Raw genomic sequence first — 57,168 nt, 5'->3', positions numbered from 1 at the left:
TCGCTCACACGGTCGTCTCGCCCCGGCACGGGATCCGTGTCGGGCCTCGGTGCAGGCGCGGCCGTCAAATCGAGCGTGGCGGGATTACGCCGCAGCTTGCCCCGACCCGGCTTGGGCGGAGGGGTCATGGCCGGATCATCGGTCATTTCAGCTGCTCCCGGTGAATCAATGCGCCTCGCTGTCGGTTCATCCCTGCGTCATACCACCTGTGCGACGCCGGTGGCGAGCCTCAAGCCTCATTCAATGCTGCAAGCAACGCGTCTTCCCGCGGTGCATCGGCAACCCGGATGCGGCGCCCGCCCGCCCTGAGCAACGGCTCGGCCACATCCGGCGACAGGCACAGCTGCGAGGCTGCGAAAAAAGGTCGCCTCAGATTCGCGCGCTCCACGAGCGTGAGCGCGACCTCCGCACTCCTGCGCGAATAATGAAGGACGGCATCGATCTGTTCCATGCGAAGGGCGTCTGCGGCCTCGCTGGTCAAGGCTTCGACGGCCTCGGCCGCATAAACGATCCAGCTCACGGGCGTCAGCCCGGCGTCAGCCAGCAGAGCCGTGGTATCGGCCTTGTGATCGCGCCCCTGGAGCACGAGGGCGCGGCCGCCGCCCGGGAAACGCCGGCGGGCGAGCGCCGCCATGGCGATTCGGTCGCCGTCGGCGCTCTCCACATCGGTGAAGCCACGCGCCCGCGCCACCTCGGCCGTGCGCTCACCCACCGCGATGACAGGCACGGCGCGGATCGTGTCATCCGCCGCGATCACGAAGCTGTTCGCGCTGCCCACGACGATGGCCACGAACGGGCCCTCAGGCCGTGGCGTATCGAGGGGGACGATGCGGGTTGCCGGTGCCAACACCGCCTCGTGCCCCAGCACGGCAAGGCGCGCCGCCGTGCGTCTGGCTGCAGCCTCTGGCCGAAAGACAAGCACACGCATGGAAACCTCTCGTCATCCGCGCAGAAGATCGAGCCCAGCCTCGGCGATGACCGCGCGGCCCGCATCCTCGCCAAGAGCCTCGGCATCCCCGAGCCCGCCCTCACGCGCGACGGCGACGGAGCGGCTGCCGTCCGGCGACAGGACGAGGCCGCAAAAGCGCAGGCTCTCGCCGTGCACGGTCGCATGCCCGGCGATCGGCGTGCGGCAGGACCCGTCGAGCGCCCTGAGGAACGCCCGCTCGGCGGCAAGCGCGATGCCCGTGTCACGACAGGCAATCGCCGCCGCCGCCGCGAGGACGGCTGAATCGCCCGCCCGCGCGACGAGCGCGATGGCGCCCTGCCCGACGGCGGGCAGAAAGTCGTCCGTCTCGAGAATGGCGGTCGCAACGTCGGCCTTGCCAAGCCGTTTCAGCCCGGCGAGGGCAAGAAGCGTCGCGTCGACGCGTCCTTCGTCGAGACGCGCAAGCCTTGTCGCGACATTGCCGCGCAGCAGCGCGACCTTGAGATCCGGCCGGGCGCGCAGGATCTGCGCCTGCCGCCTAAGCGAGGCGCTACCGACGACGGCGCCTGCCGGCAGGCTCATCAGACTATCGGCACGACGGCTGATGAAGACGTCGCGCACGTCCTCACGCGGCAGATAGCCCGCGACGAGGAGCCCTTCCGGCAGTTCTGTCGGCAGGTCCTTGGCGGAATGCACGGTCAGATCGGCTGATCCGGCCATGAGCGCCGCATCGAGCTCCTTGGTGAAGAGGCCTTTGCCACCGGCCTCCGACAAGGCGCGATCCTGGATCTTGTCCCCCGTGGTGGTCAGCGGCAGCAGCGGCAGGGCATCCGGCGACAGGCCGGTCGCTGCGACGAGCCGCGCCCGCGTCTCCTCGGCCTGGGCGAGGGCGAGGGGACTGGCGCGCGTTCCGATGACCATGCGCTCGGGAAAAATGATCGACACTGCAATGCACTCCGTGGACACCGACCCTTCGACGGCCAGCCAGACTTTAGATGGCGAAGGATCGCCGGTCGGACTATAGGTTGTTCCAGAACAATTCCGAAACAACGATGCGGGATACGCGACCCGCTTTGGTGACCATGCGTATACTCGGTTTGGAGACGACTTGCGACGAGACGGCGGCCGCCGTCGTCTCATGCGATGGCGAAGGGCGCGGCCATATCCTGGCCAATGAAGTCCTCAGCCAGATCGCTGAACATGCCGCCTATGGCGGCGTGGTGCCGGAAATCGCCGCACGCGCCCATGTGGAATCGCTTGACCTGCTGGTCGCGCGGGCGCTCGCGCGGGCCGGCCTCGATCTCTCCGATATGGACGGCATCGCAGCCGCCGCCGGTCCAGGGCTTATTGGCGGCGTCATCGTGGGGCTGACGGCCGCCAAGGCGCTCGCGCTTGTCGCGGGCAAGCCGTTCATCGCCGTCAACCATCTGGAAGGCCACGCCCTCACCGCCCGTCTGACCGATTCGGTTGCCTTTCCCTATCTCCTGCTCCTCGCCTCGGGCGGTCACACCCAACTCGTCTGCGTCCGCGGCGTTGGTGACTACATCCGGCTTGGCACAACGATCGACGATGCCATCGGCGAGGCCTTCGACAAGACGGCGAAGATGCTCGGCCTGCCCTATCCCGGCGGCCCCGAGGTCGAAAAAGAAGCCCTGCGCGGCGACCCCGAGCGCTTCAATCTGCCGCGGCCGATGCTGCGGCGGGACGTGCCGGATTTTTCGCTCTCCGGCCTGAAGACGGCGGTGCGCCTGGAAGCTGAGCGCATCGCGCCGCTCAGCGCGACCGACGTCGCCGATCTCTGTGCCTCGTTTCAGGCTGCGGTGGTCGATGTGATCGTCGACCGCAGCCGCGTGGCGTTGCGCGCCTTCCACGCGGCGGCCGGAAACCCGACAGCGCTCGTCGTCGCGGGCGGCGTTGCCGCCAACCAGATGATTAGAGCCGCGCTGCAACGCTTCGCGGCGGAGGCGGGCCTGCGCCTCGTCACACCGCCACCGGCGCTGTGCACGGACAACGCGGCGATGATCGCCTGGGCGGGCCTCGAACGGCTCAGGCTCGACCTCACCGATGATCTCACCGCACCGGCGCGCGCCCGCTGGCCCCTCGATTCCATGCGCGCGTAGGTCTCTGGATGGCGGCGTCGGCTCCAGTGGTCCCCTGCCCGTCTCTCCTGCAATCAAGGACGCGATCCATGGTCGAAACCTCGCCCGCAAACCGTTACGTCGTCACGCCGCCGGCCATTCCGACGCTGCCTGTGAAGGGCACCGAAGCGCGCTTCCCCGTCCGCCGGATCTATTGCATCGGCCGCAACTTTGCCGCCCACGCCATCGAGATGGGCCACGACCCGAACAAGGAGCCGCCGTTCTTCTTCCAGAAGAATCCGGATAACGTGCTGTTGCCCGACGCGGGCTTTCCCTATCCGTCCCAGTCGGAGGACGTCCATTTCGAGATCGAGATGGTCGTCGCGCTCGGCCAGGGCGGGCACGATATTCCGGTCGAGCGGGCGCTCGACCATGTCTTCGGCTATGCCGTCGGCCTCGACATGACCCGGCGTGACCTGCAGGGCAAAGCCAAGGATCTCGGCCGGCCGTGGGAGGTCGGGAAGGCTTTCGAGCATTCCGCCCCCTGCAGCACGATCGTCCCCGCTTCGCTGATCGGCCATCCCGCCGCCGGCGCCATCTGGCTCGACGTCAACGGTGAGCGCCGCCAGACCGGCGACCTCAACCAGATGATCTGGAAGGTCCCCGAGGCGATCGCCTATCTCTCCGGCCTGTTCACGCTGGCTCCCGGCGATCTCATCTTCTCCGGCACGCCGGCCGGGGTCGGCGCGGTGGCCAGGGGCGACGTGATGACAGGGCATGTCGACGGCGTCGGCGATATCACGGTCAAGGTCGTCTGAGCGGCTTCCGCGCCCCTACGAGGCGGCCGGCGTGCGGCATCAAGCCTTGGCCTGCGAACGGAGATCGACCACCGTATTCTCCTGGGGCCGGACGCAGTTTCGCCCGCTCCGCTTGGCCACATAGAGCATCTTGTCGGCACGGCGCGTGAGGTCGTGCAAATGTTCCTGCCCATTCCGGGTGGCGATTCCGAAGCTCGCCGTGACCCCTTGATGCTCCTGCAGGCCCTCGAAGCGGCTGCGCTCCAGATTGCGGCGCACCCGCTCGGAGAAGGCTCTTGCCCCGTCGATATCGGCGTCGGGCAACAGGATGGCGAATTCCTCGCCTCCGATGCGGCCGGCGATATCATCCGCACGCATCTCGGCCGCAAGCAGCACGGCGAATTCCTTGATCACCCCGTCCCCGGCCGCATGGCCATGGGCATCATTGATCGCCTTGAAGTGATCGATATCACAATAGACCATGCTGATCGGCCCCGTGCCTGCACCGGCCAGCATGAGGCCCGCCCGTTCCTCGAACCCGCGGCGGTTGAGCAAACCCGTCATAAGGTCGGTGCTGCCGTCCTTCTTCAGGTCGTCGATGATGTCCAGAACCACCGCCGTCAAGACCGCGAGCGCGAGGCCGATGATGACGATGACCAGGGAGAAATTGAGCCACAGCCAGAAGATCGAATGGCCGAATTCGCGCGGAAGAAGCCCGCGATCGAACACTTCGAGCGCAAGAACAGTCCGGGGGAAGAACTGGATGCCAGACGCGAGAATGACCCAGAACAGGATGCGGTCACCCACCCCGGCCGCGCCTGCACGCCAGAGGCGATAGGCCGCGATCAGAAACAGGGTCCCGAATCCGAAATTCAGGACATAGACTCGCATATATAGATTATTCACTACAAAATAGAAATATATAATCGCGCCAATTATGGAAACAATAATAGCAGCTAGTAGTAAATACCCATCCGTAATATTCTTTCTTTTGAAAATTCCTGCAAACAGCAAATAAATGCTTGCTGAATAAAGAGTGGCAGACACCGCTGCATTATAGCCAACGTCAGCTGGAAATTTTGAAAGCTGGACGGTACATCCGGCGACATAGAGCAAGGCGGCAGCAACGATACCAAGGATATAGCGCCGCGCGCGTTGATGAAACCATAGCGCCAGAAAAACGAAGGCGAATACCGAGGCTATGATCGGATTCAACAGGCTAAGGAACCACACCCCGCTCATAACGCAACCTGCCACCCCCGCTCCATTGTCTGTTCTATGCGAATCAGCGGCGCGTGGCCAGACCCCAGGCCATTGAACGGCCGGACGCCCGCCGCGATCCGATCTGGCATGACCGGCAATTGCTTGTATGATGTCCGGCGATTGCAGGCGAACCCGTGGGAGCGGCATAGGACGTGGACAGGGCGAGACACATATCATGCCGAGAATAGAATTTCGCCGGGGAAGCCTGTCGGAGCAGATCGTCACGATCATGCGCCAACGTATCCAGGCCGGCGACTATCCGCGGGGCGAAAAACTCCCCACCGAGCAGGACCTGATCGAGGAGTTCGGCGTCAGCCGCACGGTGGTGCGCGAAGCCATCGCCAATCTGAAAGCCGGCGGACTTGTCTCGACCCGCCAGGGCGTCGGCGTCTTCGTGCAGCGCCAGGTGCCGCTGCGCTCCTTCGTCATCGACGATCCCGACCTGAAACTGGTCAATGAGGCCATCGCTGTTCTCGAACTGCGGGTCGCGCTCGAGGTGGAGGCGGCCGGGCTTGCAGCCGGCCGGCGCGACGAGAAACATCTCCGGCAGATGCGCAAGGCCATGACGGCGATGGTCGAGGCCACGGAAGCCGGGGAGGATGCCATCCAGGCGGATCTCGCCTTCCACCGCAGCATCGCGGAGGCCTCCGGAAATGTTCATTTCCTGCAGCTTTTCAACTACCTCGGCGAGTTGCTCATCCCGCGCACCAAATTCGAGACCTTCAAGATCACCGGCGCCAACCGGGAGGACTATCTCAAGCACCTCAACCAGGAACACGCGGCCATCCTCGCCGCCATCGAGGGCAAGGCTCCCGAAGATGCGCGTACCGCCATGCGGGTGCATCTCATCGGCAGCAAGGACCGGTTGACCGCGGGCGCGGCCATTGCTGCCAAGGTCCAGCTCGTGGAATGAATTTGACATTCGGTGCCCGCGCGATGTCGGCCCCGGGCCCGACATAATTTGGATGCAGATGCTCGACACGAACCACTAGCTCGATCGGCGCTCTGCAACGGGCTTCCCGGCGGGAGCGTGATCTGGATCGGCGGGCTGGGGCGACGCGGGCGTAGCTGCCGCCGCGGCTTTTGTGGCGGTATCGACTGAAACGACGACCGACATGCCCGGCGCCAGCCGTTTGGTCAGCGGCTGGCCGGGATCGATTGCGATGCGCACGGGCAGCCGCTGCGTCACCTTGGTGAAATTGCCGGTGGCATTGTCAGCCTTGAGCACAGCGAATTCGGAACCCGCCGCAGGGGAGAACTGCTCGATGTGACCCGTCAGCGTCTCGCCCTGCAGGGCATCCACCGTGAAGGTGACGGGCTGGCCGATCTTCATGCCAGACAGCTGTGTTTCCTTGAAGTTTGCAACAACCCAGACCTGCTCGGGAACCAGCGCCGCGAGCTGCGTGCCCACCGAAACATATTGTCCCAGGCGGGCACCGACCTCGCCGAGCTGTCCGTCGGCCGGAGCGACGATATGCGTGTTGGCCAGATCGATCTTGGCGAGTTCGACCGCCGCCACGGCATTGTCGATCTCCGCCTTCAGCGAATCCCGGTTGACAATGATCGACTGCAGATCCTGACGGGCCACGTCCACCGCGGATTCCGCCTGATGCAGCGTTGCCTGCGCCTGGGCGAGCGTGCCATGCGCCTGGTCCGCGGCGCTCTGGGTCGTCGCGCCGCGCGGCAGAAGGGCCTCGACGCGCTCTGCATTCGATCGTGCGACGTCGAGGGCCGCGTTGGCGCTTGTCACCTGCGCCTCGCTTGAACGGATACGCGCCTCGGCGGCGCGCTGGCTCTGCTCGGAATTCTGCAGCGCCGCCCGTTTCATCGCGAGCGTCGCCTCCGCCTGCTTCAATTTCTGTCGATAGATGCGGTCATCGATCTGGACGATGACGTCACCGGCATGGACATTCTGATAGTCCCGCGCATTGACGGCAACCACATAGCCCGTGACCTGCGGGCTCAGCGTCGTGACCTTGCCGCGCACATAGGCGTTCTCCGTGGTCTCGACCGAACCGTGAAACGGTGGCAGCTGCCAGGATTGAAGGATCAGCAAGGCACCAACGATGCCAATAGTGATGGCGGCACTGGCCCGAATGACGTGTGACGTGGACATGATCTTCTAAATTTCTCGATCCGTAGTGTCAGGCTTGAGCGGCGCGGCGAGTCGTAAGCCAGCCGCGGACAGAGGAGAGCCCCATCTGGACGACGACCACCATGAAGGCGATCGCGGCGAGGGCTGAGATGAGGAGAAAGGCGTCGTTATAAGCCAGCACGGTCGCCTGGAGCGTGACCTGCTGGGACAATGTCGCCAATCCCTCCGCATTGAGGAGCTGGCCGTCCGTGAGGACTTTGCCGAAAGCGCCGGCGAGCTGGCGCACGCGCTCGGTCACCTGCGGGTCCGTCATCACGATGCGCTCGACAAGATGCGCCGAGTGAAACTTCTCGCGGATGATGATGAACGATCCGAACGCAGCCGAGCCGATCAGCCCGCCAAGGCTCTGGGTGAACAGAAACACGACAAGGAAGCTGGTGATGAACGTCGGCCCCTGCTTCATGGTCTTCATCAGGCCGGCGAGCAAAGCCGGCGGCAAGAACAATGCACCTCCGAACGCGATCAGCGCCTGACTGACATACATGTTTCCAGGTCGCGTCAGGCTCGTCGCGTGGCCGTCCATATAAGCGCCGACCGCGATGCAGGAGAGCGCGACCGCATGCAGGAGGTGCACGCGCTCGATCTTGAGCGTTGCGCCGCAAACCAGCCCCCCCGTGACGGATGCCGCGAGAACGACGAGATACAGATGCCGGCTCTGCTCATTGAAGAGGCCCAGCCCCTGGAACAGCGCCAGCGCGCCTGATGTCTGCTCGGTGAGGACCATTCGGAAGACGAGCAATGTCAGCGTGAGATGGAGGATCTCGGGACTCGTCAGCCAACGGATATTGATGAGCGGCGTATCGCGATTGATCTCGATGGCCGCGGCGCAAGCGATCGCCATCACGGCCACCGCAAGCGCGACACCGATCCACGGCGCCTCGAACCACCAATAGTAGCGGCCGACAGTCAGCACGACCGCGAGCAGCCCGAAGCCCAGGGCAATCAGCGGATAGGTGATGAAATCCTTCCAGTGCAAGACCTTGGCGTGCGGAATCGGGGTCAGTGGCAACAGATAGACGATCGGCAATGCGATGAGCGCGAGGCCGATCTCCATCAGATAGAGATGCCGCCATTGGCCTAAATCCAGCAGATAGGGCGAGATGAGCCGCGCGATCGTCGGCGTCGCGCTCGAGAGCATCAACGCCAGGCTCAAGCCCCAGCTCATCTTCTTCGCGGGCGGGAAGGCCTCCAGCATATAGAGGAAGCCAAGGGTCGATATGGGGGCCGCGGCCGCGCCTGCCAGGAAACGCACCGGCAAGGCCGACCACAGATCGTAGATGAAGAGATGCAGCAGCGACGTCAGCACGAACATGACGATGCTGATCTCGGTGAAACGGCGCAGACCAAACTGCGTCCTGATCTTCGTCAACAGGAGGGTAAGGCTGACATTCGGCGCCATATAGGCAGCGATCAGCCAGTTTGTTTCCGTCAGTGTGGCACCGAGAGATCCCTGAATCTGTGGCGTGTTGGCTGCCACCAGGTTCATGCCGAGCCCCTGCGTCAGCCACAGCAGCGTCGAGGCGGCCATGAAGACGGCCGCGCGGCCGGCGACGGTCAGCGGGTGCGGCGTCGCGACCTGCTCAGCCGTGACCGACATTGGCTTCCTCCTCCCGCCGCATGGCGGCAGCCTGCTCGGCGTTGGCCACGACCCGTTGCAGCGTACTGAGGGCCACCGCCAGCGAGGCGGCATCGATCCCCTGCAGCAAAGTGGTGCGCAGCCGCTCGGTCAGTTCCTCGAGGTCGCGAACCTGGGCCTGCGCGGCGATGGTCAGTTCGATCTGCTTGGCACGGCGATCCCCGGCCACGGCGGATCGGGTGATCAACCCCTGACGTTCAAGGCCGTCGAGCAGCCTGACCACCGAGGGATGCTCGATTTCGAGGGCATCCGCGAGTTCCGTTTGGTTCCAGGAGCGCTCCTGAGCCAGCAACAACAGGGCGCGCGCGCGGGGCAAGGTCAGTCCGCGCTCACGCACATAGCGGTCGAAGAGCTTGCGCATCTTGCGACCGGCTGTCGCGAGCTCGAACGTGAAGGCGGCGCCGAGTTCAGATTTCATAGCCTGGGAAACCAATCTATAGATAGCTATTATATGCATAGCTATATAAAAGATCGCACGTGCGCCGACAAGAGACAAGACGCCGCGCGCTCATGGTGCAGAGGCGGTCACGCCCCAGCTGCGAACGCCGCGTGATAGTCGACCGACCCTTCCGGCATTGGCGTCGTGAAGGGCAGCGCCTGGAAATAGGCGGCCGGAACACCGGCCAGGGTCAACTCCGCCCTCGCTCGAAAGCCGAAGCGACCGTAATAGAGCGGGTCTCCCAGCACGACGCAGCCCTGGCCGCCAACGGTTCGCAGGCGCGCCAGGCCCTCCAGGACGAGTTGCGAGCCCATGCCTTGGCGCTGGCGGCGCGGATGCACGGCGAGAGGACCAAGCCCGTGCCAGCCGACCGCCGCACCATCGACCGTCACCGGCGAAAAGGCGACGTGACCGCATACCGCCCCGTCTTCCACGGCGACGAGCGAAACGGTCAGCGCGTCGGCGGCACGCAAGGCATCGACGATATGAGCCTCGGTCCCGCTGCTGTGTGGCGCGCTGCGGAAGGCCTGCTCGACAACCGCATGAATGGCCGGCTCGTCCCCCGGCGCTTCGTCTCTGATGTGCATGATCGCTCCCGTGTGGCGTACCGCCGCTTCAGAACCGCTCCATCAATCGCAGATATCGTCAACCTTGAGGGCGACGGTTGCCGCTGGATGCAACCAACTGAGCCGCTTACTGTTCACGTATATTGAGAGACTCATCAGCAGTGTTTGCAATACTCACCACCAGAGTCAAATAGGCTGGAAGAGCGTTGTAAATACACCAGCCGCCCGACGAAACAGCGAGCGACGCTATCTTTGCGCTTGAAGTGAGCCGTGTCTTGTGTCACCAAACGGCCATTATGGAAAACGCAGCTCACATCATTAGCTCGGCACCAATGCCACGTTGACCGACGGCCCTGTCGGGCGTCGTCATCGTGCCTCTTCTTGCCGAAGACCTGATCCGGCAGCACCCCCTGGTGCAACACTGCCGCCTGCTATCTTGTGAGATCCTGCAATGTCGACCGTTCAAGAGGCTGCGCGCGCTCTGCGCCGCGCCCGGCGCTGTCTCCGGCGCAAACCCATAGATCTTCGCGCCGACACTGTCATATCGGTGTTTCGCTTCACGGGCGCCCATTGGGCGGCCCAGCGGGGGCGCGTCAGCGCGATCATCCTATTCGGCATCCTGGCGACCGCAGCAGAAGTGCTCACGCCCTATTTCGCGGGCAGGCTCGTCGATGCCATCGCGCGGGGCTCCTTCGACAGCCAGACGACCATCAATGCCGCATGGACGGACTTCAGCACCCTGCTGGCGCTCAGCCTCGGCGCGGTCATCCTGCGTCAGTTCGTGATGATGAACATCGTCAAGCTCACCCTGCGCATCATGGGCGACATGGCGACCGAGACCTTCGCACGCGTGCAGCGGCTGTCGACCGACTGGTACGCCAACAGCTTCGCCGGCTCCACCGTGCGCAAGATCAGCCGTGGTATGGGCGCGCTCGATCTCCTGAGCGACACGGTCCTCATCGCCTTGTTGTCCTCCGCGGTCACCCTGGTCGGCGCGACGCTGCTGCTCGGCTCCATCTGGCCGGTGATGGGCCTTGTTATCGGATTTGGCTCGCTCGTCTTCATCGTCGTGACCTGCGCCACGGCGGTGGGCTATGTCTTCCCGGCCGCAGCGCTGTCGAATGCCTGGGACACCAAGCTCGGCGGCGCCCTGGCCGATGCGGTGACCTGCAACGCAGTGGTCAAGGCCTTCGGCGCGGAACGGCGCGAAGAGACAAAGCTCGCGCGCGTCATCTCCAAATGGCGCGACCGCACCGCGCGCACGTGGAACCGCTCCGTGACGAACTTGTGGCTGCAAGGCCTGATGATGGTCAGCATGCAGGCCGCCATGCTGGCCTCGGCGCTTGTTCTGTGGCAGCGCGGTGCGGCAAGCCCCGGCGACATCACCTTCGTGCTCACGCTGTTCTTCATCGTGCAGGGCCATCTGCGCGATGTCGGCATGCATATCCACCATCTCCAACGTTCGGTGAACGAGATGGAGGAGATGGTGAAACTGCACGAGGTACCGATCGGCGTGGCGGACCGACCCGGCGCTCGCCCGGCTGACATCACGCGCGGCGAGATCGTCTTCGACCATGTGACCTTCCGCTATGGCACCCATCCGACCCCGCTCTACCGGGATTTCTCGATCCGCGTGAAGGCGGGCGAGAAGGTCGGCCTCGTCGGCCATTCCGGCTCCGGCAAGACCACCTTCGCCAGGCTGGTGCAGCGCCTTTACGACGTGACGGGTGGCGCCGTGCTGATCGACGGGCAGAACATCGCCGACCTGCAGCAGGCCAGCCTGCGCCGTCGCATTGCCATCGTGCAACAGGAGCCGATCCTGTTTCACCGGTCGCTCGCGGAGAACATCGCCTATGCGCGCCCGGACGCAACGCGCGAAGAGATCATCGCCGCAGCCAAACAGGCGAGCGCCCATGGCTTCATCACGAAGCTGCCGAAAGGCTATGAAACGCAGGTGGGCGAGCGCGGCGTCAAGCTGTCGGGCGGCGAGCGCCAGCGCGTGGCGCTCGCCCGGGCCTTCCTCGCCGACGCGCCAATCCTGATCCTCGACGAAGCCACCTCGAGCCTCGATTCGGAAAGCGAGGCGCTGATCCAGCAGGCGATGGAAAAGCTGATGGTCGGACGCACCACGATCGTCATCGCGCATCGTCTCTCGACGGTGCAGTCGCTGGACCGGCTTCTCGTCTTCGATGTCGGCCGGGTCGTCGAGGAAGGCAGCCACGCCGCCCTCATCCGCCGGCCGGACGGTCTCTACCGCCGCCTCTTCGAAAGACAGGCGCTGGAACTGACGAAAAGCTTTGAAAGCGTGTGAGCGATGCCCGATGCGGATTCATGTCCACATCGGGCGTTTCGTAGTCGGAAGCGGATCGGGCAGCACGTTACACCACGGCACGCGCCGCAAGGGACGGCTGGGACATGAGCCCCGCCAGCAGCGTCAGCGCGTCTTCAAGCGCGTCGCGATCGGGGGCGACCCCGAGCGAGATCCGGACGGCCTCGCGCGGATGGGCGACAACGGCGAAGGCCGCGCTCGGCACGATCGAGACCCCGGCACGGTCAGCATGGTCCGCAAAGTCGGCGGCGCGCCAATGATCCGGCAGCCGCAGCCACAGGTGGTGCCCATGCGGATCCGCGGCGAAGTTCCCATCGCCCAGGATGGTCGCCGCCAGCTTCTGCCGTTCCATATTCTCGGCGCGGATCGCCCCCGTGATCCGGTCGAGCGTGCCCTCCACGATCCAGCGGGTCGCCAGCGCCGACATCAGGGGCGGGGCCATAAGAAGGGTCGCGCGCAGCACACCGGCGAGCCGCAGGGCTTGAGACGCGGTTGGCGCCACGACATAGGCCACGCGCAAGGCGGGCGTCGCGCATTTCGAAAGCGTGGCGATATGCCAGGTGATGTCGCTCGCCAATTCTGCGAGCGCGACACGCCGCTCCGGCCTGAGCGGCGCATAGGGATCATCCTCGATGATCGTCACACCATGCTGTCGCGCCACGGCCACGAGGGCGCGGCGACGGGCTTCGGGCAAGGTCGCTGTCGTCGGATTGTCGATGGACGGGATCAGATAGAGCGCCTTCGGCGCCTTCTCGCGGCAGACCTGCGCGAAGGCGTCCGGAATGATGCCCTCGCCGTCCATGGCCAGAGGCTCCAGGATGAGACCCTTCTGTGCCGCGACCGCCTTCAGGCCGGGATAGGTCATCGCGCCGGCGGCAACGACATCGCCCCGATCGAGCAGGATTTCGCAGATGGCAAACAGCGCGCTTTGCGCGCCACCCGTCACCACGACGCGATCGCGCGTGACCCCATCGAGCCGTCGCGCCAGCCAGTTCGCGGCAGCCCGGCGATCCGGCTCCGCGCCGGTGCTTGCCTGATAGTGCAGGCTCAGCATGCCACGCGCGCTGCCGAGGATGGTCGCGATGCCCTGGGGAAAGGCCCGCCGGAAATCCGCCTCGGCCGGTTGAGGCGGGATATTCATGCTGAGATCGATCAATGGATGGGCGTGCTCAGCGGCGCCGGGTCCGTCGCTCCCCTCGCTGATGAACGTGCCGCGCCCGGCCTGCGCCTCGACGAGGCCACGGCGGCGCGCTTCGTTGAACGCGCGCGTCACCGTGGTGAGATCCACTTTAAGCGCTTCCGCGATGGCGCGTTGCGGCGGAAGCCTTTCGCCGCGCGCGACCCTGCCGGATTGAATATCGGCCTCAAGGGCCTCGACAATCCCGAGATACTTCAGGCGGGCATCTTCGATCAATCGCGGCCGCCACATACTTGCCCCTCAATCCGAACAGACAATATCCATACATCTACCTATCATGTATGCCTTGCCTTGGGAGCAGAGAGATTGCCGCCCGCAGCACATTTATCGCATCTCGAAAAGTTCTTGATGGAAGCGCGCGTTGAGCGGGAACCCGAGCGCGGCAAAGTCACGCCTGAGGGCGTGGCCGAAACCCGTCGGGCCGCAGAACCAGATGCTCGCATCACGCCATTCAGGTACGACCTCGCGGATCCGCTCGCCGGTCAGGCGTCCGTGGCGGCTGTCGATGACGATATGCAGCCGCACATTGGCCGCTTTTGCGTCTGAAGCGAGCTTTTCCAGGGCCTTCTCGTCCACGTCGATCGTGCAGTGGAAGAGATGGATAGTCTGATCAGCCGGCCGATCCGGCTCGCCGTTCCGCGCTGCCAGATGCTTCATGCGCGCAATGAAGGGCGTAATCCCTATGCCGCCACCGACCCAGATTTGATGGGGACAGTCGTCGTCGAAGGTAAAGCAACCGTAAGGTCCTTCGACTCTCACCTCCTGGCCGAGCTTGAGTTTCTCGCGTAGTCGGCCGGTGTGGTCACCAAGCTCCCGCGTGATAAAACTGATACGGGGGTTTTCGCGGTGCCAGCTGGAGGCAATCGTATACGGATGCGCGCCCTCGGCCGCGTCGGACATCGCAAAGGCGAACTGGCCGGGCTTGTGACCAGGCCAGGTCCGCGGCACCGCAATCTCGGTCTCCAGCGACTTCACGCCGGGGTAGTGTTGGAAGGAGACGATCGTGCCCTCGACCTGGCGATCCGCTCCAACCCGCCGCAGGAGAACGATGCCGGCGGCCCAGACGCCTGCGGCGAGCAACACTGCAGTCGCCCAGCCGAGCGGCGCTAACCAGTAACGGAAGTCCAGCAGCACGACCGCGTGAAAGGCGAGCACACCGTAACTGACAGCGAGGAGACGGTGTGTCTTGTAGAACAGCCGGTAGGGAAAGTAGCGAAGCAGCGCCAGGACGATCAGTACCACGGCGGCGTAGAACGCCCATTCGCCGACACCTTCCGCGATGCCACGCAGACTGAGGAAAAAGGCCTCGACCGGGTTCTCGACGATTCGCCTCGCCCCTCGTACGGGGCGCTCAAGCCACCCCCATCCCACGGCCCATTTGGGTCCTTGCGCCCAGAGCCAGTGGACGACCGCCGCGACGAGCGCGGCGATGCCGAACCACTTGTGCAGGCGATACATCTTGTCGAGGCCGCCGAGCCATCGTTCGGGTGAACGCGGCCGAAGCGCCAGAACCATCGCCACGCTCATGGAGCCGATCGCGAGGACACCCGTCACTTGCATCATCGCCGCGCGAAGGCCGAAAAACGTCGCGGACTGGAATACGGTGGGCTCCGCGAGCAGCCATAGGAGCGTGAGGCCTACGAGCGTAGCCCAGAACGCCCTCTTGATATTGCGCATGCCCGTCCTCTCACGACATGTCAGACCCGGCTGCATGCTGAGAATGGCAGCCATCGCCAGCTTAGATTCGTTCTATTTTTTGTCGTTGATCGGGGTCAATTGCGCGCATTTTGGATTTTGAGCCAGCGCTCCGTGGATGAAGGCCTTGACGAAACGACATAGACAATCATCGCAATGCAATAACGCCGCATTCACAATATGAATACGTTCATTCTTCAAAGCATTATCCAATATTGCAGTTTATATCATATTATTAGCGATACTCCATGCATTGCCAGTTGTTCTCTTACTATGCATTCAATCCATACGGTCGCGCGCAGCATTCGTCACATCGGAAGCGGCGAGACGCGAAACGACGTCTCAAGGCTGGCGCGCCCGGCGCCCGCCGGTGAGCGCGCGGAGCGCATTCAGGATGACGGCGACGTCGATCACCTCCTGCGTCAGTGCGCCCGCGAGCGGCGGCAGATAGCCGAGGGCCGCGATGCCCATGGCGAGGACCGAGAGACCCAGCCCGACGACAACGCTCTGCAGAGCGATCCTGTAAGCCCGCCGCGCTGCCTCGATGGCCTCGGCCAGCTTGCCGAGCTCATCCACCAGCAGCACCACGTCCGCCGCCTCGGAGGACGCCGCCGCACCCCGCGCGCCGAGCGCGACGCCGACACTCGCGGCCGCCAGTGCCGGCGCGTCGTTGACACCGTCGCCGACCATCATGACCGGGCCGTGGCTCCGTTCCGCGATGACGGCAGCCACTTTGGCGTCGGGCGTGAGTTCACCGAGGATCCGATCCACGCCGAGCTTGGCGCCGACAGCTGTTGCGACATCGAGGCGGTCGCCGGACGCGAGCACGATGCGCCGGATGCCGGCTTCGCGCAGGCGGCGCAGGACACCGGGCGCGTCCGCGCGGATCTCATCGGCCAAGACGAGGATGCCGGCCACCGCCCCATCGACGGCGACGGCCACCACGACGGCCCCTTCCGGTGAACCCGAGCGCCAGGCACGCGGGTCACCCTGCAGGCTGCGCTCGCCCACGAACGAGCTGCCGCCCACGACCACAGCCCGGCCGTCAACCTCGCCCTCGAGGCCGAAGCCCGCGGTCTCGCGCACGCTTGCCGGCGGCGAGAGGACGAGCCCCCGGGATCGGGCCGCATCGACCAGAGCCGCGGCCACCACATGGCCCGATGCCTGTTCCAGGGAGGCGGCGAGCCGCAGCAGCTCGTCGGCAGAAAAGCCAGGCGCCGCCTTCACCGTGAGGAGTGTTGCACGCCCATGGGTCAGCGTGCCGGTCTTGTCGATGACCGCGACGGCGACCCGCGCGAGCGCCTCCAGCGCACCGCCGGTCTTGATGAGGACACCGAGACGCGCAATCCGCGACATGCCGGAGATGACAGCGACCGGCACGGCGAGGATGAGCGGACAAGGCGTCGCCACCACCAGCACCGCGAGCGCCCTGAGGCGATCGCCCGTGAGAAACCACGCGCCGCCAGCGACAACCACCGTAAAGACGAGGAAGACGATGGCGTAGCGATCGGCGAGGCGCGCCATCGGGGCCTTGCTGTGCTGCGCCGCTTCGACCAGCCGCACAATCCGCGCATAGGTACTGTCGGCAGCCGGCCGGACGACGTCGAGATCGAAGGCTGGTCCCGCCGAGGTCGCGCCGCTCAGCACCTCCGCGCCTTGGCCCCGCTCGACGGGGATCGCTTCACCCGTCAGCGCGGACAGGTCGAGAACGGCAGCCCCCTCCGCCACCGTTCCGTCAACCGGCACGACTTCGCCCTGGCGGATGAGCAGCCTGTCGCCCGGCTCGATCGCATCGATCGCCACCTCTTCCAGTCGGCCGTCGTCATAACGCATCGTCGTTCGTGCCACCCGGCCGAGCAAGGCCGTCATGTCGCGGCGGGCGCGGCCTTCAGCGAAATGCTCGAGCGCCTGCCCGCCCGCATACATCAGCGCGACGACATTGCCCGCCAACGGCTCGCCGAACAGGAGCGCGGTCGACATGGAGAGGCCGGCGATCAGGTCGAGGCCGACTTCCCCGCGGCCGAGCGACACGACGATCTCGACCAGAAGAGCGGCCAGCACGGGAAGCGTGGCGAGCGTGAAGACCCAGAACGCGAGGTCCGGTTCCCCGCGAAAGATCAGCACGGCGCCGGCACCAAGGCCGATGAGCGCGATCGGTGCCAGGGCCGCGCGCAGCCGAGCGGGAGATGCAATCCATGCCCGGGCCGGTCGTTCCGCGGCTGGCACCACGGTCATGCCGGCCAGCTCCTCCGGCGACCCTGTCGATGGGGCGCGGCCCGCATGGCCAAAGGCTTCAGCATTTCCGCCGCTGCGAGATAGAGGAGGCTGACGCAGGCGATCGCAACCAGGATGGCCGGGGGTAGAGCAACGAAGCCCACAATGGCGCCGAGCGGCGTCAGTGCCAGCAGGAGCGCAGCGGCCAACGCTGTCAGCGAACTGGCGACGAGAACGGGGTGCGGCCGGCTCTTCCAGGCCGGCTGGGTCGTGCGGATGACAAAGATGACGAGAATTTGTGTCACGATCGATTCGACGAACCACGCTGTCTGGAAGGCGGCGACCTCGGCGCCGAAGCCGAGACGGAGCAGGGCAAAGGTCGCGAGATCGAAGAGGGAGGACAGGGGACCCATCACAAGCGTGAAGCGCAGCACGGCCCCCATATCCCAACTCCGCGGCTTTGCGAGTTCTTGAGCATCGGCCGAATCGAAGGGAATGCCTATCTCGGAGAGGTCGTAGAGCAGGTTGTTGAGGAGGACCTGGAGCGGGGCGAGCGGCAGGAACGGCAGGACCAGCGAGGCAAGGGCCATCGACAGCATGTTGCCGAAATTCGAGCTCGTCCCCATCCGCACATATTTCATGATGTTCGCGTAGGTGCGCCGTCCTTCCGCAACACCATCGGCCAGCACGCCGAGGTCAGGCGCGAGGAGGATGATGTCGGCCGCTTCGCGGGCCACATCCGTCCCGCCGTCGACCGACAGGCCAACGTCGGCCACGTGGATCGCGGGCGCGTCGTTGATGCCGTCACCGATGAAGCCAACGGTGTGCCCACGACGGCGCAGGGCCCGCACAATCCTGCTCTTCTGGTCCGGGGATACACGCACGAAAAGATCCGTATCGACGGCGCGTGCGGCGAGCGTCGCATCGCTCAAGTTGGCGATATCGGCACCGGTCATGAGGCGGCGTGCCGGCAGGGCAAGCGTCTCGACAAGGTGACGCACGACCGGTTCGGCGTCGCCGGAGATGATTTTCACGCGAACGCCGGCTTTGTGCAGGCGTGCGACCGCCTCCGTCGCCGAAGCCTTGGGGGGATCGAGAAAAGCCGCACAGCCGGCGAAGACGAGATCGGCCTCGTCATCGATCGCAATGGTGCCGCGCTCCGCCGGTATCCTGCGCCAGGCGACCCCCAGGAGACGCATGCCCTCGCGGCCCCGTGCATCGATGAGCGCGACGATCGCAGCGCGGCGGGCGGCATCGAGCGGCGCCGTCGTGCCGTCACTTGCCTCGACCTGCGTGCACAGGGCGAGCACCCCCTCGGGCGCCCCCTTGGTGACCATCAGGCGTTCGCCGGATCGCGCGACGAGGACCGAGGAGCGCCGACGCTCGAAATCGAACGGCAGATCATCGACATGCACCCACCCGTCAGCTGCAGCGGGCGCAGCCGCCAGAATAGCATCGTCGAGTGTGCTGCGGAGCCCGCTTGCAAAGCGGCTGTTGAGGCGCACCAGCTCCGCGACGTGCGACGCCGGGGCCCCGGCGCTATCGAAGCTGCCGACATGGACGATCTTCGCCTCGGTCAGCGTGCCTGTCTTGTCCGTGCACAGGATATCCATGGCGCCGAGATCGTGGATGGCGGAAAGCCGCTTCACCACCACTTTGCGCGCGGCCATGCGCACGGCACCGCGCGACAGCGTCACGGTCGTGATCATCGGCAGGAGCTCGGGTGTCAGCCCCACCGCGAGCGCAACCGCGAACAGAAAACTCTCAAGCGTGAGCCCGTGCCGGACAAGCTGCGTGAGCAGCACGAACAGCACGAGAAAGCCGGTGAGCCGCATGATCAGCGCGCCGAGCGCGTGGAGGCCGCGTTCAAAGGCGGTGGGTGCGACCCGGCTTTGCAAGGAGGCGGCGATGCCGCCGAACCGCGTTCCGCCGCCGGTCGCGACGACCATCATGGTGGCCTCGCCGCCTACAAGGCTCGTGCCGGCGAAGACGGCGCTGAAGGCGTCCGTCGGTTCGTTCGCCGTGCAGGGACCCGGCCGCTTCTCGACGGGATACGGCTCGCCGGTGAGGAGCGACTCGTCGCAGAGCGCGCCATGACTTATCAGCACGATACCATCGGCGGGAACAAGGTCGCCCCCGCGAAGCGCCACCACGTCGCCTGGCACGATATCGTGAACCGGCAGATCGACGAGGCTGCCGTCGCGCCGGACAGACGCCATGACGGCGACGGAATGCTTCAGGGCCTCCACTGCCGCCTCCGCCTTCCGTTCCTGAAGGAGGTCGAGGACAATGGAGGCGAGCACGATGATCGTGATGATGGCGAAGCTCTGCCAGTCCCCCGTCGCGCCAGAGACACCGGCGGCGATCAAGAGGATCGCGATGAGCGGCTCTGCAAGCCGTTTCCCAAGCTTGGCCAGAAGACTGCGTTGCAAGCTCACCGCAGTCGCATTCGCACCGTAGCGGACGAGCCGCTCTCTTGCTTCGCCGCTTGTGAGGCCGTTGGGGGCGCTGCCGAGGGCGGCGAAGAGGTCCTCCTCGCGCTCTGTCCAGAAGGGGGCACCGGCGTCACGCATCCTATCGTCGCGAGGTGCATCATGCGCGAGCGGACGGACGTCAGCTTTCACCAGAGCGGACCCAAGCGACGACATTGTCAGAGTTGCGGCAGTCTAACTTCGACCGGGCCGCGGCGATGGCCGGATACACTGGAATAGGCGGTGACGGCCGCCGGGACTTCCCCGGAACGGGCAATAGCCCAGAAAGTCGCCAGCACGAGCAAACCGGGGATGAGCAGCACTGCCGTGATGATCGCAATCGCCATGGTCGTCCTCCCAGAAGACGGAACATGCAGAGGGCCTCAACCGTTTCCGCAGGACTTGACAATACGGGATCAACGCCAGGTCGCCTTGCGGCAGATCAACCTGGGCCTACAAGGGCGCGATGCCCATGCGCGGCGATTGCGCTCGATCAATGTCGGCGGCCTCGGTTCGACTAGTCTGATCGTCGAGCTCCCGATTTGACTTGGAGGGCATCGGATGAAACTGCGTATTCCCCATGACGCCTGGGTTGTTGTCTGTGACGGACGCAAGGCTTTGTTCCTGCGTAACGAGGGCAACGAGGCCGTTCCCAACCTGAAGGTCGAACGGACGAGCGAAGCGCCGGAAAATCCAACAGCCGCGCAACAGGGCACTGACAAGCCCGGCCGCAGCCAGAACGTCGTCGGGCCGACGAGCGCCGTCGACCAGACGGATTGGCACGCGCGCGCCGAGGCCGAATTCGCGGCGATAACGGCGCGGGCCATCGAGACGCTGGACCGTTCGGAAAACGGTGGCCTTGTGCTGGTGGCTCCACCGCGCACGCTGGCGGTGCTCAGGGAGCACATCGCCCGCACATTTCGTGCCTCGATCATCGCCGAAGTCGACAAGGACCTGACGAAGCATCCCGTCCATGAGATCACGCGGCTGCTGACCGCAGCGTGACGGACAGCGTTCCGCGACGGTGCGAAGCCTTCCGGGGAAGGCTTTGTCACGCTGCCGCCATGCGGATGCGACGGGTGTCGAGGCGCTCTATTCCATAGCGCGCCCGGCATGACGCGACAGAACGCAAGCGAGCAGGACTGCTTTGTCTCCTCCCCTCCGGACCAGCAAAACCTGGCGCCCATGCGCTGGAAGCTCAGCCTTTGCTTAGCGCCGGGGATCAGCGTGCCGGCAAACGGGATGGCCCGCGATCGTCTGTCGCGCCGGCAAATGATATGACCTGGAACACGGCCTGACGATTCATCGCTGGCGGACCTGGGACCGTCCCGATCCGGCCGCCGCAACCCGAAGCAGAACGAGGTCGCGCCGTGCAGGTCATCTTTCCATCCCGTTTCCGGCCTGCAGTGTCGGCCCGGCATGACGCGTCGCGCGAAGAACAATCCACTGTAATCCCGTCGGCCCTCCTCCCCTTCATTTGGCGGGTGAGCGCGTTCCACCAGCTCTGGCTGGCGCTCCTCTCCACCGCAGTGTTCGCAGCCGGCATCGTACCTCTCGAACTGCAGCGGCGCATCGTCAACGACGCGTTCGCCGGCGGCACGATCGGTCAGATCATCGGCCTCGCGGTCGCCTATGTCGGGGTTGCCCTTGGTTCGGGTCTCCTGAAACTCGGCATGAACGTCTATCGCGGCTACGTCAGCGAAAGCGTCGTGCTCTGGCTTCGCGTCGCGCTCCTGAACCGCTTCTGCAGCATACCGCCCGAATGTCGCGTCCCGGAGACCGAGGGGGTCGAGATCTCGCTGATCCTCGACGAGGCCGAGCCAATCGGCAGCTTCGTCGGTGTGAGCGTCTCGGAGCCGCTGCTCGGAGGCGGGATCCTGGTCAGCGTCTTCGCCTATATGGCCTATCTGCAACCCTGGATGGCTCTCGTGGCCTTCGCCGTTTTCTCGCCGCAGTTCGTCTTCGTGCCCATCATGCAGGGGGCGATCAACCGGCGCGTGGGGCAGCGGATCGTCATCTTGCGGCGCGTCAGCATTGGCATCATAGCCGAGCCCGACGGCGGAGCCGCTGAAGGAAGCATCCAAGGCGAACGCCTCGTGGATGCATTTTCCCTTAATATGGGGATCTTCACCCTGAAGTTCTCGATGAATTTCCTCATGAACTTTATGCATCATCTCGGTATCGCCGCAACGCTGGGGCTCGGCGGCTACTATGTGCTCAAGGGCGAGACCGAATTCGGAACGATCGTTGCCTTCATTTCCGGGCTCGCCCAGATCAACGATCCCTGGGGCGATCTCGTCAGCTGGTTTCGCGACCTCAGGGTGACCGCGACAAAATACGACCTTATCGTGAAGGCAACAGAGGCGTTGAACAGCACAGCGCCGCAATAGCGAGCTTCGCCCCTGTGACGGAGCCGCTGCGCCCGAACACGGATTGGCGCGGATTTGCTCTAGACGTCTTCGTCCTGCGCCGCGAGGCGACGATCGACTGCCTCCGTGAGGGCAAGAAGCCTTGGCGCGATGGCGACGGGACAGGGCGAAGGCTCTTCGAGCCGGCGCGCTCCGTCCGGCAACTGATCGAGTCCGTGTGATACGCGCGCGCGCATCGCGGCAAGGGGCGGTTGCTGGAGGCGCCGGCCGTTGCGCATCACGGGTTCGAGCAGCCGCTCGCCCGGCCAGTCGTCGTCTTCCGTGGAGAGCATATCGCCGGTGATGCGTCCATCGCGCCCGAGGCTGCGCCAGACCTGCTTGCGCCCGGGCCAGGTGGCCTTGCCGACAGAGCGTTTGCGGCGGGGCACCCCGGCATATTCCTGGAGCTTATAGACGCAGTCGAGCGCCGGCACATCGGAGGATGTCGTCAGGCTCGTGCCGACGCCGAAGCCGTCGATCGGCGCGTCCGCCGACCTGAAACGGGCCAGCTGGTCTTCATCGAGACCACCGCTCACGAAGATCACGACGTCGGCAAGCCCGCCCGCGTCGAGGATCCCCCGCACGGACTTCGACAGGGCCATGATGTCGCCACTGTCGAGCCGCACGCCGCGCACCGCGATCCCGTCCGCCTTGAGGCGCGGTGCGAGCTCAACCACCTTCCGCGCGGCCGCTTCCGTATCGTAGGTGTCGAGGAGGAGCACGAGATCATCGGGCCGCGAGCGGGCGAAGGCCTCGAACGCCGCCGCCTCATCGTCATGGGCCTGAATGAAGGAATGGGCCATTGTCCCGAAGACCGGAATGCCGAACGCCCGGTTTGCGAGCAGCGTCGCCGTCCCTGCGAAACCGGCGATATAGCTCGCACGGGCCGCGAAGAGGCCGGCCTCGGCGCTATGCGCGCGGCGTAGGCCGAAATCCACGAGTTGCTTGCCTGGCGCGGCGAGCACCATGCGCGCCGCCTTGGACGCTATGAGCGACTGGAAATGGAGGATATTGACGAGGCGCGTCTCGACGAACTGAGCCTCGGGCAAAGGGGCTACGACCCGCAGGATCGGCTCGTTGCCAAAGAAGATGCTGCCCTCGGGCATGGCATCCACATCGCCGGTGAACCTGAACCGGGCGAGCTGGTCGAGAAAGGCCGCGGAGAAGCGGCCGCTGTCACGCAGCCAGGCGATATGATCATCGGAGAACTGCAGCGTCTCCAGATAGTCGAGCGCCTGTTCGAGGCCGGCGGCAACCAGAAATCCGCGGCGGGCCGGCAGCCTGCGCACGAAGAATTCAAAAACCGCCGTGTCGATCTTCCCGCCGTCCAGATAGGCCTGGAGCATGTTGAACTGATAAAGATCGGTCAATAGAGGATCATTCGGCGTCATACGGGCTGCTCCGATACTGGGCGAGGTCAAACCATGCCCGCCTGGCCGCCGCCTGCCGCGCCGCCATGCGTCAAAGGTCTTTGAAATTCAATCGCCGGCCTTGATCCCGCTCAAACATCCTGGCCGGAAAATGGTTGATTTTGGGATCAAGGCTGTTCGCTCGCAAGCGGGGAGTTTCGCGCCATGCCCTATGCCGTCAATGCCGATCTTCCCGATCCCGTGCGGGCGCATCTGCCCACCCACGCCCAGGATATCTATCGCAGCGCCTTCAACCACGCCTATGAGGACCATGCCGATGATCCGCGGCGGGAGGAGGTCGCCCACCGCATCGCCTGGGCCGCGGTGAAGCGTTCCTATGTGAAGAGCGGCGATCACTGGGTTCCGCTCCGCGACTGAGGCCCGGCCGTTACGGGCCTGTTCACCGGTCACGCGATCCATGCTCGACATGTCAACCGGCAATTCCCCCGCATCCCCCATCTCGGGCGCGCCGACACTTGCGGACAAGGTCCGCTTTCTCGGCCGGGCGGACAGCTACGCGCCAGGGGTAGAGACCGTTCTGGCGCGCGAGACCCATATGTCATGGGTCTTCAAGGCCGGTGAGCGTGTCTACAAGCTCAAGAAGCCGGTCCGCTTTCCCTTCCTCGACTTCTCCACCTTGCCGCGTCGCGAGACGGCCTGCCGTGCGGAATTCTCGCTCAATCGCCGTCTTGCCCCTGATGTCTATCTCGCCGTGGTACCGCTCACGATGGCGCGCGGCGCGCTCGCCATCGGTGGCGACGGCACGGTCGTCGATTGGCTCGTGGTGATGCGCCGGCTCGACGAAGCCAAGACGCTGGAAACGGCGATGATCGGGCATGGCCTGACGCCGCTTTGGGCTGACCGCATCGCCGCACGGCTCGGCCGGTTCTATCGGCACACGCGAACCGTACCCATCCGTCCGGAAGCCCTGCTTCGGAACTGGCGGCAGGCGCTTGCCTACAACAGGCGCGTTCTCATCGATCCCCGCCTCGGCCTGCCGCGCGGAGGCGCGGAGCACACCGCCCATGTGCTGAGCCAGTTCCTCGCCGCGCGCTCCTCGCTCCTCGCAGGTCGCGCGAGGGACCGGCTCATTATCGACGCCCATGGCGATCTGCGCCCGGAGCACATCTTCCTCGACGACGGCGTGACCATCATCGACTGTCTCGAGTTCGACGCCCGGCTCAGGGCGCTCGATCCACTCGATGAGATCGCCTTCCTCGCTATGGAATGCGAACGGCTCGGTGCCGCCTGGGCCGGCGCGCGCATCCGCCGGCGGCTCGCGCAGCTCCTGCGCGAAGACACTGATGAGGCCTTGTTTTTATTCTACCACGGCTACCGTGCGATGCTGAGGGCGCGGCTTTCCATCACCCACCTTCTCGACCCGGTGCCGCGCACCCCGGAGAAATGGCCACGGCTTGCCCGCGCCTATCTCGATATTGCCGCCAGGGATGCCCGGCGGCTGGAGCGTCTCCTCAGAAGACGAGAAGGTCGGTGAGTGGCGCGTTTGTATGGAGCCTGCGGATCGCCTCAGCGATGAGGGGGGCAGCCGGGACGACGTCGAGCTTGTCCTTCACCGCATGGTCCTGCAGCCGGAACGGGGGCACGGTGTCGGTTGCAATGATGCGCTCGATGGCGGGATCGGCGAGCGTCGCCTCGGCGCCCGGCATGAAGAGGCCATGGGTGATGCAGGCAAAGACACGCCTCGCACCGCCGGCGCGCGCGGCGCGCGCGGCACGCACGAGCGTCCCGCCGGTGCTGACGAGATCGTCGACGACGATCGCCGTCGTGCCGGCGACCTCGCCGACGAAGAGGTCGCCCGAGACGACGCCGGCGCTGCGGTGCTTTTCAGCGAAGGCCTTGCCGACCGGCCGCCCGACCGCGTGCTCCAACGCCTCCCTGAGCATATCCGCCCGTTTGCCGCCGCCGAGATCCGGCGAGACGACGCAAAGGGGCTCGTCGCCGACCATCGCTTTGATCCGTTCGAGAAGAAGGGGGGCTGCGCTCAGGGCGATCGCCCGGCAGCGGAAGGCATTCTCGTAGGCCGCCTCATTGTGCACCTCCAGGGTGACGATGGCGTCGGTGCCGATGGCCTCGAACAGGGCGGCGACATAGCGGGTCGTGACCGGATCATTCGGCTTTGTCCGCCGATCCTTCCGCGCGTAGCAGAGATAGGGCGTCACCGCCGTCACCCGCGCCGCGCCGGCGTCCCTGCAGGCACCCATGAAGAAAAGAAGCCGGCACAATTTGTCGTTGGCGCTCTGCGTCGGGCCGCCGTGCAGGCTGTGGACCACATACACATCGGCACCGGCAACCGCGTCGAGCGGCCGCGCCTTGTGTTCACCGTCCTCGAAGTCGCGCTCCTCGTGCCGCGCGAGTGGCTGGCCCAGATGATCGGCAATGGACCGGCCAAGGGCGTCGGTGCCGGCGAGCGCGAACAGGCGCATCCGTTCGAAACTGGCGGGCGGCCCAGCGGGCGCGCGAATGGACGGCTGTGCCATCGATATCAGGTCCTTCAGTACGCGGCGAGAGCGCAGGCCCCGGCCCCGCCCTCTGCGCGAGGACGACTACCGATAGACGAGCACCGGGATCTTGGAATGCGTCAGCACCTTCAAGGTCTGGCTGCCGAGCACCACCGCGGTCACGCCCCTGCGACCGTGCGAGGCCATCGCGATCAGATCGCATCCCTTGGCCGTCGCCGTATCGATGATGGCCTGATAGGGGTCCTCGCTCTCGCGGCGCACGGCTTCGCAGGGCACGCCAAGCGCCCTCGCCTTCAATTCGGCCTTGCTCAGATAGGCCGCCGCCCTCTCGTTGGCCTGACGCTCATAGTCCTGGCGCGTGCCGGCGATCTGGTCGGGATCCGCCGAGAAGATGTGGAAAGGTTCGACAACGGTCAATAGCGTAACCTTGGCGCCGGCATCCCTGGCAAAAGCGAGGCCTTCGTCGACAGCGATAAGTGACAGCGGCGAGCCATCTGTCGGAATGAGGATGTGATTGAACATGATTGTTCTCCACCAAACCCTTACAGCATAGAGCGTGCTTCCCGCCGAACCTTGATCGAAATCAAGCTGCGGCCTCCGGAGAACGCCTATCCGTTACGCGCGCAAGGAGTGGCGCCATGCCTTCGTCATTCGTGATCTGCGACAGTGATGTTCTTCTCGTCGTCGACATTCAGAACGACTTCTGTCCGGGAGGCAGGCTGCCGGTTCCCCGCGGCGACGAAGTCGTCCCCGTGGTCAATGCAGTGGCGCGGCAGTTCCGCCATGTCGTGCTGACGCAGGACTGGCATCCGCCGGGGCACCAGTCCTTCGCCTCCGTCCATCCGGGCAAGCGCCCTTTCGAGGTTGTCTCGTTGCCTGACGGCCCGCAGGTGCTGTGGCCGGACCACTGCGTGCAGGGCACGCCCGGCGCCGAATTCCGGCACGACCTCGACGTCCCCCACGCCGAGCTCGTGCTGCGCAAGGGGTATGATCCGTCGATCGATTCCTATTCAGCCTTCTTCGAAAACGACCGGCTGACGCCGACCGGGCTCGCGGGCTATCTGCGCGAGCGCGGATTCAGGCGCGTTTTCATCGCAGGCCTGGCGTTCGATTTCTGCGTCCGTTATTCCGCGGAGGATGCGCGCCGCGCCGGCTTCGCGGTGGCCGTCGTCGAGGACGCCTGCCGTGCGATCGACGTCAACGGCTCCGCGGACGAAGCACGCCGCCTGCTCGATGCGCTCGCGGTCAACCGTGTAGCCGCCGAATCCCTGCGGACGGCCGTCTCGCGGTAGCCGTCCGCGGCAGTGCGGCATGGACTTGCATCATGGGCGCTCGTCATGCGCTCACATCCACGCGAGGGACACGGGCACCGTCTGGATGTTGTTGGTGACCGACTTCACCCCGGGCGCGTTTTCAGCTGCAACGCGTACCGCATCGCGAAGACGGTCGTCTCTTACGAAGCCATCGAGCTCGACATTCCCGTCGCGGACGGTGACATTGATGGTGTCGCCGGGCAGCCAGCCCTGCCGCGCGATCTCGTCGAGGATATTCTGCCTCACCTTGAGATCGTCCTGAGGCGCCTGTGGCAGGTCTTCCAGCTGACGCGCCAGTACGCGCAGGATATTGGCGCGGCTGACGATGCCGGCGACCTTGCCGTCGCGCAGGACGGGGATCCGCTTGATCTTGTGCTGCTCCATCAACCCGACGACGTCGGCGAGCGGCATGTCGCCGGTCGCGCTGACGGGATTGCGCGTCATCACCTCGTCGACCTTGCGCCCGTGGGAGTGGACATATTCCTCGGCGAGCGTGCCGGCATCGACGAAGAAGGTGAGCCAGCGGGAACGCCGGCGTTCCGTGTCGGTTTCCCACCGCCTCATGAGATCGCCCTCGGTGACCATACCGACGAGCCGTCCGTCGCTATCGACCACCGGCAACCCGCTGATGTTGAATTTCAACATGGTCTGGGCCGCTTCCAACACGGGCGCATCGGGCCGGACGGTCGCCGCACCCAAGCTCATTACGTCTGCGACTTTCATGCGTGTATCTCCTTCTCATCCTGCGCCCGCTCTGCGGCCGCAACGGCCCTCTTCACGGCGATGAAGCTGTCGGGGCTCACCGAAATCGAATGAATGCCCGCCTTCACCAGGAAGGCCGCGAAATCCGGATTGTCGCTCGGCGCCTGGCCGCAGAGGCCGATCTTCGCCCCCGCCTTGCGCGCCTCGGCGATGACCCGCGCGATCATCCATTTGACCGCCGCGTCCTCCTCGTCGAAGAGCTCCGCGAGATCGGCGGAATCACGGTCGACGCCGAGCGTGAGCTGGGTCAGGTCGTTCGAGCCGATCGAGAAGCCGTCGAAGCGGCTGGCGAAGTCCGCAGCGAGAATGACATTCGATGGGATCTCGCACATCACGAAGACCTTGAGCCCGTCCTCGCCGCGCTTGAGCCCGTTCTCGGCCATCACGGCGAGGACCTTGTCGGCCTCCTCAACGGACCGGCAGAAGGGGATCATGACGATCACGTTCTTGAAGCCCATCTCCGCGCGCAGCCTCCGGATGGCGCGGCATTCGAGGGCGAAGCCTTCGCGGTAGCGCGGCGAGTAGTAGCGGCTCGCGCCGCGGAACCCGAGCATCGGGTTCTCCTCGGCCGGCTCGAATTCCGCGCCGCCGAGGAGGCCCGCATATTCGTTGGTCTTGAAGTCGCTCATGCGGATGATGACCGGCTTCGGATGGAGCGCCGCAGCGAGCCGCGCGAGGCCGAGAGCAAGCTTGTCGACGAAATAGTCGGTCTTGTCGGCATGGCCGGCCGTCAGTGCGGCGATGTCTCGCTTGGCGGCCTCGTCCTTCAGCGCATCGTAGCGCACGAGCGCCATGGGATGGACACGGACCGCGTTGCTGATGACGAATTCCATGCGGGCGAGACCGACGCCGTCGGCCGGCAGCCGCCACCAGCGGAAGGCGGCTGCGGGATTGGCGAGGTTGAGCATCACGTCGGTGCGCGTGGCGGGAAGCCCGGCGACGTCGAGCGCCTCCTCTTCGATAGTGGCCTGGCCCTCGTAGACGAAGCCCTGGTCGCCTTCGGCACAGGAGACCGTCACCTCCTGCTCGAAGTGCAGGAGTTCGGTGGCATACCCGGTGCCGACGATCGCCGGCAGGCCCAGCTCGCGGCTGACGATCGCCGCATGCGAAGTGCGCCCGCCGTGATCTGTGATGATGGCCGCGGCGCGCTTCATGATCGGCACCCAGTCCGGATCCGTCGTCGCGGTCACGAGCACCGCGCCGTCGATGAAGCGGCCGATGTCATCGGCGCTTTCGATCAGGCAGACGCGGCCCGTTACGGCGGCATCGCCAATGGCGAGCCCGCTGACGAGCCTCCGGCCCTTCTGGGTAATGCGATAGGATTTGAACACGCCCGCCGCGCGCCGGGCCTGGACGGTCTCGGGCCGCGCCTGGACGATGAAGATCTCGTCCGTCTCGCCGTCCTTGGCCCATTCGATATCCATCGGGCAGCCGTAATGGGCTTCGATCGCGACGGCCCAGCGGGCGAGCGTCAGGATCTCGGCGTCGTTCAGCACGAAAGCGGCGCGCTCGGCCTTCGCCGTCGGCACGAGGCGGGTCGGCTGTTCGCCTGTGGCATAGATCAGCTTCTGCGCCTTCTGCCCGCGCTTCTTCTCGATGATCGGGACAAGGGAGCGATCGTCGAGGAGAGGCTTGAACACCTGATACTCGTCGGGCTCCACCGTGCCCTGGACGACCGTCTCGCCGAGCCCCCAGGCGGCATCGATCAGCACGACCTTGTCGAAGCCCGTCTCCGTATCGATGGAGAACATGACGCCGGCACCGGCGAGATCGGAGCGCACCATGCGTTGCACGCCGATCGACAGCGCCACCTTCATGTGCTCGAAACCCTTGACCTGGCGATAGCTGATGGCACGGTCGGTGAAGAGCGAGGCATAGCAGCGGCGGCAGGCGTCGAGGAGCGCCGCCTCGCCGGTGATGTTGAGGAAGCTTTCCTGCTGGCCGGCAAAGCTCGCATCTGGCAGGTCCTCGGCGGTGGCACTCGAGCGCACGGCCACCGCCACGTCGGCATGGCCGGCCCGCTCGGCCAGCGCCGCGTAGGCCTCCCCGACCGCGGCGGCCAGATCCGCCGGCCAATCGCCATGCAGGATGAGGCTGCGGATGGCCTCACCCGTGTCGGCAAGCGTCGCCTTGCCGGCGGCGAGATCCGCGAGCCGCGCCGTGATCGGCTCGCGCAGACGGTTGGCGTCGATGAACTGCCAATAGGCGTCTGCCGTCGTGGCAAAGCCATCCGGCACGCGAATGCCCTTGGCGGCGAGATTTTGCACCATCTCGCCGAGCGAGGCGTTCTTGCCCCCGACGCGGGCGACGTCGCCACGCGCGAGCCTTTCGAACCAGATCACTGGCGGGGATTGCTTCGACATGCCGCACCATCCATTCCGGCCACAGTTTCAGTCTCGAGCGCGCGCCGGTCGCGTTCTTGATCACAATCGATCGCCCGCGACCTGGCCGCATGCTTCCGCGTAGAGACGCAGGACATCCTCGCGCCGGCAGAGCTCGGTTCCCGGCGTGAGCACGGCGGCGGCACCGGCCGCAAGGCCGAAGCGAAGCGCGTCTTCCGGCCTTCTGCCCTCGCTCAAAGCGAAGGTCATCGCGGCGAGAAAGCTGTCGCCGGCGCCCACAGCCGAGCGAACGGGCACGTGGAGAGCCGGCACGCGGATGAGCTGTTCGGCGCTGGCGAGGAGCGCGCCCTCGGCACCCATCGTCACCGCCACGAAGGTGGCCTTGCCGCGACGCACGAGATCGGCCGCGGCCTCGCGAATGCCCTGCTCGTCGAGCTCATGGCCGACGAGATATTCCAGCTCGCCCCGGCTTGGCTTCACCAGGAACACGCGCGACCGGTCGAGCGTGACGCGCAGACCGTCGCCCGAACTGTCGAGCACGAAACGCGCCCCGCGCGCGGCGGCGATATCGGCCATCTCGGCGAGACTATCCCCAGGCACGCCCCGCGGCAGGCTGCCGCTCGCCACCACATAGGGGCTGCGGTCGGCACGCAGGAATTCCAGACATCCCTTGAGTTCCTGCGGCTCGATCATCGGCCCGGAGGGGACGAAGCGATATTCCTGGCTGGTTTCGCGTTCGTAGACGGCGAAGCTGATGCGGGTTGACGCGTTGATCGGAAATTTTCGCCGGCGGATGCGGTCGCGAGCCAGGAGATCGTCGAGCAACGCACCTGTCACGCCCCCCGCGAGGAAGAGAGCCTCGGCCTCGCCGCCAAGGGTTGTGACGACCCGCGCCACGTTGATGCCGCCGCCGCCCGCGTCATAGCGCTCGTTGAATGTCCGGATCTTGTGGGTCGGGCGCACCAGGTCGGCTTCGCTCGACATGTCGACCGTCGGATTGAGCGTTACCGTGAGAATCGCGGCCATATCCAAGCTCCTGCACGCCTCTCTCCCGGAGGAGGTGCTTCCCCCTTTCACGATCCTCAGCGGCTATCGGGCCCCGAGGAGCCGACGAGACGCAGGTGATCCTTGACGCCGACCACCCCGGTGACGGTCTCGGCCGCGACGCGCGCGGCATCGCGGTCGCCCTGCGACGTCACCGTTCCCCACAAATGGACGATGCCTTTCGTCACGGTCACCACGGGACAGGGTCCGGTGAGCCCGCAGTCCTCGCGCAGGCGTGTCGCGACGGCCAGGCGAATCGCCCGATCTCCGGTGGAGATCGGCGCAGGGGCGGCTTCGGCGATGGCCCAGAGCAGATCAGCCCGGCTGACGACGCCGACCACACGGTCCCCATGGAGGATAGGCACCCGCTTGATGCCATGCTGGGTCAGGAGTGCTGCGAGCGTTGGGAGCGAGTCGGTCTCCGCCGCCGTGATCACGGGCGCGGTCATCACGTCACCGACCCTCCAGCTATGGCCTTTGACATAGCCCTCCGGGCCGTCCGGCGCAGCGTTTCCCGCCGGAAGGAACGTGGAGTACAATTCCGAGCGCCGCATGAGATCGCCTTCGGTGATGATCCCCGCAAGCTTCCCTTCGTCGTCGAGGACGGGAAGGCCGCTGAGGCGCCGGTCCCGCATGATCTTGGCGACGTGCTTCACGCTGGTATCGGGACGGACGCTCACGACGTCCGTCGTCATGATGTCCTTGGCTTCCAATTCTATTCTCCCTGCGACGACGGGTTACATCCAAGCCCGGCCGCAAAGGATCTGCATTGACATGGCTCAACCAGAATCTGGCTCAACCCGCTGTCGATGGATCGTCCGCCGCGGGACGCGCGATCGCAGCGCGGGCGCGCGGACCCTGGAAATAGGCACGCAGCCATGGATCCTCGGTGGTGAGCATGGCCGCGATCGTCCCGGCGGCGATCACCTTGCCCCTTGCCAGCGCCGCGACCCGGTCGCAGACCGCATGCAGGCTGTCGAGATCGTGGGTGATCATGAAGACGGTGAGCTTGAGCGTGTCCTGCAAGGTCTTGATGAGTTCGTCGAACTCTCCCGCGCCAATCGGGTCGAGGCCCGATGTCGGTTCGTCGAGGAAGAGCACGTCGGGATCGAGCGCCAGGGCGCGGGCGAGCGCGGCGCGCTTGGTCATGCCGCCGGACAGCTCGGACGGATATTTGTCCGCCGCATCTGCCGGAAGCCCGGCCATCGCGATCTTGAGCGAGGCGAGCTCTTCCAGGAGCTCGTCCGAAAGATCGAGATATTCGCGCATCGGCACCTGCACGTTCTGCTTGACGGTCAAGGACGAGAACAGCGCGCCGTGCTGGAACATGATGCCCCAGCGCCGCTCCATGGCCCTGCGCGCTTCCACCGAGAGCGTGTCGACATTCTCGCCGAAGATCTCGATGGTGCCCTGTCGCTTGGGAATGAGACCGATGATGGCGCGCGTGAGCACCGACTTCCCGGAACCGGACGCGCCGATGACGCCGAGAACTTCGCCGCGATAGACGTCGAGGTCGAGATGGTCGAGGACGGTCTTGTCGCCGAAGCCGACGACGAGGTCACGGACCCGGATGACGATATCCTGCTCGGCTTGAGGATCTTGCCTGGCATCGGGCGCTTCACCCGGCTGGATCTCCGAGGGACGTGCCGCAGCCGGTTCGCCCATGAGCGACGATTGATGCGCGGCATCGGTCCGCGGCGCGGATGACAGGCGGGTCGACATCTGATCGTTCAATTACACCATCCCGGCATGCGTGACGCCTCAGCGACCCATACATCCGCCACTGCCATACGCCATTGCGTTTGATCAAGAGGCCGTGCAGATCGGCCGCACGGGCACTTGCCCTTCGCCATCGGCGGGGCACGCGCAGCACGGGCTCAGCACTCTCAGAGACGTCCCATCTCGAATTCCTCGCAGGAATAGCCCAGCATCGAGAGGCCCTCTTCGAGATAGTCGCCGAGCATCGGTATGCCGAGGAGATAGGCGGCCGTGCGCCTGTTGTGCGCCTCCGCCGCCTGTTCGCGCACAGAGGCCCAGTCGTCCGCCGTGTAATCCTCCCGGCCGAGCCAGGCGAGTGCGACGAGATCGATCTGTTCGTCCTCCGTCAGCGCTCCGATGAAGCCGACGAGCTCCTGCCTGACGGGATCGTCGGCATGGTCCTCGAGCACCGCGATTTCCCGGTCGTCGGACGGATTGGAATCCGGATCCGGTTCCGTCACCTCGTCCTTCGCGTCGAATTCGCGCGCCTTGATGATGATGAAACAGACCTTCTCAGGCGAGATCGTCAGAGTCCCATCCGGCTCGTCGTCCGGCGTGGAACGCATTCCGTCGTCGCGTTCATCTGCCATGTGTCGTCTCCTGCCATGCGTCGTCTCCTGTCATGTGTCGTCTCCTTCATCCGGTGGTTCTCGCGATCCCGGCCCATCAAGGCGCCCGGCGCGGCGCACCGGTTGGCCTGGCGGCAGCGAAGTTCACCGGTGCATCACCCAAGGTCAGTTTTGTCCTTGCACGCGCGTGTTGAAGCGCCTCGAGGTTCTTTTGTTCCGCCGCGAGCAGCGCCTCGATCTGCATACGTTGGCTTTCGCTCAATTCCGATTGAAGAAGCCTGAGGTAATTCTCGATGTTCTTCTGGCAGATGAACATTCGCATCGCGAGCTCCCTCGGAAACGCCAGGGGCTACTACACCACAATCGCCATTTCACATTCGCGTCTACGAGCAATGCTCGCAACCCCAACGCTCCGTGCGGGGACGCTGTCCCGACGGACGACGGTGCAATCCTGTTCCTTCCCGACAGCAATGTCGAGTGTAAACTCCTGCTGTAAACTCCTGCTGTAAACTCCTGCGCATGTCCTCGCGGCCCAGCGCGAAGGCGGCCCGCGCGTTTCGGCACGGCCGCGTTACATCGGCCGGGTGCCGAGGCCAGCCGCGCGGTCCCGCACGAAGCTTTTGAATCCTTTCGGCTTGACCTCGCTCAATTCAATCTTGCCCTGACAGTGTCAGTCTCGCCGCGGCCCTCGGCGGCCCGTCTTCATCGAGGCTGCGAGATGCTCGACTATCCCGTTTTGATCAGCGACATCGGCGGAACCAATGCCCGATTTGCCATTCTGCCTGCAGCCGGGGCACCGGCGCGCTTCCTTGCAAAGCGGCCGACGGCGGATCACGCCGACCCCAGCGGCGCCATCACCGCTGCTCTGCAGCCTTATACGGGCGAGAGGCCCCGCACGGCGCTGCTGGCTGTGGCAACGCGGGTCGCGGCCCCGATCGTCCATCTGACGAACGCCGCATGGACGATCGATGCCGAACGCATCGGCCGCGACTTTGGCATGGACCGGGTCGTGATCATGAACGACTATGTCCCCGTGGCGGTGGCGCTTGCTGATCCGCCGCCGGGCTTCGCGCAGCCGCTCGGCCCCGCGCTTCCGGGCAATGGTGGCCTGCGCCTCGTCCTCGGGCCGGGCACCGGGCTCGGTGCCGCCGCGCTGGTGCCGATCGGCGAGCGGTTTGCCGTTCTGCCGACGGAAGCGGGGCATGTCGAGTTCGGCGCCTGCGACGCCGACGAATTCGCGTTCTTTCCTCTCCTCGAACGCGTGCACGACCGGCTGACGAGCGAGGGCGTCCTCTCCGGCCCCGGCATGCTGCGCCTCTATCGGGCGCTGGCACAACAGCGGGGCACGCAGCCGGTCTACGCCACCTCGGCCGCGATCATCGCCCACGCCACCGTCGCGAGCGACGATCTCGCCACCGATACGCTCAGGCTCTTCGCCCGCCTGCTCGGCCGCTTCGCGGGCGATCTCGCCCTCATCTTGTCGGCCACTGGTGGGGTCTTCATCGGCGGGGGGATCGCGCCGCGCATGATCCCCGCCCTCCGCCACGGCGAATTTCGCGCCGCCTTCGATCGCAAGGCGCCGTTCGCGGATGTCGTGCGCGGGATACCGACGTCCGTCATCGTCGATCCCGAGCCGGGGCTCACGGGTCTTGCCGCCTATGCCGCCGCACCCGGGCGCTTCATCACCAATCTGCAGGAATGGAAACGGTAAATCGCGCCGTATTCACGGATCAATCAGGCGGATTGTCGTGCGCCGCAAATGCGCGCGATCGGCGCTCACGCCGACGAAGAGCACGATGTCGCCCGCTTCGAACGCGGGCGCGAGATCGAGACCCGGGAATGTCAGCGCCTCGCCCGTGAGTGCGAGCCGCACCGTTCCGGATGCGCCCGGCAGCAGGCTGATCTTGGCGACATCCTTCAGTTCGAGCACAGGCCGGGCGATGCTGGCCACCACGTCGTGAATGAAGAGAAACAGCGTTTCCTCTCCCGCGACCTGTCCCTCATTCGTGACCTCGACTTCGACGAAGATCTGGTCACCGCGCCTCATGACGGGGGACGTCGGCCGCGGCTCTCCCAGCGTGAAACGCGTGTAGGACAAGCCGTGACCGAAAGGAAACTGCGGCGTCGTCGGCACGTCGAGATATTTGCTCGTGTAGCGATTGGCAGCGTCGACCGGCCGCCCGGTCGGGCGCTCGGCGTAGAAGATCGGGATCTGGCCGACATCGTAGGGCCAGGAGAGCGGCAGCCGGCCTACCGGGTTGAAGGCGCCCGTCAGAACATCGGCGACCGCATGGCCCGCTTCATGGCCGGGGAACCAGGCGGCGACGACGGCCGCGGCACGCGCGACGAGCCAGGGCAGGATGAGGGGGCGCCCCGAGAAAAGGACAGCGACCACCGGCTTGCCCAAGGCGAGCACGGCCTCGGCGAGCTCACGCTGGCAACCCGGCAGATCGACGCGCGCGCGGCTCGCCGCTTCACCGCTCATGTCAGCCGCCTCACCGAGGCAGAGCAGCACGACATCGGCCGATCGCGCCGTCTCGACGGCCTTGGCGATGCCCGCCCCATCAGGGCCGTCGATGCTGACGCCGGCGACGACGGAGATTGCAGCCTCCGGAAGTGCGGCGCTGAGGCCGTCGGCGATGGTGATGCTCTCGGCCGCATGGCCGGCGCCCGTCCACGGGCCGAGCATCTCGCTCGCGGCCGCGGCGAAGGGTCCGATGAGCGCGATGCGTCCGGCCTCCCGCGCCAGAGGCAGAACGCCATCATTGGCGAGAAGCACGATCGCGCGGCGCGCCGCCTCGCGGGCCAGATCCCGATCGAGCGGGGGCTCGACAGGGGCGACGGTTCCGGCGCCGTCCGCCAGTCCGCGATAGGGATCCTCGAAGAGACCGAGGCGTTCCTTGAAGCGAAGCACGCGCGAGACCGCCGCGTCGATCTCGCCCATCGATACGAGGCCGCGCGCGAGCGCCACGGGCAATCCCAGGGGGTAGGCCTTGCTCGTCATGTCGATGTCGACGCCGGCCTTCAGCGCAAGGGCGGCGGCCTCGGCGATATCGGCGGCAACGCCATGGGCGACGAGTTCCGCGACCGCCCCATAGTCGCTCACGACGATCCCGTCGAAACCCCATTCCCCGCGCAGGATGTCACGCAGCAGCCGCGCATTGCCGGTGGCGGGCACGCCAGCGATGTCCGGAAAGGCCGCCATGACCGCTGCCACGCCGGCATCCACCGCGGCCTTGAAGGCCGGCAGGTGAAGTTCGCGCAAGGATCGTTCCGAAATGTCGATCGAAGCATAGTCCCGGCCGGCCGTTACCGCCCCATAGGCGCCGATGTGCTTGGCGGTCGCGGCGACGCCGCCGGCGGTCGCGAGATCGTCGCCCTGGAAGCCGCGCACCTTCGCCTCCGCAAAGCGGCTCCCGACCCACGGATCTTCGCCGGGTCCTTCCGCCATGCGCCCCCATCGTGGATCGCGGGCGAGATCGAGCATCGGCGCATAGGTGAGACTGATCCCGTCGCGCGCCGCCTCGCGTGCCGCCGCACGGGCCGTGCGTTCCCACAGGTCCGGGCTGAAGGCGGCCGCTTCGCCAAGCGGAATGGGGAAGACCGTCCTGTGACCGTGCAGAACATCGAACGAAAAGAAGAGGGGAATCTTGAGGCGCGAGCGCTCGAGCGCGAGACGCTGCACCTCGCGGACGGACAGCGGACCCCACAGATTGAGAAGGCTGCCGACGTGCCCAGCCGCGATGGCCTCCGCCACCGAGGGCGTAACCCCAAGCCGCCCGCCCACCGTTTCGCCCGAGGCCATGGTGAGCTGCCCGATCTTCTCTTCGAGGGTCATGGCGGCCAGGAGCGTTTTGACGCGAGGCGTTTCGACATGGAGCGTTTCGACCGAGCCAGGCATGTTTCCTCCACCCGCGTAGAGACGGTTTGTCTCGAAATTGGCGCGAGAATGCGGGCAATGACATGACCTGCATCAAAGAGCTGTGCGGGGCTCGCTGTCACAATCATCCGCAAATCGTCGAGACGGGGGTGATCATGCCGGACGGCTCCCGGCCGATTCCGCTGCCAGGATGGCGCGAGGCGGTCCTCAGGGCGTGCAAGCTCGTGTGGTCCTTGCCCAGTGGCTCGAACGCGGCCGTCCTGGGCGGTCTGGCGCTCGGCCTCGTGGTCGTCATCGTGGCGACAACCATCGGGCAGATCGGCCTGAACGCGTGGAATCAGCCCTTCTACGATGCGCTCGCCAAGAAGGACCTTGCAGCCTTCGGGCATCAGATCCTCGTCTTCCTCGGCATCGCCGGCTCGCTTCTCGTTTTGAACGTCGCGCAGATCTGGTTGCAGGAGACGGTGAAGGTCCGCCTCAGGGAACGGCTGACCCGTGGTCTTGTCAGCGAATGGCTCGAGCCCCGGCGGGCGGTTCACCTCGCGCTTGCCGGCGAGATCGGCGTCAATCCCGACCAGCGGATCCACGAGGATGCACGCCACCTCAGCGAACTGTCGGCCGATCTCGCCATCGGCCTGTTCCAGTCGGCGCTGCTGCTTGCGAGCTTTGTCGGCGTGCTCTGGATCCTGTCCCAGGACGTCGTCTTCTCGTTCGACGCGCGGGAGTTCTCCATTCCCGGCTACATGGTCTGGTGCGCCCTCCTCTACGCGGCAACAGCATCCTGGCTGAGCTGGAGGATCGGGCGGCCGCTCATCGCGCTCAACGCGCAGCGCTACGCGCGCGAGGCGGATCTGCGTTTCACGCTGGTACGGGCCGCCGAACATGTCGATGCGATCGCGCTGCACGGCGGGGAGGCGGAAGAGCGCCGGCGCATCGACCTTGAGCTCGACGACGTCATCGGCGTCATGCTGCGTCTTGTCCGCTCGACCGTCAACCTGACATGGGTGACGGCGGGATCCGGCTGGCTCGCCATCATCGCTCCCCTGCTCGTGGCCGCACCCGGCTATTTCGGCGGGGGCCTGACCTTCGGGAAGCTCATGATGGCGGTCGGCGCGTTCCAGCAGGTGCAGCAGGCCTTGCGCTGGTTCGTCGAAAATTTCGGCCGCCTCGCCGATTGGCGCGCCACCTTCGGGCGTGTGACATCCTTCAGGACAGCGCTCCTTGCCCTTGACGACGTGGGCGAGGGGATCGATCGCCTCGAGGCCGAGGAGCACCCCTCCGGCGGCTTCACCTTCGATCACCTTGAGGTTATGTCCGCAGCGGGCTGCAGTGCCTTCAACGAGACGGACATCGAGATCGCGCCGGGCAGCCGGGTTCTGATCGTCGGCGACAGGGGATCGGGGAAAAGCACGCTCTTCCGCGCCATCGCGGGGCTGTGGCCCTGGGGCAAAGGCCGCATGCGTCTCCCGCCGCGGCAGAGCATGATGTTCCTGCCGCAGCGCCCCTATATCCCGCTCGGCTCGTTACGCGAGGCGCTCATCTACCCGGCCGGCTCGGTTCCGCCGCCCGGCGACGCGGCGCTCGCGGCCGCCCTGGAGCGCGTGCGTCTCTCGCATCTTGTGCCGTCACTGGACGTGGTCCAGCGGTGGGACCGCGAGCTGACCTTGGATGAGCAGCAGAGATTGGCCTTTGCCCGCCTGCTGCTCAACCGGCCGGCCTGGGTGATCATGGACGAGGCGATCGACACGATCGAGGAAGACAACCGCCGCATCGTTCTCTCGCTCTTCGAGACGGAACTGACGGGCACCGGTGTGCTGAGCATCGGGCGCCGGGCGTCCCTGAACGGCTTCTACAGCCGCGTCCTGCACCTGACCCTGCATCGGACGCCGTGTCCCTGGCCGATCCGGCAGGTCCCCGCCACCGACCGCGCGCCGAAGACTGCGGCCGCCTCCCTCAATCAAAGGCCATCGGACATCCACCATGCGCTCTGAGCCCCTCCGCCACCTCGCGTCGACGCCGGCCTCCGTCGTTGCCGACCGTGACCTGTCCGATGAGGCCTTGCTGGATATCGTCCAACGGCAGACTTTCCGGTTCTTCTGGGATTTCGCCCATCCCACCTGCGGTCTTGCGCGGGATCGCGTCAGCATGACCGGCGAGGGCAATGATCTCGTCGCGATCGGCGGATCAGGCTTCGGCATCATGGCCGTCATCGTTGCCGCAGAGCGCGGCTGGATCACGCGGGACGACGCGCTCGGACATCTCACCACAGTCGTGCGCTATCTCGGCGACGTTCCGCGCTATCACGGCGTCTTTCCCCATTTCATCGACGGCCGCACAGGAGCCACTGTGCCCTTCGGCGCCAAAGACGACGGCGGCGACATCGTCGAAACATCCTTCCTCATCCAGGGCCTCCTGTGCGCCCGGCAGTATTTTTCGGGCCGGTCTGCCGCGGAGAGCGATCTGCGCCGCGCCATCAATCGCCTGTGGCAAGAGGTGGAATGGAACTGGCACACAAGGGGCGGGCGCCCGGTCCTGTTCTGGCACTGGAGCCCGAAACACGGCTGGGCCATGAATCATGAAATTCACGGCTGGAACGAGTGCCTCGTCACCTATGTGCTCGCCGCGGCTTCGCCACACCATGCCATCGATGCCGAAGCCTATCACCGCGGCTTTGCATCCGGGCCGGATTTCAAGAACGGGCACAGCTACTTCGGCATCAAGCTGCCGCTCGGGCCACCCCTCGGCGGCCCCCTCTTCTTCGCGCATTATTCGTTCCTTGGCCTCGCGCCCAAGCTGCTGAGCGATCGCTACGCCGACTACTGGGAACAAAATCGTCGGCACGTGCTCATCAATTACCAGCATTGTGTGCATAATCCGCGCGGTTACCGCGGCTACGGCCCCGATTGCTGGGGCCTCACCGCGAGCGACGATCCTGGCGGCTACGAAGCGCATGCGCCTGACAAGGACCTCGGCGTGATCGCTCCGACGGCGGCCCTGTCGAGCCTACCCTACGCGCCGGCCGAGTGCATGCGGGCGCTGCGCCATTTCGCGCATGATCTCGGAGACAAGCTCTGGGGCGAATGCGGCTTCTCTGCAGGTTTCGCCCTAGACAAGGACTGGTATGCGACGAGCTCCGTCGCCATCGACCAGGGCCCGATCGTCGTGATGATCGAGAACCATCGCTCGGGCCTTCTGTGGACATTGTTCATGAGCTGTCCGGAAGTCCAGCATGGACTGACGAAGCTCGATTTCAGGATTGCTTCCCATGATGTCTGATGCGCAACGGCCGGCTGGCGCAGGCCACAGCCCGCCCCAACTCTCGCTCGATGCCTGGATCGCGCAGGAATATCGCTTCGCTGCAGCAATGCTGCCGCGCGTCGTCTCGGCGGACGATCGCGTGTGGGAGCGCCGCGCGTTCGGCCAGCGCATCACACCCGCCAAGGGCTCGGTGATCGCGGCGCTGACGTTCGGTTCCTATGACCCCGACCCCGACTATACGTTCCATTGGCTGAGGGATTCGGCGCTCGTCATGGACGCCGTGCGGATCCTCGCCGAGGATCGCCTGCTGGGCGGGGGCGGCGAAGCCATGTTCGCCGATTTCGTCACATTCAGCCTCGGCTTGAACGCGCTCAGCGGCCCGCGCTTCCTCGCGACGGCCGGGGACTTCCGGCGCAAGATCGATCCCGCGTTCCTGCACTATGTGCGCTCGGATGCCGAACTCACGGCGCTCGTGGGGGATCGTGTGCTGGGCGACGTGCGTTTCAATCCCGACGGCACGCTCGACATCATCCGATGGGGACGTCCGCAGAACGACGGGCCGGCGCTGCGCGCGCTCACCGTGTTGCGGTGGTTGCGGATGGCCGGCGAGCACCATCGGGGGGAAGCGGCGCAGGCGCTGCTGGCGGCGGACCTCGACTATGTCGCAAAGTCCTGCACCACGCCGTGCTTCGACCTTTGGGAGGAGAAATTCGGCCTCCACTATTATACAGAGCTCGTGCAGTGCTCCGCGCTGGAGCATGGGGCGACCTGGGCCGCGGACCACGGCGACACGGAGCGTGCGGCACGCTACCATTCAGCTGCCATCACGCTCTTGGCGGCGCTCGACACACACTGGTCCGATGCTTTGGGCTTTTATGCAAGCCGCCAGGAGGTGGATCAGGACGCCCCCGAAAAGGCGCTCGATATCGCGACGATCCTCGCAGTGCTGCACGCCGATCGGCCAGCCGGAGCGCACAGCGTGCTCGATCCGCATGTGCAAGCGACGCTCTTCAAGGTCGAGGCGCTTTTTGCAGCGGAACTTGCGATCAATGCCGACGGTCCGGGCCGGACGGCACCGGCGATAGGCCGCTACAAGGGCGACATCTATTACGGCGGCGGCGCCTTCTACCTGGCGACGCTTGGTGTCGCCGAATTCTATTTCCGCCTGGCTGCGGCCGTGCGAACCGGAAGTTCCTTTGCAATCGACCGATACAACGAGCCGTTCATGACCCGCATCGTCGGCCATGGGCTCCTGGGGCAGGCGCGCTGGCCGGCGAACGAACCGGAAAGGGAGAGGGGCGCAGCTGCGATCGCCGCCAGAGGCGATGCCTTCATGGCCACGGTCCGGCATTTCACGCCGCCGTCCGGCGAACTGTCCGAGCAATTCGACCGCGCGACGGGCGCCCAGACATCGGCCAAGGATCTCGGCTGGAGCTATGCCGCCTTCCTCACGGCCATTGCGGCGCGCAAGAAGGCTGCCCAATCGCTCGACCGCGGCGCTGCGGACGGCTGAACCGCCCGGCCGCCCATGGCACGCCTCAATAAGACGTGAGACGTCTCAATACGACTGGTCGCTGAAGGGCGACGCCGTTGGCGTCTGGATCCGGATGAACCCCACGCCGCCGGCGGCATGGCAGCTGTTGCAGGCCGTGGTGAGCTCGCCATAGCCGCGGTTGAACCTGGCGTGGTCCCGCGCCGCGGCGGCCTCGCGCATGTCCGAGATCGTCTTCGTCGCCGCCACGACATAGTCCACGGGAATATTGACGTAGTGAACCGCCGCTCTGTTGAGACTGGAGGCGATCCCTTGCAGCTCGTAGTTGACCAGATCCCAGTTGTCCGATTTGGCCGCATACCAGAGCTTGATATGGCGCCATTGCTTTAAAATCATGACATCGGAGAGGCCGACGACGGGATCGGGCTGTATCTGTCCGGCCGTCCGCGGAGGCTCGACGCCGAACCGCGTGTTCTGGCCGATGGCCGGGAGGGTGGCACATAAAGCCGCCAGACCGCTCAAAATGATGACAGCGCGTCTCATAGCACCCTTCCTCTCCAAAGACCGCAACGGCAAGTATTCAGTTACCTCAACTATTCTACCGACTAAACCGGCCTCCCGAAAGATGCATTGATCGACATCAAGCAACCGGCGCCAACCCATCTTCGCGCTTTAAGGGTTTATCCTTGATCGGGGTCAATGTGGCGTCGCCGTGCATGGAGAACGATGTGCGGCCAGAAGGGCTTGTGTGGACGGACCGATCGACGCAAATCCCTGGAGAGCGGAGGATGGAATGGTTGGCATCACATTGAGCCCGGAACAGATCCGCAGCGCACCGCCGGAGGTACGCCATTGGCTCGAGCAGGAAATCGCAACCTCACTCGGGTTTCGGCCTGACGATGACGTGGCGCGCCTCGGCTCCGAGCACCTTGTCGACTTGACCCCGCAAGAAGCCATGGCCGTCTATGATTCAGTCCGGGGCATGTTCTCCGTGGCGAATGCGTTCTTCGAACTCGGACAGCCTGCGATGGTTCTTGGCCAGGGGCACATCTGCGCGCATCCACTCCTGCAGATGCTGCGCCATACCCGCCTGCAGAGCCTGGATCAGCTCATCGCCTGCCTCCAGGCGATCGACGATGTCGTGCGGCGACTTCGCGCAGACCCGCATGCGACCGTCTACGTCCTCGACAAGCGGGGCTATTGCCTCACGACCGATCTGACACGGACGAGCATAGGGCAGGTGTGGAGTGAATTGATCGGTGGCAGGGGCAGCCGAGAACGTTCGGGCCCCACGCGCGAAGAGCCTGTCATGCCGCCGTCGAGCGATTTCTCGCTATCGCAGACCCTTCCTGCGAACGCCCTGCATTTCGGCGAAGACATTGCCCCACACGATCCGAAAACCGCAACGCCGCCGCCGGCCGATCCGTCGGATGCGGCGCTGAGGCAACCGTGACGCGCGGAGCGCTACACCGGCGCGCGTGACGCCCTCACCGGATTTGCATTGGGACGGAATGTCTCCCGCAGGCGCCCTGCACTGCTGGCGATCGGCCGTCTCTGGTCCCTTTACCGCGCCGGTCGATATCATCAATTTAGCGGCAATAATTACCATTCGAAGTCTGCTAAAAGCTGACTTTTCCAGTGTTGACGAAGATCAAAGCTATTCCCCTTTCCTTCTGCAATTGTATCGCAATGCGCGGAACCCGCGTCGAACCTCTCGTGGAGGAGGACGTCATCATGAGTGAACGTGACCTCGGACTTCGTCAGGACGTACTCGACGAGCTCGAATTCGAACCGAGCATCGATGCGGCCGATATCGGCGTGACGGTGAAAGACGGTGTCGTGACCTTGATCGGCCACGTGAGAAGCTACGCTGAGAAGATTGCTGCAGAGCGCGCCGTGCAGCGCGTGAAAGGCGTGCGGGCGATTGCTCAGGAGCTCGAAGTTCGTTATCCGGAAAGAAAGAAGACCGCTGACGATGAGATCGCCAAACGCGCGCTTGCCATCATCAGCTGGGATACGACGATCCCCGACGACGTGATCCAGGTCAAAGTGCAGGCCGGATGGATCACCCTCTCGGGTGAGGTGGACTGGCATTTTCAGAAAAGGGCCGTGGAAGATGCGGTCCGCAAGCTGACGGGCGTGGTCGGCGTGACCAATCTTCTGCTCGTGCGGCCTCGCATTCAGGCCGACGACGTCAAACACCGGATCGAGGAAGCGTTGAAGCGCAACGCAGCCATCGAAGCGGGCACGATCCGCGTCGGCGTCTCGGGTGGCAAGGTCACACTCGCCGGTCAGGTGCATGCCTGGTATGAGCGCGGTGTTGCCGAGCGGGCGGCCTGGGCGGTGCCCGGCGTCACTGCCGTCGAGGACCACCTCGTCATTCGCTGATCTTGCGTTGCCCACGGGACGATCGGTCCGGTTCATGGCGCAAGCAATAGACATGGCGCAGGCAACAGACATGGCGCCCGCGCGTCAACGATCCGCGAGCGCCAAGCGGCAGCAGATACTCCGCAGACACTCCCAGGAGACGTCCCATGAAGGATATTCTCGTGCATCTCGATGGCACGGCGGCGGATGATACACGGATCGCCCATGCCGGATTCGTCGTCGGCTTATTCGAGGCGCATCTGACCGGCCTTTTGACGAATATCATGCAGGCGCCGGTGATGCCGGTGGCTGACGGCATGGCCTACGCGGTCTACCTGGAGAGTATTCAGGAAAAGACCAAAGAGAGGGGCGATCGCGACGCGGAACGGCTGGCGCACAGGTTGGACGCCGTCACCGCGTCCAGCGAGCTTCGTCGTCTCGACATCTTCAGCGAAGCGGTCTGGCAGGTCGTCGCCATGCAGGCGCGCGCTTCGGATCTTCTGATCGCGCTTCGCCCCTATGGCTCAGAGCGCGACGAGGGGCAGGCGGATGTCGTCGAGGCGGGCCTCTTTGAATCAGGGCGGGCGGTCTACGTCGCACCGGAGGGCGCAGCGCCTCCGGCGGCGCTCCAGTCGGTCCTGATCGGCTGGAACGACACGCCCGCGGCCGCGCATGCGATCGCAGAGGCCATGCCTTTCCTTCGGAAGGCCGGGCAGGTCGTGGTTGTGACGGTCGACGAGCGCGAGGCAGCCGAGCAAGCCGGCGAGGAGCCCGGCGCCGATATCGCCCGCCACCTGGACCGTCATGGGATCAACGTCGAACTGCGCCATGTCGCCGGATGGAGCAATACGTCCGATGCCCTCCTCAACGAGGTGGAGCGCACCGGGGCGGATCTCGCCGTACTGGGCGCCTATGGTCATTCGCGTCTGCGGGAATGGGTCTTGGGCGGCACAACACGCGATTGTCTGACGCGCTGCCCGGTCCCTATTATCATGGCGCACTAACTATACAGTCAAAATGGGATTTTGAGCCTCTTTTGACCTTCAGAACTAAAAATTATCTGGAACAATATTCCATGATAAACTTCACAACTGACGCGTTATCAGATCGAAACTCATACACCGATCTCCGGTCTCTTCGCTATCGCTTCTTATAGAACGACGTATTGACGTATAACATTGTTCACTCCATCGCACTCAAGGTGTCGATGGAACCGAATTCCTGGAGATCGGGTGGTTTTTTCGTTCGCCAATCACAGGAGATCATTATGGCTGATGCAACGAAACTTGCCGTCAAGTCTGAGCCCAAGGCAACTACCCCCGCGCCATCGACCGTGCGGCCTACGCCGTTTGAAAGTCTCCGGAACGAAGTCGATCGTGTCTTCGATGCATTCAACTTGGGAGCATGGCGCCTGCCTTTCAGCCGCCATGGCCTTGAACTTGAGATGCCGTGGAGCCGGTCGGGATCGTGGGATCTGACCCCGGCCGTCGATGTGGCGGAGAAGCCGACGAATTACGAAATCACCGCCGAGCTTCCGGGAATGGACGAGAAAGACATCGAGGTGAAGCTCTCCAACGGAACCCTCACGATCAAGGGCGAGAAGAAGGAGGAGACCGAGCAGCGCCATAAGGATTACTATGTGTCCGAGCGGCGCTACGGTTCGTTTCAGCGCTCCTTCCCGGTGCCGGAGGGTGTTGATGCCGCCCATATCGAGGCGAGCTTCGCCAAGGGCGTATTGAAGGTGACGCTGCCGAAGACGGCCGACGCGCAGCGGAACGACAAGAAGATCGCCATCAAGGCAGCGTGATCTCGATTTCGGAGGAAAGAGCCGGGCCGATAAGTCCGGCTGTTTCCGCAGTATCGCGAACAATACCCGCTTGGATCGATGCATGTGACGCGATCCACGCGGGTATTTTTCTCCCTATTCTGGATAGGAGCACGTCCGCATCAGGGACCCGCTCCAACGCGCCATGATGGGATATGGTAGGTGTCAACGCTCGCGCCCCTATCCAGATTCGCCAATGGCCCGCATCTCCTCCGGCATCCTGCTGTACCGACGCGACGAGCCCGATGTTGTCGTTCTCCTCGTTCATCCCGGCGGGCCATTCTGGCGCAAGCGCGACCTTGGGGCCTGGTCCATACCCAAGGGTGAGGTGGAACCGGGTGAACAGGCTGAAATTGCGGCCCGGCGCGAATTTGTCGAGGAGCTCGGATGCGAACCGCCTGAGGTGGTGCGTCCCCTCGGGCGGATCGTGCAGGGGGGAGGCAAGACGGTCGAGGCTTTTGCCGGCGAGGGCCAGTTCGACCTGAACCGCTTCCGCTGCGCGAGCACCGTCACGATCGCGTGGCCCCCGCATACCGGGCGCTTCCAGACCTTCCCCGAAATCGACGCCGCCGCGTGGTTCACTGTGTCAGAGGCGCGCGACAAGATCCTGGCGGGCCAGCGGCCGCTGCTCGATCGCCTGGAGGGCCTCCTGGCGGCGCCCGGCCTCATGGGCAAATCCGGCCCGGATTGAAGCAGTCGTCTCCACCCGGGGCGATGAACGTCCGCCGCTTTTTGCGTGGGCAAGTCTGCAGCAGACGGACTTGCTCTGGCCGATATAGCCCTTGGCTTTCACGGAGTACGCTCTATCCTCTTTGCGAGATGCTTCTGGCGAGATGCTTCTGACGAGTTCCTTCTGGCGTGATCCTTCCGGCGAGAGCGTCACGACGTGCTGCCCCCGCCCGTCGTGATCTGCGTCAAAGCATTGCCACGGGCCCGGGCATAACAAGGACCGTCCTCGGCTTTTGCGCCCGCGCGGGGCGCCCCTTCAAGCTTGGCGGAGCAGGATTTGCGCGTTCGTCTTCCATTGCTGCTAGCTATCCCCTGCCTGGCCTTGGCGATTGGCATCGCGGCCTCCCCCGCCGCGGCGGAAGGCGGCGGTCTCGGTGACCGCCTGCAAGGCCTCTGGGACAAGCTGAGCGGCAAGCGCCTGCCGGCCGATATCGTCATGACCAACGGGCGCCTGGAGGCCGAACAGGTGCTGGTGGCCGCCAAATTCGCCGGCCGCGTCGTCGAGGTGCTCGTCGAAGAGGGGCAGGTGGTCGACAAGGGGGCTGTTGTCGCGCGGATGGACACCGCCGAGCTCGATGCACAGCTCGCCGGCGTCGAGGCGCAGGTGCGGCGGGCCGAGAAGAGCGCCGCCGAGGCGGAGGCCGCCATCGCCCAGCGTGAGAGCGAACTCGTTCTCGCCCGCCAGGAATATGAGCGCGCCTTGACCCTCAGCCAGCGCGGTTACGGCACCGTGCAGCAGGTGGATCAGCGACGAAGCCAGATGAATGCCATGGACGCTGCCCGCCGCGCCGCCGTGGCGTCGCTCGACCAGGCCGAGGCGGCGGCCGACGCCGCCCGCGCCGACGTCGCCCGGATACGCTCCCTGCTCGACGACGCCGTCCTCACGGCTCCGCGCCGCGGCCGGGTCGAATACAAGCTGGTGCAGTCCGGCGAAGTGGTCGCGGCCGGCGCTCCCATCGCCACCCTGCTCGATCTTTCGGATGTCTATATGACGGTCTTCCTGCCGGCACGGGCGGCAGGCCGGCTCGCCCTCGGCGACGAGGCGCGGATCGTGCTCGATCCCGCACCGGACTATGTCATACCGGCCACCGTCAATTTCGTCGCTTCGGAGGCGCAGTTCACGCCGAAGACGGTCGAGACGGCGGACGAGCGCGAGAAGCTGATGTTCCGCGTCAAACTCCGCATCGGGCCGAGCCTGCTGAAGCAGTATGAGAGCCGCGTGAAGACCGGCGTACGCGGCGTCGCCTATGTGCGCCTGAGCCCCACAGCGACCTGGCCCGCGGACCTCGCCGTGAAGCTGCCGCAATGAGCGCGGTCGTCCATTTCGCGAGCGTGTCCCATCGCTATGGTCGAACGGTGGCGCTTGACGGCGTCGACCTTGCCGTGCCGGCGGGCGTTTTGGCTGGCTTGATCGGTCCGGATGGGGTGGGGAAGTCGACGCTCCTTGGCCTTGCCGCCGGCGTGACACGGATCCAGCAGGGCGCGGTTCATGTACTCGATCGCGACATGGCGAGGGCGACGGAGCGCCGTTCTGCAGCGAGCCGCATCGCCTATATGCCGCAGGGGCTCGGCCGCAATCTCTATCCGACGCTCAGCGTCGCGGAAAATCTCGATTTCTTCGGCAGGCTCTTCGGCGAGCCCAGGGCCGAGCGCGCCGCGCGGATCGATGAACTCCTCCTCGCAACGGGGCTCGCCCCCTTCCGCGATCGCCCGGCCGGCAAGCTCTCCGGCGGGATGAAGCAGAAACTCGGAATCTGCGCCGCACTCATCCACGACCCCGATTTCCTCATCCTGGACGAGCCGACGACCGGCATCGACCCACTCTCGCGCCGACAGTTCTGGGAGCTGATCGCAGATCTGCGCGCCCGCCGCGCCGGCATGAGCGTCCTCGTCGCCACCGCCTATATGGAGGAGGCTGAACGCTTCGACTGGCTCGCCGCGCTGCATGGCGGGCAGGTCGTCGCGACCGGCACCCCGGCCGCCCTCGAGGCGCGCACGGGAGAAGAAAGCCTCGAGCGCGCCTTCGTCGCTCTCCTGCCGCAGGACGCGCGCGGCACAGGCGCCCCGCTGGTCACCCCCGCGCGGGTCGTGCATGACGGCCCGCCGGCCATCGAGGCCGATGGGCTGACGCGACGCTTCGGCGCCTTCACGGCGGTCGATCACGTGAGCTTCCGCATCGAGAAGGGCGAGATCTTCGGGTTTCTGGGCTCGAACGGCAGCGGCAAATCGACAACCATGAAGATGCTCACCGGCCTCCTGCCGGCGAGCGAGGGCACCGCGCGGCTGTTCGACAAGCCGCTCGACGCCCGCGACATGGAGACCCGCCGCCGGGTCGGCTATATGTCACAGGCCTTTTCGCTCTACAGCGAGCTCACGGTTCGCCAGAATCTCGTGCTGCATGCCGAGCTCTTCGGGCTGAAGCGGGCGGAAGTCACGCCGCGTGTCGGCGAGATGCTCACGCGCTTCGACCTCGCCGCGGTCGCCGACAGCCGGCCCGAAAGCCTGCCGCTCGGCATGCGTCAGCGGCTGCAGCTCGCCGCCGCCGTCATCCACCACCCGGAGATGCTCATCCTCGACGAGCCGACATCCGGCGTCGACCCGGTCGCTCGCGACGATTTCTGGCGCTTCCTCATCGCCTTATCGCGCGAGGACGGGGTCACCATCTTTCTCTCGACCCATTTCATGAACGAGGCCGAACGCTGCGACCGCATCTCGCTCATGCACGAGGGAAAGGTGCTGGCGGTCGGCACGCCTGCCGCACTCAAGGCGGCCCACGGCGGCGAGAGCCTGGAAGAGGTCTTCATCACCGTGCTGGAGGCAGCGGGGGCACGGGGCGAGAGCGATGCCTCCGCTTTCGCAGCGGCGCGCCCCGTGGCGCGCCACACGCGGCGCTTCGATCCGCGCCGTCTCCTGGCCTATGCCTGGCGTGAGCGGCTCGAGATCCTGCGCGATCCGGCGCGGCTCGCCTTCGCGCTGCTCGGCCCGGCCCTCCTCCTCATCACCTTCGGCTATGGCATTTCCTTCGATGTGGAGCAGTTGCCCTTCGCCGTCCTCGATCAGGACCGATCGGCCGAAAGCCGCCAGCTCGTCGAGAGCTTCCAGGGCTCGCGCTATTTCGAGGAGCACCCGGCGATCACGTCGGCCTCCGAGCTCGAGGCGCGGCTCAAAAGCGGGGAATTGAAGCTCGCCATCGAGGTGCCGCCCGATTTCGGCAAGGATCTGATGCGCGGCCTCAAGCCCCAGGTCGGCGTTTTCCTCGACGGCGCCATGCCATTCCGGGCAGAGACGACGCGCGGCTACGTCCTGGGGCTTGCTCAAAGCTATCTCGCTGACGAGGAGATGCGCCGCAGCGGCAAGGCTTCACCGCTTTACCCGATCAGCATCGCGCCACGCTTCCGGTACAATCAGGCCTTCAAGAGCGCGAACGCCATCGTGCCGAGCGTGATCGTGCTGATGCTCGTGCTCATTCCCGCGATCATGACCGCGCTCGGCATCGTCAAGGAGAAGGAGACGGGCTCGATCGTCAATTTTCGCGCGACACCGGTGACGAAGGTCGAGTTTCTTCTCGGCAAGCAATTGCCCTATGTGGCGATAGCCTTCGTGAGCTTCATCACCCTTGTCCTGATCGCCTCCTTTCTCTTCTGGGTGCCGCTCAAGGGCTCGCTGCCGGCGCTCGCCGTGGGTTCCCTCGTCTATGTCCTCGCCACCACCGGCTTCGGCCTCTTCGTGTCGAGCTTCGTGCAGAGCCAGGTCGCCGCCATCTTCGCGACCGCCATCATCGCCATCATCCCGGCGGTCAACTTCTCCGGCCTCCTCGTGCCGGTCTCCTCGCTCTCGGGCGGCGCGCGCCTCATGGGGCTCGCGTTTCCCGCGGCCTGGTACCAGCCGATCAGCGTCGGGGTCTTCGCCAAGGGGCTGGGCTTCGCCGATCTGTGGCCCAACATGGTCGTGCTTGGCCTGTTCGCCCTCGGCTTCATCGCGGCGGCCGTCGTTGCCCTGCGCAAGCGAGGAGCGTGACATGGCCCTCCGCATGGCCCCCCGGCTGGCCCTCCATCTGGCCGCCCGCATGGCGAGGATCTTCCGCCTCGGCGTCAAGGAGCTGCGCAGCCTCAAGGCCGATCCGGTCCTCGTCGCGCTCATCGTCTACACCTTCACCGTCGCCGTCTATACGGTGGCAAACGGGGCGAAGTTCGAGGTCGAGAATGCCGCGGTCGCCGTGGTCGACGAAGACCGCTCGATGCTCTCGGCGCGGCTCCGCGACGCGCTCCTGAAACCTTTCTTCAAGGAGCCGGTACTGATCGATGCCGACGCGATCGACCCGGCCATGGATCGGGGACGGGTCGTCTTCGTGGTCGAGATACCGCCGAAATTCGAGCACGATGTCCTCGCGGGCCGACACCCGACGATCGGCCTCGACATCGACGCGACCGCCATGTCCCAGGCGGGCAATGGCGCCTCCTATATCCAGAGCATCATCCTCGCGGAGGTTTCTGCCGCCCTCCCGGGCGCGACGCAGTCCTCCCCGATCGATGTGACCGTGCGCGTGAACTTCAATCCCAACCTGAAGTCCGACTGGTTCACGGCCGTCATGCAGGTGATCAACAATATCACCATGCTCGCCGTCATCCTCGCGGGCGCCGCCCTCATCCGCGAGCGCGAGCACGGCACCATCGAGCATCTCCTCGTGATGCCGGTCACGCCGATCGAGATCATGCTCGCCAAGGTCTGGGCGAACGGCCTCGTCATCGTGGTTGCCTCAACCTTCTCGCTTCTCGTGGTGGTCGAGTGGCTTCTCGGCGTGCCCATCGCCGGCTCCGTCCCGCTGTTCGTCGGGGCGACCGTGCTCTATCTCTTCTCCGTGACGGCGCTCGGCATCCTGATCGCCACCGTGTCGACCTCCATGGGCCAGTTCGGCCTGATCGTCATGCCGTCGCTGATCATCATGAATCTTCTGTCCGGCTCGACGACCCCGATGGAGAGCATGCCCGTCTGGCTGCAGAACGTGATGCAGCTCTCCCCGTCCACCCATTTCGTGGCGCTCTCACAGGCGATCCTCTACCGCGGGGCCGGCGCCGGGCTGATCTGGCCGCAGATGCTGGCGCTCGTCGCCATCGGCGGTGTCTTCTTCGCGGCGGCCGCACTGCGCTTTCGCAAGGCGCTCCTGAGCGCCTCCTGATATCAGCCGCAGGCGGACGGCTCGCCTGCGACCGAGGGCTCGCGCCCGGGATCGCACTGCCGCATCGGCACTTGATTTGCATCAGAGAACCGGGGCACTGGCCAGCGCATGATGCTCGCCACCCTTCAACTGAGATCACGGCCGTGAAGTCGCCCATTCTAATCGTCGAAGATGATACGGCCGTCCGGGACTCCCTGCGCATGGTACTGGAGATCTATGGCTATGCGGTCGAGGTTTTCGCCAGTGGCGAGGCCCTTCTGACGTATAAGAATCTCGGCGGCAGCCGCTGCGTGATCCTCGACGTCAACCTGCCGGGCGCAAGCGGCCTCGAAACGCTGGCGCGCATGCATGCCGAGAAGATCGCCATTCCGGCGATCGTCGTCTCCGGCCGCGCGAATCGCGATGCCCGTGCTCAAGCCGAGAAACTCAAGGCGCTCGCCTTCTTCGACAAGCCGATCGATATCGACGCCTTGCTCACCACGCTCCATGCGCTGGGCACGTGAGCCGCGGCGACGGTCAGTCCCCGTCGCCGTCCTTCTGGACGATGAAAGCCATGCGCACGACGTCCGACAGGCTCGCGGCGTTGAGCTTGACCATCACATTCGCCCGATAGATCTCCACCGTCCGCGGGCTGATGCCGAGATCATAGGCAATCGTCTTGTTGGGATGGCCGGCAACCAGCCCCTCGAAGACGTCTCTCTCGCGTTGCGTCAGGCTTTCCACGCGGGCCAGGATACCAGCCCGGTCGCTATCCTGGCGCTTCGCCCGGGTTCGATACTCGAGCGCCGAACGCACGACGGCAATCATCTGGTCGTCCGAAAACGGCTTCTCGATGAAGTCGAAAGCCCCGGTCTTGAGCGCTTCGACCGCCATCGGAATGTCGCCATGCCCCGTCATCACGATCACCGGCAGATGTTTGTCCGCCCTCTGCAGCCGCTGCAGGAGATCGATGCCGCTCATGCCGGGCATGCGCACGTCCGTGACGATGCAGCCGAGTGCAAGTTCCGGAAGAACCTCGAGGAACGCTTCGGCGGTTGAATGCGCAACGGCATCGATCGATGCCGAGGCCAGAAGAAACACGAGTGAATCGCGTACGGCGTCGTCGTCGTCGATGATGTGAACCTGGCCTATGTCACTCAACGCGAGCCTCCCCATCGACACGCGGCAAGGTAAACGCGAATATCGTACCATCACCGCTATTCGGCTCAACCCAGATGCGGCCACCGTGAGCTTCCACGATGGTGCGACAAATGGATAATCCAACGCCCATACCATGGGGCTTCGATGTTACAAAGGGCTGGAACAAGCGCTGCGCGATTTCATCGTCCAGGCCAGTGCCCGTGTCCGCAACACGTATTTCGACGAATTCGTCCTGACGTGCCACAGATGAGACCGTGAGCTCGCGCCGCGCACAGCCCTCCATTGCTTCGAGCGCATTACGCATCAGATTGATGAGAACCTGCTGCACCTGGATCTTGTCGGCGAGCACAAGGTCTGCCCGGGGGTCGAAGCGAAATTGGGTCTTGACGGCCCGTTCCTTCGCGCCGACGAGCGCCAGTGCGCCTGCTTCTTCCACAGTCTTCGAAATACTTTCGATCGATTGATCGCTTTCGCCACGGGCGACGAATTCCCTGAGGCGATGAATGATCTGGCCCGCTCTCAGCGCCTGTTCCGCCGCCCTCCCGAGCGCATCGGAAAAGGTCGCCTTCGGCGGCGGGCTGTCGCTCTCCAGGAGCCGTCGACAGCCCTTGAGGTAATTGGCGATCGCCGTGAGCGGCTGATTGAGCTCGTGGGCCAGGCTCGAGGCCATCTCGCCGAGCGCCATCAGGCGCGCGACATGCACGAGTTCGGCCTGCAATTCCTGGAGCCGCGCCTCGGTCTGCTGGCGCTCCGTCAGATCGCGGATGAAGCCGGTGAAGAACCGTTGATCGCCGCTCCGCATCTCGCCGACGTTGAGCTCCATCGGAAAGGTGGAGCCGTCCTTGCGCTCGCCGACAACGACGCGGCCGATGCCGATGATGCGTTTCTCGCCCGTATCGCGATAGCGTGCGAGATAGCCGTCGTGGCTCTCCCGGTAAGGCGTCGGCATCAGCATCGCGATGTTCCTGCCGATCGTCTCTTCCTTGCTGTAGCCGAAGAGCCGCTCCGCCGCCGAGGCGAAGGACTGTATGACGCCGCGCTCGTCGATGACGATCATCGCATCGGGCACCGTCTCCAGGATCGACCGCAAATGCGCCTCCCTCGCGGCGAGGTCCTGCGTCGTTGCCTCGGCGCTGGCCTGGGTGCGGTAGAGACGCTCGCCAAACCAGACCAGAAGGAGCGAGATGGCCGTGTATGCGAGCCCGGAGGCAAACCATTGCGTACGGTCGATAAAGACGAAACCCGCGAGGAGCCCGAGAATAGCGGCAACAAGGCCGGGGCCGAAGCCAGCCAGCCCCGCCGCGATGACGACGGGCGGCACGAAGAACAGGAAATTCGGCGGTTGGGTGACAAGGGACTGCAACAGCAGGCGCAAAAGGAATGCGGCCACGACCAGCGCCACCGCGAGCAGGTATCGCGCCATAGGCCGCCGAAGATGGATATGCCGCGGCAGATCCGTAATATCCCTTAAGGGCGAGCCCATAACGTATATTCCCCTAAGGACCAAACCGAATGTCGCAGTCTGGCCAATACCGATAGCAATAACCCTACACCATGCGACAGCGACGAGGATCCCGCAGATGTTGGCTCAAGCGACTATTTCCCCGACCGCCCCAACGCCCCTGAGCTACCATTCCGGTCAGCCGGTGACCGAGCCTTCCGATCTTTGGTCGACTGCAACACGCCAGACCTGTGCCCGCAACCGATCGATCTATTCCGAAGGCGATCCCGCTGATCGCGTTTTCAAGGTCGTTTCAGGCGCGGTCCGCACCTTCCAGTTGCTCGAGGATGGACGCCGTCAGGTCAACGCCTTCTATCTCGCCGGCGAAATCTTCGGACTGGAGGCGACCGGCGACTATCGCTTTTCCGCCGAGGCGATCGTGACAAGCCAGATCCTCGTCCTGCGCCGGGATCGTCTCACGCTCCGCCTGACGAACGAGCCCGCGCTCATGGGCGATCTCTGGCGGATAACCGCCTGTGAGCTCGAACGCGCGCAGGCCCATTTCGCGCTGCTCGGCCGCAAGAGTGCCATCGAGCGGGTAGCGTCCTTCCTCGTCTCGATGGGCGAGCGGTCCGTCACCAACGGGGCCATCGAACTTCCCATGTCGCGCCAGGATATTGCCGATTTTCTCGGGCTCACGATCGAGACCGTCTCGCGCACGATGACGCTCCTTGAAGAGCAGAGGCTGATCGCCATGCCGAGCGCCCGCCGCATCGTCATCCGCGACCGCCGGCCGCTCATGGCGCTCGATAGCTGACGTTGAGAGCAAGCCCGTCTTCTGCGGATGGGCCAGATCTAAAATAGACGAGCCAGTTCAAGGGCTTGAGCGGAATCGGCTGATTCAATCGAAGCCGGGGCGCTTTATCGGGCATTTTCGAACGAAGTGGACACCGGCTCGTGTGAAGACAATGCGTAGAAACAAAGACCTGGAGCATTTCCAGTGAACCGGAGTTCACCGGAAATGTTCTAGTGGAGCGAATTTGACATTTGAATCCCGCCTCACATGAGGCTCCAGATCAAATGTCAAATTCAAAAACTCCACTAAAACCATTAACTTGCTAGTGGTTCTCTTGACTCCGACATTTGCTCCAAGGCCCGTATCAGGCGGATCCAAATGTCGGAGCAGAACCACTAGGAGCGCGGGGCAGATAGGATTACAATTATATCGAAGTTTCACGACACTACCGACATCTACCGCTGCCTCAGCGCCGGCCGCCTCGAAGGCGAGCCGTCCTGAAGCCCTAACCAGGCGGGACCAGCCGATGCCGACCGACCCTGCAAAATCCCCTGTCTCCCTGCCGACGGGACATGCCGTTGCTGATCGCGGGATCGAGCTGCAGCTCGACACTAGAGCAAGGCATGTGCTCCTGTCGCTCGGACAGCTCGAGCGATCGCGGGTTCAACTGGTCAACCTGCTCAACTACGAGGCCCGTGCCTTCGAGGACCTCGGCCTCTCGGACAATGCGCGGATCGTACGCCGAGCCCTGCACCAAGTCGCGGGATGAGACCATGACCGCCTCGGGGCTCCGTCGCGAGCTGGCCGCCGCAATGGGCAGCGACAAGAGTAAATCCGTCTTTTTCAGACTTCCGCCGCTCGAGAATAGACGCGCAAATTGGCTGCTAGATGTCGAAGCTATGAAGGTTGTTCATCCGGGGCCGGGATGTGAGGTTGGGGTTGCGAAGCCAACCAACCCTGACCGGAGCGCCCGGATGAACATGCATGAGAATGCGCGGATGACCGTTCACGGTCGAGTCCTTCTGGTGAATCGGATCGTGGCAGGGGGCTGGCGCGTCGCGGATGCTGCGCGAGCGGCCGGGATTTCCGAGCGCACGGCCTACAAGTGGCTGGCCCGGTTCCGGGCGGGCGGCGAGCGGATGCTGCACGACAGGAGCTCGGCGCCCGGCCGGATGCCGCATGCGACACCGGTCGCGACGATCGAGGCCGT

Annotated in this window: 52 protein-coding genes (1 of these 52 only partly in view); 25 read left to right on the top strand and 27 right to left on the bottom strand. The window is 65.1% G+C overall.

Translation table 11 applies throughout. The annotated features are described in order from the left end of the window. The 3 genes from C7450_RS28920 to hemC all read right to left on the bottom strand — a co-directional run. A protein-coding gene (locus tag C7450_RS28920; RefSeq protein ID WP_110377963.1) for a COG4223 family protein crosses the window boundary here: on the bottom strand, positions 1-146 show its start. It extends 1,300 nt beyond the left edge of the window; the window shows 146 of its 1,446 coding nt (coding positions 1-146); it begins with the start codon at positions 144-146; its stop codon lies beyond the left edge, outside the window. An 83-nt stretch (positions 147-229) separates the two neighbouring features. Beyond that, positions 230-928 carry a uroporphyrinogen-III synthase gene (locus C7450_RS28915; RefSeq protein WP_110377962.1) on the bottom strand — a complete coding sequence of 233 codons (699 nt, stop codon included), beginning with the start codon at positions 926-928 and terminating at the stop codon, positions 230-232. A 12-nt stretch (positions 929-940) separates the two neighbouring features. Further along, complete coding sequence (gene hemC, locus C7450_RS28910; protein ID WP_110378036.1) at positions 941-1,849, bottom strand: hydroxymethylbilane synthase; 909 nt, start codon at positions 1,847-1,849, stop codon at positions 941-943. A gap of 161 nt (positions 1,850-2,010) precedes the next feature. Here hemC and tsaD point away from each other — a divergent pair, with 161 nt between their 5' ends. Both tsaD and C7450_RS28900 read left to right on the top strand, forming a co-directional pair. After that, positions 2,011-3,048: a tRNA (adenosine(37)-N6)-threonylcarbamoyltransferase complex transferase subunit TsaD gene (tsaD, locus tag C7450_RS28905; protein ID WP_110378035.1), complete on the top strand. Its 1,038-nt coding sequence runs from the start codon at positions 2,011-2,013 to the stop codon at positions 3,046-3,048. Positions 3,049-3,116: 68 nt separating this feature from the next. Continuing rightward, the gene (locus C7450_RS28900; protein ID WP_110377961.1) at positions 3,117-3,824 is read left to right on the top strand and encodes a fumarylacetoacetate hydrolase family protein; all 708 of its coding nucleotides are present in this window, start codon (positions 3,117-3,119) and stop codon (positions 3,822-3,824) included. Positions 3,825-3,863: 39 nt separating this feature from the next. Here the strand turns inward: C7450_RS28900 and C7450_RS28895 are convergent, their stop codons facing one another. Beyond that, positions 3,864-5,045 (bottom strand): GGDEF domain-containing protein, encoded by a 1,182-nt coding sequence (locus C7450_RS28895; RefSeq protein ID WP_170147496.1) that lies wholly within the window; start codon positions 5,043-5,045, stop codon positions 3,864-3,866. A 196-nt stretch (positions 5,046-5,241) separates the two neighbouring features. Here C7450_RS28895 and C7450_RS28890 point away from each other — a divergent pair, with 196 nt between their 5' ends. Continuing rightward, complete coding sequence (locus C7450_RS28890; RefSeq protein ID WP_110377959.1) at positions 5,242-5,979, top strand: FadR/GntR family transcriptional regulator; 738 nt, start codon at positions 5,242-5,244, stop codon at positions 5,977-5,979. A gap of 75 nt (positions 5,980-6,054) precedes the next feature. Here C7450_RS28890 and C7450_RS28885 read toward each other — a convergent pair whose 3' ends face one another. From C7450_RS28885 to C7450_RS28870, 4 genes are all read right to left on the bottom strand, one after another. Beyond that, positions 6,055-7,182 carry an HlyD family secretion protein gene (locus tag C7450_RS28885; protein WP_110377958.1) on the bottom strand — a complete coding sequence of 376 codons (1,128 nt, stop codon included), beginning with the start codon at positions 7,180-7,182 and terminating at the stop codon, positions 6,055-6,057. A gap of 28 nt (positions 7,183-7,210) precedes the next feature. Then, positions 7,211-8,749, bottom strand: a complete 1,539-nt coding sequence (locus C7450_RS28880) for an MFS transporter (protein ID WP_425351267.1) — start codon at positions 8,747-8,749, stop codon at positions 7,211-7,213. Between the two features lie 52 nt (positions 8,750-8,801). After that, on the bottom strand, positions 8,802-9,314 hold the full coding sequence (locus C7450_RS28875; protein ID WP_110377956.1) for a MarR family transcriptional regulator: 513 nt from the start codon (positions 9,312-9,314) through the stop codon (positions 8,802-8,804). Between the two features lie 68 nt (positions 9,315-9,382). Then, positions 9,383-9,883: a GNAT family N-acetyltransferase gene (locus C7450_RS28870; RefSeq protein ID WP_110377955.1), complete on the bottom strand. Its 501-nt coding sequence runs from the start codon at positions 9,881-9,883 to the stop codon at positions 9,383-9,385. Positions 9,884-10,313: 430 nt separating this feature from the next. On the opposite strand from C7450_RS28870, the gene C7450_RS28865 reads away from it, so the two are divergent. Continuing rightward, complete coding sequence (locus tag C7450_RS28865; protein ID WP_110377954.1) at positions 10,314-12,173, top strand: ABC transporter ATP-binding protein; 1,860 nt, start codon at positions 10,314-10,316, stop codon at positions 12,171-12,173. 67 nt (positions 12,174-12,240) lie between these two features. On the opposite strand, the gene C7450_RS28860 is transcribed toward C7450_RS28865, so the two are convergent. From C7450_RS28860 to C7450_RS34175, 5 genes are all read right to left on the bottom strand, one after another. Beyond that, positions 12,241-13,605 (bottom strand): aminotransferase-like domain-containing protein, encoded by a 1,365-nt coding sequence (locus C7450_RS28860; RefSeq protein ID WP_342588557.1) that lies wholly within the window; start codon positions 13,603-13,605, stop codon positions 12,241-12,243. A 108-nt stretch (positions 13,606-13,713) separates the two neighbouring features. Then, positions 13,714-15,066 carry a ferredoxin reductase family protein gene (locus C7450_RS28855; RefSeq protein ID WP_110377952.1) on the bottom strand — a complete coding sequence of 451 codons (1,353 nt, stop codon included), beginning with the start codon at positions 15,064-15,066 and terminating at the stop codon, positions 13,714-13,716. A gap of 360 nt (positions 15,067-15,426) precedes the next feature. Next, positions 15,427-17,319, bottom strand: a complete 1,893-nt coding sequence (locus C7450_RS28850) for a heavy metal translocating P-type ATPase (RefSeq protein WP_110377951.1) — start codon at positions 17,317-17,319, stop codon at positions 15,427-15,429. Continuing rightward, positions 17,316-19,871, bottom strand: a complete 2,556-nt coding sequence (gene mgtA, locus C7450_RS28845; protein ID WP_110377950.1) for a magnesium-translocating P-type ATPase — start codon at positions 19,869-19,871, stop codon at positions 17,316-17,318. The genes C7450_RS28850 and mgtA overlap by 4 nt, the downstream gene beginning before the upstream one ends. Before the next feature lie 77 nt (positions 19,872-19,948). After that, entirely contained in the window at positions 19,949-20,116 is a 168-nt protein-coding gene (locus C7450_RS34175) for a hypothetical protein (RefSeq protein ID WP_170147495.1), read from the bottom strand. A 214-nt stretch (positions 20,117-20,330) separates the two neighbouring features. Here C7450_RS34175 and C7450_RS28835 point away from each other — a divergent pair, with 214 nt between their 5' ends. Further along, entirely contained in the window at positions 20,331-20,774 is a 444-nt protein-coding gene (locus tag C7450_RS28835; protein WP_110377948.1) for a host attachment family protein, read from the top strand. A gap of 365 nt (positions 20,775-21,139) precedes the next feature. Next, positions 21,140-22,159 carry an ABC transporter transmembrane domain-containing protein gene (locus C7450_RS28830; protein ID WP_245450195.1) on the top strand — a complete coding sequence of 340 codons (1,020 nt, stop codon included), beginning with the start codon at positions 21,140-21,142 and terminating at the stop codon, positions 22,157-22,159. A 59-nt stretch (positions 22,160-22,218) separates the two neighbouring features. Here the strand turns inward: C7450_RS28830 and C7450_RS28825 are convergent, their stop codons facing one another. Continuing rightward, a complete protein-coding gene (locus tag C7450_RS28825) occupies positions 22,219-23,568 on the bottom strand; it encodes a nicotinate phosphoribosyltransferase (protein WP_110377947.1) in 1,350 nt (449 codons plus the stop codon). Between the two features lie 183 nt (positions 23,569-23,751). On the opposite strand from C7450_RS28825, the gene C7450_RS28820 reads away from it, so the two are divergent. Next, positions 23,752-23,964, top strand: a complete 213-nt coding sequence (locus tag C7450_RS28820; RefSeq protein WP_110377946.1) for a ChaB family protein — start codon at positions 23,752-23,754, stop codon at positions 23,962-23,964. 40 nt (positions 23,965-24,004) lie between these two features. Continuing rightward, the gene (locus C7450_RS28815) at positions 24,005-25,081 is read left to right on the top strand and encodes a hypothetical protein (RefSeq protein WP_110377945.1); all 1,077 of its coding nucleotides are present in this window, start codon (positions 24,005-24,007) and stop codon (positions 25,079-25,081) included. Here the strand turns inward: C7450_RS28815 and C7450_RS28810 are convergent. Further along, complete coding sequence (locus C7450_RS28810; protein WP_245450194.1) at positions 25,059-26,084, bottom strand: ribose-phosphate diphosphokinase; 1,026 nt, start codon at positions 26,082-26,084, stop codon at positions 25,059-25,061. The two genes, C7450_RS28815 and C7450_RS28810, sit on opposite strands and share 23 nt — an antisense overlap. Before the next feature lie 66 nt (positions 26,085-26,150). Further along, positions 26,151-26,588 (bottom strand): universal stress protein, encoded by a 438-nt coding sequence (locus C7450_RS28805; protein WP_110377944.1) that lies wholly within the window; start codon positions 26,586-26,588, stop codon positions 26,151-26,153. Between the two features lie 116 nt (positions 26,589-26,704). Here C7450_RS28805 and pncA point away from each other — a divergent pair, with 116 nt between their 5' ends. Then, complete coding sequence (pncA, locus tag C7450_RS28800; protein WP_110377943.1) at positions 26,705-27,358, top strand: bifunctional nicotinamidase/pyrazinamidase; 654 nt, start codon at positions 26,705-26,707, stop codon at positions 27,356-27,358. Between the two features lie 51 nt (positions 27,359-27,409). Here pncA and C7450_RS28795 read toward each other — a convergent pair whose 3' ends face one another. From C7450_RS28795 to C7450_RS28765, 7 genes are all read right to left on the bottom strand, one after another. Continuing rightward, on the bottom strand, positions 27,410-28,102 hold the full coding sequence (locus C7450_RS28795; protein ID WP_110377942.1) for a CBS domain-containing protein: 693 nt from the start codon (positions 28,100-28,102) through the stop codon (positions 27,410-27,412). Continuing rightward, positions 28,099-30,504 (bottom strand): phosphoenolpyruvate synthase, encoded by a 2,406-nt coding sequence (gene ppsA, locus C7450_RS28790; RefSeq protein WP_110377941.1) that lies wholly within the window; start codon positions 30,502-30,504, stop codon positions 28,099-28,101. The genes C7450_RS28795 and ppsA overlap by 4 nt, the downstream gene beginning before the upstream one ends. A 60-nt stretch (positions 30,505-30,564) precedes the next feature. Then, positions 30,565-31,509, bottom strand: coding sequence for a 1-phosphofructokinase family hexose kinase (locus C7450_RS28785; protein WP_110377940.1), 945 nt, complete (start codon positions 31,507-31,509; stop codon positions 30,565-30,567). A gap of 56 nt (positions 31,510-31,565) precedes the next feature. Then, positions 31,566-32,240 carry a CBS domain-containing protein gene (locus C7450_RS28780; protein ID WP_245450193.1) on the bottom strand — a complete coding sequence of 225 codons (675 nt, stop codon included), beginning with the start codon at positions 32,238-32,240 and terminating at the stop codon, positions 31,566-31,568. A gap of 82 nt (positions 32,241-32,322) precedes the next feature. Next, positions 32,323-33,192, bottom strand: a complete 870-nt coding sequence (locus C7450_RS28775) for an ABC transporter ATP-binding protein (RefSeq protein ID WP_110378031.1) — start codon at positions 33,190-33,192, stop codon at positions 32,323-32,325. A gap of 221 nt (positions 33,193-33,413) precedes the next feature. After that, the gene (locus tag C7450_RS28770) at positions 33,414-33,851 is read right to left on the bottom strand and encodes a DUF3775 domain-containing protein (RefSeq protein ID WP_110378030.1); all 438 of its coding nucleotides are present in this window, start codon (positions 33,849-33,851) and stop codon (positions 33,414-33,416) included. A gap of 100 nt (positions 33,852-33,951) precedes the next feature. Then, positions 33,952-34,176 carry a hypothetical protein gene (locus tag C7450_RS28765; protein WP_146227580.1) on the bottom strand — a complete coding sequence of 75 codons (225 nt, stop codon included), beginning with the start codon at positions 34,174-34,176 and terminating at the stop codon, positions 33,952-33,954. A gap of 396 nt (positions 34,177-34,572) precedes the next feature. Here C7450_RS28765 and C7450_RS28760 point away from each other — a divergent pair, with 396 nt between their 5' ends. Next, entirely contained in the window at positions 34,573-35,565 is a 993-nt protein-coding gene (locus C7450_RS28760) for a glucokinase (protein WP_110377938.1), read from the top strand. Positions 35,566-35,577: 12 nt separating this feature from the next. Here C7450_RS28760 and C7450_RS28755 read toward each other — a convergent pair whose 3' ends face one another. Further along, complete coding sequence (locus C7450_RS28755; RefSeq protein ID WP_110377937.1) at positions 35,578-37,755, bottom strand: glycoside hydrolase family 3 N-terminal domain-containing protein; 2,178 nt, start codon at positions 37,753-37,755, stop codon at positions 35,578-35,580. Positions 37,756-37,817: 62 nt separating this feature from the next. On the opposite strand from C7450_RS28755, the gene C7450_RS28750 reads away from it, so the two are divergent. Genes C7450_RS28750 through C7450_RS28740 form a run of 3 tightly spaced genes read left to right on the top strand, consistent with a single transcriptional unit; the run spans position 37,818 to position 42,505 of the window. Beyond that, positions 37,818-39,725, top strand: coding sequence for an ABC transporter ATP-binding protein/permease (locus tag C7450_RS28750; protein ID WP_110377936.1), 1,908 nt, complete (start codon positions 37,818-37,820; stop codon positions 39,723-39,725). Beyond that, positions 39,715-41,010 (top strand): glucoamylase family protein, encoded by a 1,296-nt coding sequence (locus C7450_RS28745; RefSeq protein WP_110377935.1) that lies wholly within the window; start codon positions 39,715-39,717, stop codon positions 41,008-41,010. The genes C7450_RS28750 and C7450_RS28745 overlap by 11 nt, the downstream gene beginning before the upstream one ends. Further along, a complete protein-coding gene (locus C7450_RS28740; RefSeq protein ID WP_146227579.1) occupies positions 41,000-42,505 on the top strand; it encodes a glycoside hydrolase family 15 protein in 1,506 nt (501 codons plus the stop codon). The genes C7450_RS28745 and C7450_RS28740 overlap by 11 nt, the downstream gene beginning before the upstream one ends. 45 nt (positions 42,506-42,550) lie before the next feature. Here the strand turns inward: C7450_RS28740 and C7450_RS28735 are convergent, their stop codons facing one another. Then, positions 42,551-43,027: a hypothetical protein gene (locus tag C7450_RS28735; protein ID WP_110377934.1), complete on the bottom strand. Its 477-nt coding sequence runs from the start codon at positions 43,025-43,027 to the stop codon at positions 42,551-42,553. A 250-nt stretch (positions 43,028-43,277) separates the two neighbouring features. Here C7450_RS28735 and C7450_RS28730 point away from each other — a divergent pair, with 250 nt between their 5' ends. From C7450_RS28730 to C7450_RS28690, 9 genes are all read left to right on the top strand, one after another. Next, positions 43,278-43,937, top strand: a complete 660-nt coding sequence (locus tag C7450_RS28730) for a hypothetical protein (protein WP_110377933.1) — start codon at positions 43,278-43,280, stop codon at positions 43,935-43,937. A gap of 281 nt (positions 43,938-44,218) precedes the next feature. Further along, positions 44,219-44,872 carry a BON domain-containing protein gene (locus C7450_RS28725; RefSeq protein ID WP_110378028.1) on the top strand — a complete coding sequence of 218 codons (654 nt, stop codon included), beginning with the start codon at positions 44,219-44,221 and terminating at the stop codon, positions 44,870-44,872. A 146-nt stretch (positions 44,873-45,018) separates the two neighbouring features. After that, positions 45,019-45,855 carry a universal stress protein gene (locus C7450_RS28720; protein ID WP_110377932.1) on the top strand — a complete coding sequence of 279 codons (837 nt, stop codon included), beginning with the start codon at positions 45,019-45,021 and terminating at the stop codon, positions 45,853-45,855. A gap of 263 nt (positions 45,856-46,118) precedes the next feature. After that, on the top strand, positions 46,119-46,658 hold the full coding sequence (locus C7450_RS28715; RefSeq protein WP_110377931.1) for an Hsp20/alpha crystallin family protein: 540 nt from the start codon (positions 46,119-46,121) through the stop codon (positions 46,656-46,658). Between the two features lie 214 nt (positions 46,659-46,872). Continuing rightward, on the top strand, positions 46,873-47,367 hold the full coding sequence (locus C7450_RS28710; protein ID WP_110377930.1) for an NUDIX hydrolase: 495 nt from the start codon (positions 46,873-46,875) through the stop codon (positions 47,365-47,367). Between the two features lie 315 nt (positions 47,368-47,682). Beyond that, on the top strand, positions 47,683-48,714 hold the full coding sequence (locus C7450_RS28705; protein ID WP_246573372.1) for an HlyD family secretion protein: 1,032 nt from the start codon (positions 47,683-47,685) through the stop codon (positions 48,712-48,714). Further along, positions 48,711-51,422 carry a ribosome-associated ATPase/putative transporter RbbA gene (rbbA, locus tag C7450_RS28700; RefSeq protein ID WP_110377929.1) on the top strand — a complete coding sequence of 904 codons (2,712 nt, stop codon included), beginning with the start codon at positions 48,711-48,713 and terminating at the stop codon, positions 51,420-51,422. Before C7450_RS28705 ends, rbbA begins: the two co-directional genes overlap by 4 nt. A gap of 1 nt (position 51,423) precedes the next feature. After that, entirely contained in the window at positions 51,424-52,581 is a 1,158-nt protein-coding gene (locus C7450_RS28695; RefSeq protein ID WP_245450190.1) for an ABC transporter permease, read from the top strand. 143 nt (positions 52,582-52,724) lie between these two features. Beyond that, on the top strand, positions 52,725-53,084 hold the full coding sequence (locus C7450_RS28690) for a response regulator transcription factor (protein WP_110377928.1): 360 nt from the start codon (positions 52,725-52,727) through the stop codon (positions 53,082-53,084). Between the two features lie 13 nt (positions 53,085-53,097). Here the strand turns inward: C7450_RS28690 and fixJ are convergent, their stop codons facing one another. Further along, positions 53,098-53,721, bottom strand: coding sequence for a response regulator FixJ (gene fixJ, locus C7450_RS28685; RefSeq protein WP_245450188.1), 624 nt, complete (start codon positions 53,719-53,721; stop codon positions 53,098-53,100). Then, on the bottom strand, positions 53,714-55,204 hold the full coding sequence (locus C7450_RS28680; RefSeq protein WP_245450186.1) for a PAS domain S-box protein: 1,491 nt from the start codon (positions 55,202-55,204) through the stop codon (positions 53,714-53,716). The genes fixJ and C7450_RS28680 overlap by 8 nt, the downstream gene beginning before the upstream one ends. Before the next feature lie 97 nt (positions 55,205-55,301). Here C7450_RS28680 and C7450_RS28675 point away from each other — a divergent pair, with 97 nt between their 5' ends. The 3 genes from C7450_RS28675 to C7450_RS34165 all read left to right on the top strand — a co-directional run. After that, positions 55,302-55,979 (top strand): helix-turn-helix domain-containing protein, encoded by a 678-nt coding sequence (locus C7450_RS28675; RefSeq protein WP_110377925.1) that lies wholly within the window; start codon positions 55,302-55,304, stop codon positions 55,977-55,979. A 505-nt stretch (positions 55,980-56,484) separates the two neighbouring features. Continuing rightward, positions 56,485-56,727 carry a hypothetical protein gene (locus C7450_RS34170; RefSeq protein ID WP_170147494.1) on the top strand — a complete coding sequence of 81 codons (243 nt, stop codon included), beginning with the start codon at positions 56,485-56,487 and terminating at the stop codon, positions 56,725-56,727. A gap of 205 nt (positions 56,728-56,932) precedes the next feature. After that, positions 56,933-57,168 (top strand): leucine zipper domain-containing protein (locus tag C7450_RS34165; RefSeq protein WP_170147493.1); only part of this gene is annotated, 236 nt, incomplete at its 3' end.

The sequence above is a fragment of the Chelatococcus asaccharovorans genome, from assembly GCF_003201475.1.
Classification (GTDB): domain Bacteria; phylum Pseudomonadota; class Alphaproteobacteria; order Rhizobiales; family Beijerinckiaceae; genus Chelatococcus; species Chelatococcus asaccharovorans.
The sequence above is the reverse complement of the archived record's forward strand: the minus strand, read 5'-3'. Positions and strand labels throughout refer to the sequence as shown.

Bases quoted from the DNA above. Each gene is read 5' to 3' on its own strand.
- C7450_RS28915 (WP_110377962.1), bottom strand. From the start codon at position 928: ATGCGTGTGCTTGTCTTTCGGCCAGAGGCTGCAGCCAGACGCACGGCG.
- hemC (WP_110378036.1), bottom strand. From the start codon at position 1,849: ATGGTCATCGGAACGCGCGCCAGTCCCCTCGCCCTCGCCCAGGCCGAG.
- tsaD (WP_110378035.1), top strand. From the start codon at position 2,011: ATGCGTATACTCGGTTTGGAGACGACTTGCGACGAGACGGCGGCCGCC.
- C7450_RS28900 (WP_110377961.1), top strand. From the start codon at position 3,117: ATGGTCGAAACCTCGCCCGCAAACCGTTACGTCGTCACGCCGCCGGCC.
- C7450_RS28895 (WP_170147496.1), bottom strand. From the start codon at position 5,045: ATGAGCGGGGTGTGGTTCCTTAGCCTGTTGAATCCGATCATAGCCTCG.
- C7450_RS28890 (WP_110377959.1), top strand. From the start codon at position 5,242: ATGCCGAGAATAGAATTTCGCCGGGGAAGCCTGTCGGAGCAGATCGTC.
- C7450_RS28885 (WP_110377958.1), bottom strand. From the start codon at position 7,182: ATGTCCACGTCACACGTCATTCGGGCCAGTGCCGCCATCACTATTGGC.
- C7450_RS28880 (WP_425351267.1), bottom strand. From the start codon at position 8,749: ATGGCCGCCTCGACGCTGCTGTGGCTGACGCAGGGGCTCGGCATGAAC.
- C7450_RS28875 (WP_110377956.1), bottom strand. From the start codon at position 9,314: ATGCATATAATAGCTATCTATAGATTGGTTTCCCAGGCTATGAAATCT.
- C7450_RS28870 (WP_110377955.1), bottom strand. From the start codon at position 9,883: ATGCACATCAGAGACGAAGCGCCGGGGGACGAGCCGGCCATTCATGCG.
- C7450_RS28865 (WP_110377954.1), top strand. From the start codon at position 10,314: ATGTCGACCGTTCAAGAGGCTGCGCGCGCTCTGCGCCGCGCCCGGCGC.
- C7450_RS28855 (WP_110377952.1), bottom strand. From the start codon at position 15,066: ATGCGCAATATCAAGAGGGCGTTCTGGGCTACGCTCGTAGGCCTCACG.
- C7450_RS28850 (WP_110377951.1), bottom strand. From the start codon at position 17,319: ATGACCGTGGTGCCAGCCGCGGAACGACCGGCCCGGGCATGGATTGCA.
- mgtA (WP_110377950.1), bottom strand. From the start codon at position 19,871: ATGCGTGACGCCGGTGCCCCCTTCTGGACAGAGCGCGAGGAGGACCTC.
- C7450_RS34175 (WP_170147495.1), bottom strand. From the start codon at position 20,116: ATGGCGATTGCGATCATCACGGCAGTGCTGCTCATCCCCGGTTTGCTC.
- C7450_RS28835 (WP_110377948.1), top strand. From the start codon at position 20,331: ATGAAACTGCGTATTCCCCATGACGCCTGGGTTGTTGTCTGTGACGGA.
- C7450_RS28825 (WP_110377947.1), bottom strand. From the start codon at position 23,568: ATGACGCCGAATGATCCTCTATTGACCGATCTTTATCAGTTCAACATG.
- C7450_RS28820 (WP_110377946.1), top strand. From the start codon at position 23,752: ATGCCCTATGCCGTCAATGCCGATCTTCCCGATCCCGTGCGGGCGCAT.
- C7450_RS28815 (WP_110377945.1), top strand. From the start codon at position 24,005: ATGCTCGACATGTCAACCGGCAATTCCCCCGCATCCCCCATCTCGGGC.
- C7450_RS28810 (WP_245450194.1), bottom strand. From the start codon at position 26,084: ATGGCACAGCCGTCCATTCGCGCGCCCGCTGGGCCGCCCGCCAGTTTC.
- C7450_RS28805 (WP_110377944.1), bottom strand. From the start codon at position 26,588: ATGTTCAATCACATCCTCATTCCGACAGATGGCTCGCCGCTGTCACTT.
- pncA (WP_110377943.1), top strand. From the start codon at position 26,705: ATGCCTTCGTCATTCGTGATCTGCGACAGTGATGTTCTTCTCGTCGTC.
- C7450_RS28795 (WP_110377942.1), bottom strand. From the start codon at position 28,102: ATGAAAGTCGCAGACGTAATGAGCTTGGGTGCGGCGACCGTCCGGCCC.
- ppsA (WP_110377941.1), bottom strand. From the start codon at position 30,504: ATGTCGAAGCAATCCCCGCCAGTGATCTGGTTCGAAAGGCTCGCGCGT.
- C7450_RS28785 (WP_110377940.1), bottom strand. From the start codon at position 31,509: ATGGCCGCGATTCTCACGGTAACGCTCAATCCGACGGTCGACATGTCG.
- C7450_RS28775 (WP_110378031.1), bottom strand. From the start codon at position 33,192: ATGGGCGAACCGGCTGCGGCACGTCCCTCGGAGATCCAGCCGGGTGAA.
- C7450_RS28770 (WP_110378030.1), bottom strand. From the start codon at position 33,851: ATGCGTTCCACGCCGGACGACGAGCCGGATGGGACTCTGACGATCTCG.
- C7450_RS28765 (WP_146227580.1), bottom strand. From the start codon at position 34,176: ATGCGAATGTTCATCTGCCAGAAGAACATCGAGAATTACCTCAGGCTT.
- C7450_RS28760 (WP_110377938.1), top strand. From the start codon at position 34,573: ATGCTCGACTATCCCGTTTTGATCAGCGACATCGGCGGAACCAATGCC.
- C7450_RS28755 (WP_110377937.1), bottom strand. From the start codon at position 37,755: ATGCCTGGCTCGGTCGAAACGCTCCATGTCGAAACGCCTCGCGTCAAA.
- C7450_RS28750 (WP_110377936.1), top strand. From the start codon at position 37,818: ATGACCTGCATCAAAGAGCTGTGCGGGGCTCGCTGTCACAATCATCCG.
- C7450_RS28745 (WP_110377935.1), top strand. From the start codon at position 39,715: ATGCGCTCTGAGCCCCTCCGCCACCTCGCGTCGACGCCGGCCTCCGTC.
- C7450_RS28740 (WP_146227579.1), top strand. From the start codon at position 41,000: ATGATGTCTGATGCGCAACGGCCGGCTGGCGCAGGCCACAGCCCGCCC.
- C7450_RS28735 (WP_110377934.1), bottom strand. From the start codon at position 43,027: ATGAGACGCGCTGTCATCATTTTGAGCGGTCTGGCGGCTTTATGTGCC.
- C7450_RS28730 (WP_110377933.1), top strand. From the start codon at position 43,278: ATGGTTGGCATCACATTGAGCCCGGAACAGATCCGCAGCGCACCGCCG.
- C7450_RS28725 (WP_110378028.1), top strand. From the start codon at position 44,219: ATGAGTGAACGTGACCTCGGACTTCGTCAGGACGTACTCGACGAGCTC.
- C7450_RS28720 (WP_110377932.1), top strand. From the start codon at position 45,019: ATGAAGGATATTCTCGTGCATCTCGATGGCACGGCGGCGGATGATACA.
- C7450_RS28715 (WP_110377931.1), top strand. From the start codon at position 46,119: ATGGCTGATGCAACGAAACTTGCCGTCAAGTCTGAGCCCAAGGCAACT.
- C7450_RS28710 (WP_110377930.1), top strand. From the start codon at position 46,873: ATGGCCCGCATCTCCTCCGGCATCCTGCTGTACCGACGCGACGAGCCC.
- rbbA (WP_110377929.1), top strand. From the start codon at position 48,711: ATGAGCGCGGTCGTCCATTTCGCGAGCGTGTCCCATCGCTATGGTCGA.
- C7450_RS28695 (WP_245450190.1), top strand. From the start codon at position 51,424: ATGGCCCTCCGCATGGCCCCCCGGCTGGCCCTCCATCTGGCCGCCCGC.
- C7450_RS28680 (WP_245450186.1), bottom strand. From the start codon at position 55,204: ATGGGCTCGCCCTTAAGGGATATTACGGATCTGCCGCGGCATATCCAT.
- C7450_RS28675 (WP_110377925.1), top strand. From the start codon at position 55,302: ATGTTGGCTCAAGCGACTATTTCCCCGACCGCCCCAACGCCCCTGAGC.
- C7450_RS34170 (WP_170147494.1), top strand. From the start codon at position 56,485: ATGCCGACCGACCCTGCAAAATCCCCTGTCTCCCTGCCGACGGGACAT.